The 57,671-nt window shown below is 68.9% G+C and carries 48 protein-coding genes and 1 tRNA gene (2 of these 49 only partly in view); 20 read left to right on the top strand and 29 right to left on the bottom strand.

What is annotated here, in order from left to right:
- Together JNB62_RS14940 and JNB62_RS14935 are read left to right on the top strand one after the other, a co-directional pair.
- Positions 1-12, top strand: the end of a protein-coding gene (locus JNB62_RS14940; protein ID WP_220301691.1) for a glycoside hydrolase family 3 N-terminal domain-containing protein. 2,430 nt of this gene lie to the left of the window's left edge; 12 of the gene's 2,442 nt are visible here — the last part of the coding sequence; the start codon falls outside the window, past its left edge; the stop codon is at positions 10-12.
- Positions 9-2,600 (top strand): family 78 glycoside hydrolase catalytic domain, encoded by a 2,592-nt coding sequence (locus JNB62_RS14935; RefSeq protein WP_220301690.1) that lies wholly within the window; start codon positions 9-11, stop codon positions 2,598-2,600. The genes JNB62_RS14940 and JNB62_RS14935 overlap by 4 nt, the downstream gene beginning before the upstream one ends.
- Here the strand turns inward: JNB62_RS14935 and JNB62_RS14930 are convergent.
- The 3 genes from JNB62_RS14930 to JNB62_RS14920 all read right to left on the bottom strand — a co-directional run bounded on the left by JNB62_RS14930 (position 2,597) and on the right by JNB62_RS14920 (position 3,675).
- Positions 2,597-2,827 carry a YkvA family protein gene (locus JNB62_RS14930; RefSeq protein WP_220301689.1) on the bottom strand — a complete coding sequence of 77 codons (231 nt, stop codon included), beginning with the start codon at positions 2,825-2,827 and terminating at the stop codon, positions 2,597-2,599. The two genes, JNB62_RS14935 and JNB62_RS14930, sit on opposite strands and share 4 nt — an antisense overlap.
- A gap of 125 nt (positions 2,828-2,952) precedes the next feature.
- A complete protein-coding gene (locus JNB62_RS14925) occupies positions 2,953-3,231 on the bottom strand; it encodes a hypothetical protein (protein WP_220301688.1) in 279 nt (92 codons plus the stop codon).
- Positions 3,232-3,246: 15 nt separating this feature from the next.
- Positions 3,247-3,675 (bottom strand): Hsp20/alpha crystallin family protein, encoded by a 429-nt coding sequence (locus tag JNB62_RS14920; protein WP_220301687.1) that lies wholly within the window; start codon positions 3,673-3,675, stop codon positions 3,247-3,249.
- Positions 3,676-3,797: 122 nt separating this feature from the next.
- Here JNB62_RS14920 and JNB62_RS14915 point away from each other — a divergent pair, with 122 nt between their 5' ends.
- Positions 3,798-4,148, top strand: a complete 351-nt coding sequence (locus JNB62_RS14915; protein ID WP_220301686.1) for a MerR family transcriptional regulator — start codon at positions 3,798-3,800, stop codon at positions 4,146-4,148.
- The gene (locus tag JNB62_RS14910) at positions 4,145-4,432 is read left to right on the top strand and encodes a hypothetical protein (protein WP_220301685.1); all 288 of its coding nucleotides are present in this window, start codon (positions 4,145-4,147) and stop codon (positions 4,430-4,432) included. The genes JNB62_RS14915 and JNB62_RS14910 overlap by 4 nt, the downstream gene beginning before the upstream one ends.
- Before the next feature lie 44 nt (positions 4,433-4,476).
- On the opposite strand, the gene JNB62_RS14905 is transcribed toward JNB62_RS14910, so the two are convergent.
- A complete protein-coding gene (locus JNB62_RS14905; protein ID WP_220301684.1) occupies positions 4,477-5,325 on the bottom strand; it encodes a helix-turn-helix transcriptional regulator in 849 nt (282 codons plus the stop codon).
- A gap of 101 nt (positions 5,326-5,426) precedes the next feature.
- Here JNB62_RS14905 and JNB62_RS14900 point away from each other — a divergent pair, with 101 nt between their 5' ends.
- Together JNB62_RS14900 and JNB62_RS14895 are read left to right on the top strand one after the other, a co-directional pair.
- A complete protein-coding gene (locus JNB62_RS14900; protein WP_220301683.1) occupies positions 5,427-6,191 on the top strand; it encodes an SDR family oxidoreductase in 765 nt (254 codons plus the stop codon).
- 13 nt (positions 6,192-6,204) lie between these two features.
- Positions 6,205-6,540 carry a nuclear transport factor 2 family protein gene (locus tag JNB62_RS14895; protein WP_220301682.1) on the top strand — a complete coding sequence of 112 codons (336 nt, stop codon included), beginning with the start codon at positions 6,205-6,207 and terminating at the stop codon, positions 6,538-6,540.
- A gap of 23 nt (positions 6,541-6,563) precedes the next feature.
- Here JNB62_RS14895 and JNB62_RS14890 read toward each other — a convergent pair whose 3' ends face one another.
- A complete protein-coding gene (locus tag JNB62_RS14890) occupies positions 6,564-7,619 on the bottom strand; it encodes a response regulator (RefSeq protein WP_220301681.1) in 1,056 nt (351 codons plus the stop codon).
- A 109-nt stretch (positions 7,620-7,728) separates the two neighbouring features.
- Positions 7,729-8,733, bottom strand: coding sequence for a LacI family DNA-binding transcriptional regulator (locus JNB62_RS14885; protein WP_220301680.1), 1,005 nt, complete (start codon positions 8,731-8,733; stop codon positions 7,729-7,731).
- Between the two features lie 175 nt (positions 8,734-8,908).
- Here JNB62_RS14885 and JNB62_RS14880 point away from each other — a divergent pair, with 175 nt between their 5' ends.
- From JNB62_RS14880 to JNB62_RS14860, 5 genes are all read left to right on the top strand, one after another.
- The gene (locus tag JNB62_RS14880; RefSeq protein ID WP_220301679.1) at positions 8,909-10,168 is read left to right on the top strand and encodes an ABC transporter substrate-binding protein; all 1,260 of its coding nucleotides are present in this window, start codon (positions 8,909-8,911) and stop codon (positions 10,166-10,168) included.
- A 68-nt stretch (positions 10,169-10,236) separates the two neighbouring features.
- Positions 10,237-11,178, top strand: a complete 942-nt coding sequence (locus JNB62_RS14875; protein ID WP_220301678.1) for a carbohydrate ABC transporter permease — start codon at positions 10,237-10,239, stop codon at positions 11,176-11,178.
- Complete coding sequence (locus JNB62_RS14870; protein WP_220301677.1) at positions 11,175-12,062, top strand: carbohydrate ABC transporter permease; 888 nt, start codon at positions 11,175-11,177, stop codon at positions 12,060-12,062. The genes JNB62_RS14875 and JNB62_RS14870 overlap by 4 nt, the downstream gene beginning before the upstream one ends.
- An 8-nt stretch (positions 12,063-12,070) precedes the next feature.
- The gene (locus JNB62_RS14865) at positions 12,071-13,363 is read left to right on the top strand and encodes a family 1 glycosylhydrolase (protein ID WP_223231170.1); all 1,293 of its coding nucleotides are present in this window, start codon (positions 12,071-12,073) and stop codon (positions 13,361-13,363) included.
- Positions 13,360-14,388: a glycoside hydrolase family 43 protein gene (locus tag JNB62_RS14860; protein WP_220301675.1), complete on the top strand. Its 1,029-nt coding sequence runs from the start codon at positions 13,360-13,362 to the stop codon at positions 14,386-14,388. Before JNB62_RS14865 ends, JNB62_RS14860 begins: the two co-directional genes overlap by 4 nt.
- A 48-nt stretch (positions 14,389-14,436) precedes the next feature.
- On the opposite strand, the gene JNB62_RS14855 is transcribed toward JNB62_RS14860, so the two are convergent.
- Entirely contained in the window at positions 14,437-16,680 is a 2,244-nt protein-coding gene (locus JNB62_RS14855) for a glycoside hydrolase family 2 protein (protein WP_220301674.1), read from the bottom strand.
- Between the two features lie 143 nt (positions 16,681-16,823).
- Between JNB62_RS14855 and JNB62_RS14850 the strand changes: the two genes are divergently transcribed.
- Positions 16,824-18,038, top strand: coding sequence for a helix-turn-helix domain-containing protein (locus JNB62_RS14850; RefSeq protein ID WP_220301673.1), 1,215 nt, complete (start codon positions 16,824-16,826; stop codon positions 18,036-18,038).
- Positions 18,039-18,091: 53 nt separating this feature from the next.
- Here the strand turns inward: JNB62_RS14850 and JNB62_RS14845 are convergent, their stop codons facing one another.
- The 6 genes from JNB62_RS14845 to JNB62_RS14820 all read right to left on the bottom strand — a co-directional run bounded on the left by JNB62_RS14845 (position 18,092) and on the right by JNB62_RS14820 (position 26,862).
- Positions 18,092-19,567, bottom strand: coding sequence for an MFS transporter (locus tag JNB62_RS14845; RefSeq protein ID WP_220301672.1), 1,476 nt, complete (start codon positions 19,565-19,567; stop codon positions 18,092-18,094).
- Positions 19,568-19,858: 291 nt separating this feature from the next.
- A complete protein-coding gene (locus tag JNB62_RS14840) occupies positions 19,859-20,734 on the bottom strand; it encodes a sugar phosphate isomerase/epimerase family protein (protein ID WP_220301671.1) in 876 nt (291 codons plus the stop codon).
- A gap of 5 nt (positions 20,735-20,739) precedes the next feature.
- A complete protein-coding gene (locus tag JNB62_RS14835) occupies positions 20,740-21,570 on the bottom strand; it encodes an SDR family NAD(P)-dependent oxidoreductase (protein WP_220301670.1) in 831 nt (276 codons plus the stop codon).
- Positions 21,567-22,802 (bottom strand): glycoside hydrolase family 1 protein, encoded by a 1,236-nt coding sequence (locus tag JNB62_RS14830; RefSeq protein ID WP_220301669.1) that lies wholly within the window; start codon positions 22,800-22,802, stop codon positions 21,567-21,569. Before JNB62_RS14830 ends, JNB62_RS14835 begins: the two co-directional genes overlap by 4 nt.
- 38 nt (positions 22,803-22,840) lie before the next feature.
- Positions 22,841-25,513: an alpha-L-rhamnosidase gene (locus JNB62_RS14825; RefSeq protein WP_220301668.1), complete on the bottom strand. Its 2,673-nt coding sequence runs from the start codon at positions 25,511-25,513 to the stop codon at positions 22,841-22,843.
- Positions 25,514-25,533: 20 nt separating this feature from the next.
- Positions 25,534-26,862, bottom strand: a complete 1,329-nt coding sequence (locus JNB62_RS14820) for an MFS transporter (RefSeq protein ID WP_374451028.1) — start codon at positions 26,860-26,862, stop codon at positions 25,534-25,536.
- Between the two features lie 159 nt (positions 26,863-27,021).
- Here JNB62_RS14820 and JNB62_RS14815 point away from each other — a divergent pair, with 159 nt between their 5' ends.
- Positions 27,022-27,666 carry a TetR/AcrR family transcriptional regulator gene (locus JNB62_RS14815; protein WP_220301667.1) on the top strand — a complete coding sequence of 215 codons (645 nt, stop codon included), beginning with the start codon at positions 27,022-27,024 and terminating at the stop codon, positions 27,664-27,666.
- A 321-nt stretch (positions 27,667-27,987) separates the two neighbouring features.
- Here the strand turns inward: JNB62_RS14815 and JNB62_RS14810 are convergent.
- Positions 27,988-28,078 (bottom strand) — tRNA-Ser (locus JNB62_RS14810).
- A gap of 68 nt (positions 28,079-28,146) precedes the next feature.
- Positions 28,147-29,010, bottom strand: coding sequence for an LLM class F420-dependent oxidoreductase (locus JNB62_RS14805; protein WP_220301666.1), 864 nt, complete (start codon positions 29,008-29,010; stop codon positions 28,147-28,149).
- A gap of 163 nt (positions 29,011-29,173) precedes the next feature.
- Between JNB62_RS14805 and JNB62_RS14800 the strand changes: the two genes are divergently transcribed.
- The 3 genes from JNB62_RS14800 to radA all read left to right on the top strand — a co-directional run bounded on the left by JNB62_RS14800 (position 29,174) and on the right by radA (position 33,068).
- Positions 29,174-30,541, top strand: a complete 1,368-nt coding sequence (locus JNB62_RS14800; RefSeq protein WP_220301714.1) for an MFS transporter — start codon at positions 29,174-29,176, stop codon at positions 30,539-30,541.
- Positions 30,542-30,676: 135 nt separating this feature from the next.
- Complete coding sequence (locus tag JNB62_RS14795) at positions 30,677-31,630, top strand: L-lactate dehydrogenase (protein ID WP_220301665.1); 954 nt, start codon at positions 30,677-30,679, stop codon at positions 31,628-31,630.
- A 67-nt stretch (positions 31,631-31,697) separates the two neighbouring features.
- Entirely contained in the window at positions 31,698-33,068 is a 1,371-nt protein-coding gene (radA, locus tag JNB62_RS14790) for a DNA repair protein RadA (RefSeq protein WP_220301664.1), read from the top strand.
- 208 nt (positions 33,069-33,276) lie between these two features.
- On the opposite strand, the gene JNB62_RS14785 is transcribed toward radA, so the two are convergent.
- The 6 genes from JNB62_RS14785 to JNB62_RS14760 all read right to left on the bottom strand — a co-directional run bounded on the left by JNB62_RS14785 (position 33,277) and on the right by JNB62_RS14760 (position 39,264).
- The gene (locus JNB62_RS14785; RefSeq protein WP_220301663.1) at positions 33,277-33,687 is read right to left on the bottom strand and encodes a dehydrogenase; all 411 of its coding nucleotides are present in this window, start codon (positions 33,685-33,687) and stop codon (positions 33,277-33,279) included.
- A 38-nt stretch (positions 33,688-33,725) separates the two neighbouring features.
- On the bottom strand, positions 33,726-34,442 hold the full coding sequence (locus JNB62_RS14780; RefSeq protein ID WP_220301662.1) for a FadR/GntR family transcriptional regulator: 717 nt from the start codon (positions 34,440-34,442) through the stop codon (positions 33,726-33,728).
- The gene (locus JNB62_RS14775; RefSeq protein ID WP_220301661.1) at positions 34,439-35,164 is read right to left on the bottom strand and encodes a gamma-glutamyl-gamma-aminobutyrate hydrolase family protein; all 726 of its coding nucleotides are present in this window, start codon (positions 35,162-35,164) and stop codon (positions 34,439-34,441) included. Before JNB62_RS14775 ends, JNB62_RS14780 begins: the two co-directional genes overlap by 4 nt.
- Positions 35,165-35,364: 200 nt before the next feature.
- Positions 35,365-36,069: a hypothetical protein gene (locus tag JNB62_RS14770; RefSeq protein ID WP_220301660.1), complete on the bottom strand. Its 705-nt coding sequence runs from the start codon at positions 36,067-36,069 to the stop codon at positions 35,365-35,367.
- Positions 36,070-36,147: 78 nt separating this feature from the next.
- Entirely contained in the window at positions 36,148-36,651 is a 504-nt protein-coding gene (locus JNB62_RS14765; protein ID WP_220301659.1) for an amino-acid N-acetyltransferase, read from the bottom strand.
- 87 nt (positions 36,652-36,738) lie between these two features.
- Positions 36,739-39,264 carry an ATP-dependent Clp protease ATP-binding subunit gene (locus tag JNB62_RS14760; RefSeq protein WP_220301658.1) on the bottom strand — a complete coding sequence of 842 codons (2,526 nt, stop codon included), beginning with the start codon at positions 39,262-39,264 and terminating at the stop codon, positions 36,739-36,741.
- Between the two features lie 211 nt (positions 39,265-39,475).
- Here JNB62_RS14760 and JNB62_RS14755 point away from each other — a divergent pair, with 211 nt between their 5' ends.
- From JNB62_RS14755 to JNB62_RS14745, 3 genes are read left to right on the top strand one after another with little or no spacing between them, the layout of a single operon-like run.
- Positions 39,476-40,099, top strand: a complete 624-nt coding sequence (locus tag JNB62_RS14755) for a hypothetical protein (protein WP_220301657.1) — start codon at positions 39,476-39,478, stop codon at positions 40,097-40,099.
- Positions 40,099-40,821 carry a DUF2975 domain-containing protein gene (locus JNB62_RS14750; protein ID WP_220301656.1) on the top strand — a complete coding sequence of 241 codons (723 nt, stop codon included), beginning with the start codon at positions 40,099-40,101 and terminating at the stop codon, positions 40,819-40,821. The genes JNB62_RS14755 and JNB62_RS14750 overlap by 1 nt, the downstream gene beginning before the upstream one ends.
- Complete coding sequence (locus JNB62_RS14745) at positions 40,818-41,048, top strand: helix-turn-helix domain-containing protein (RefSeq protein WP_220301655.1); 231 nt, start codon at positions 40,818-40,820, stop codon at positions 41,046-41,048. Before JNB62_RS14750 ends, JNB62_RS14745 begins: the two co-directional genes overlap by 4 nt.
- Positions 41,049-41,256: 208 nt before the next feature.
- On the opposite strand, the gene JNB62_RS14740 is transcribed toward JNB62_RS14745, so the two are convergent.
- The 5 genes from JNB62_RS14740 to JNB62_RS14720 form a co-directional block, all read right to left on the bottom strand.
- The gene (locus JNB62_RS14740; protein ID WP_220301654.1) at positions 41,257-42,219 is read right to left on the bottom strand and encodes an endonuclease domain-containing protein; all 963 of its coding nucleotides are present in this window, start codon (positions 42,217-42,219) and stop codon (positions 41,257-41,259) included.
- A gap of 239 nt (positions 42,220-42,458) precedes the next feature.
- Entirely contained in the window at positions 42,459-50,702 is an 8,244-nt protein-coding gene (locus tag JNB62_RS14735; RefSeq protein ID WP_220301653.1) for a prealbumin-like fold domain-containing protein, read from the bottom strand.
- 196 nt (positions 50,703-50,898) lie between these two features.
- Positions 50,899-51,648: a hypothetical protein gene (locus JNB62_RS14730; RefSeq protein ID WP_220301652.1), complete on the bottom strand. Its 750-nt coding sequence runs from the start codon at positions 51,646-51,648 to the stop codon at positions 50,899-50,901.
- A gap of 126 nt (positions 51,649-51,774) precedes the next feature.
- Positions 51,775-53,241: a cardiolipin synthase gene (cls, locus tag JNB62_RS14725; protein ID WP_220301651.1), complete on the bottom strand. Its 1,467-nt coding sequence runs from the start codon at positions 53,239-53,241 to the stop codon at positions 51,775-51,777.
- A gap of 96 nt (positions 53,242-53,337) precedes the next feature.
- Positions 53,338-53,532 (bottom strand): hypothetical protein, encoded by a 195-nt coding sequence (locus JNB62_RS14720; RefSeq protein WP_220301650.1) that lies wholly within the window; start codon positions 53,530-53,532, stop codon positions 53,338-53,340.
- 121 nt (positions 53,533-53,653) lie between these two features.
- Between JNB62_RS14720 and JNB62_RS14715 the strand changes: the two genes are divergently transcribed.
- Positions 53,654-54,865: a DUF4192 family protein gene (locus JNB62_RS14715; protein WP_220301649.1), complete on the top strand. Its 1,212-nt coding sequence runs from the start codon at positions 53,654-53,656 to the stop codon at positions 54,863-54,865.
- Between the two features lie 2 nt (positions 54,866-54,867).
- Here JNB62_RS14715 and lysS read toward each other — a convergent pair whose 3' ends face one another.
- The 3 genes from lysS to JNB62_RS14700 form a co-directional block, all read right to left on the bottom strand.
- Positions 54,868-56,382, bottom strand: a complete 1,515-nt coding sequence (lysS, locus tag JNB62_RS14710) for a lysine--tRNA ligase (protein ID WP_220301648.1) — start codon at positions 56,380-56,382, stop codon at positions 54,868-54,870.
- A 120-nt stretch (positions 56,383-56,502) separates the two neighbouring features.
- Complete coding sequence (gene panC / locus JNB62_RS14705; RefSeq protein ID WP_220301647.1) at positions 56,503-57,348, bottom strand: pantoate--beta-alanine ligase; 846 nt, start codon at positions 57,346-57,348, stop codon at positions 56,503-56,505.
- Positions 57,345-57,671 carry the 3' portion of a Rossmann-like and DUF2520 domain-containing protein gene (locus JNB62_RS14700; RefSeq protein WP_220301646.1) on the bottom strand. Its footprint extends 387 nt past the window's final position, so the window shows 327 of its 714 coding nt (coding positions 388-714); the start codon falls outside the window, past its right edge; it ends in the stop codon at positions 57,345-57,347. Before JNB62_RS14700 ends, panC begins: the two co-directional genes overlap by 4 nt.

The raw sequence follows: 57,671 nt of genomic DNA, 5'->3' as shown, positions 1-57,671 counted from the left end.
GGGAGTCGATGAGAATCCCGCGCCTGAGCGTCAACGGCCAGGAGGCGGGCTGCATCACCGACGAGCATCCCGTTTTCGCCTTCTCGCTCGCCTCTGATGTCCCGGGCGAAGACCTCGCCGAGGCGCACATCCGGGTCGGCGACTGGCAGCTGACCACGACCGAGCAGGTCGGCATCGCCTACGACGGACCGCTCGAGCCGTACACCGACTACCTCGTCGAGGTCGAGGCGACCGGCACGAGCGGCGCGACCGCCACGGCGACCGCGTCGTTCCGCACCGGCCGGCTCGATACGCCGTGGATCGGGCGGTGGATCACCGATGCCTCGTACGTCACGCCCAAGAGGGCCTCTCCGACGCCGATGGTGTTCCGCACCCGTGTCGCGGTGAGCCGTCCGGTCGCGCGCGCCTGGATCGAGGCGACGGCCCTCGGCGTGTACGACCTCGCACTCAACGGCCGCAAGGTCGGCGAGGACTACTTCGCCCCGGGATTCACGTCGTACCACCATCAGCTGCAGTACCAGACCTACGACGTCACGCACCTGCTCGACGATGCCGACAACGAGCTCGTGGCGACGGTCGCCGGCGGCTGGGCGGTCGGCTCGTACACGTTCGCGCGCAAGAACAAGATCTACGCCGAGCGTCAGGCGTTCCTCGCCGAGCTGCACCTCGAGTTCGCCGACGGCACGTCCGACGTCATCCCGACCGGCGACGCGTGGGAGGTCTCGGTCGACGGGCCGGTGCGGATGGCCGAGTGGTACGACGGCGAGACCGTCGACGCCCGGATCACGGCCGAGCGCATGGTGTGGCATCCCGCCGACGTCACGGCAGCGCCCGCCGCACCCGCCATCCGGGCGCAGTACGGACCGCCTGTCCGCGTGCAGCGCACGTTCGTGCCGATCAGCCGGGCCACGGCGCCCAGCGGCGAGGTGGTCTACGACTTCGGGCAGAACTTCGCCGGGGTCGTCCACGCACGCCTGCGCGGCCGCGAGGGCCAGACCGTCGTGTTCCGCCACGCCGAGGTGCTCGTCGAAGGGGAGCTCTTCGTCAAGTCGCTGCGCACGGCGAAGGCGACGGCCACCTACACGTGCGTCGACGGAGAGCAGACCTACTCGCCGCGACACACGTACATGGGCTTCCGCTACGTGGGCGTCACGGGGATCGACCCCGACGACCTCGAGCTCACCGCACTCGCGCTGCACAGCGAGCTGCGCCGCACCGGCACATTCACGTCCTCGGACGACCGGCTGAACCGCCTGCAGTCGGCCATCGAGTGGGGCGGCCGGTCCAATTTCGTCGACATCCCCACCGACTGCCCGCAGCGCGACGAACGCGAGGGGTGGACCGGCGACTACGCCGCCTTCGCCACCACCGCGAGCTACAACTTCGACATGAGCCGCTTCGTCGACAAGTGGCTGCGCGACATGGCGGCCGAGCAGGCGCCGGGAGGCGGCATCCCGATGGTCGTCCCGCGTGCGGGCAACGGCTTCCCCGTCATGGCGACGTCGCTGTGGGGCGACGTGTGCATCATGGCGCCGTGGGCGGAGTACCTCGCACGCGGCGACCTCGGCGTGCTGCGGCGCACCTACCCCATGATGACGAAGTTCATGAAGGCCGCGGACTGGTGGTCGAAGCTGCTGTCAGTGGGCGAGCGGCGGCGCATCTGGCGGTTCCCGTTCCACTTCGGCGACTGGACCTCGCCCGACGGCTCCGCGAAGGAGTGGATCCAGAAGGGCAGGTGGATCGGCACCGCGTACCGGGCGAACTCGCTCGCGATCGTCGCGCAGGTCGCCGAGCTGCTCGGCGAGGCGAAGGATGCCGCACGCTATCGCGCGGTGCGCGACGAGGTGACCGCCGCCTATCGCCACGTGTTCACGGACGGAGCAGGAAGACTCGAGAACGAGTTCCAGACCGCGTACGTCCTGCCGCTGCACTTCGGCATGACCGAAGGCGCCGAGACCGAGGCGATGGTCGGCAACCTCGTCCGCCTCATCGGCGAGGCCGGCGGCCACCTGCGCACCGGCTTTCCGGGCACCCCGTACATCCTGTTCGCGCTGTCGGACCACGGCCGCGTGGACGAGGCCTTCGACCTGCTCCTGCAGACGGGTCCGCCGTCGTGGCTGTACATGGTGGATGCCGGCGGCACCACGATCTGGGAGCGGTGGGACGCCCTGCGCCCCGACGGCACCGTCAACACGCTCGACCTGAACACCGGCAAGGACACCGGCGGGATGGTCTCGTTCAACCACTACGCCGCCGGAGCGGTCGGCGACTGGCTGTACAAGCGGATCGCGGGCATCGAACCCACGTCAGGCGGGTATCGCACCTTCCGTGTCGCGCCGCTACTCGGCGGCGGGCTCACGTCGGCAGAAGGCGTCGTCGAGACCCCCTACGGACGCGCATCGTCATCATGGACGCTGTCGGCGGCGGGGACGTTCCGGCTCCGTGTGGAGGTGCCGGTGTCGACCCGCTGCACCGTCGTGACGCCGGACGGCCGACGCGTCGAGGTGACCAGCGGCACGCACGAGTTCGTGTGCGAGACGGCGGGCGATCCCGGGTCGGCAGCCGTCGACGAGGCGGGGCTGCCGGCGCCGCGCCCCTAGGCCGCGTGCAGCCGGCTCTGCCACCGGTGGTGCTCGCGCAGCACGAGCACGCCGAGGATGCTCCAGACGCCGAGGTCGTCCGCGAGACCCAGGGGCCCGAGCACGAGCTCGGGGATCAGGTCGATCGGTGAGACGGCGTAGTAGACGGCGGCCGTCGCGGCGACCCACGTCGACGGCGCGACGCGGTGCTCACCGGACTTCAGCGCCTTGAGGAATCTCCACCACATGCTTCCAGTGTGCGCGCCGCGGTCGGCGCCAGGGTCGGCCGGTATCAAGTCGTGATGTTCCGCCGCGGGGCGACGGCGCATCGGATGAGTGGATGCCGCGGCCGCCGGCATCCACCCATCCGGGGTCATTCGGCCGCTCTGCCGGCGGGCGGCGACCGCTCATGCGGCCGCGCCGGCACGGCGTCGGCACCGTTGCCGCCGGGATGCCGCGAGCCCGCCGTCCGCGACGGGGCTCGCCCGCGCCGCCGCAGGGACGCGGCGGACGAGGCGCTCACGGCTTCGGGCGGCGCCGGCCAGTTCGCCGCGATGATGGCCTCGAACTCTGCTGCGAGCAGCTCTTCGTCGCTGCACACGATGTCGAGGAACTCAGCGGCGACGCTCTCGCCGGCTGCCGGATCACGCATGCCCGGTCACCGCTCTCAGGCGTCGATCGCCTGCCGCGTCTTGCCGCCGGCGACCGGGATCTTGCGCGGCTTCGCCTTTTCGGCGACCGGGATGCTCAGCGCCAGCACTCCCGCGTCGTAGTTGGCGCTGATGTGGTCGGTGTCGAGGTTGTCGCCGAGCACGAGCTGGCGGCTGAAGATGCCGCGGGGGCGCTCCGCGGCGATCAGCTCCGCGTCGCTCGCGCGGTGCGGGCGCTCCGCGCGGACCGTGACGACGTTGCGTTCGACGTCGAGGTCGATCGACTCGGGATCGACACCGGGAAGGTCGAACTCGACGTGGAAGGTGTCGTCGTCCCTCCAGGCATCGAGCGGCATCACCGCCGGTCGGGCCATCGTTCCGTCGGACCCGAACATCTGCTGGGCGAGCCGGTCGAGCTCGCGGAACGGGTCGGTGCGCATCAACATGGTTCCACCTCCGTCTTCTCTGTTGTGTTGATGCTGCGGCGACTGGGATCTATATCAATCGCCATAGATTTCTTGTACCACTCATGGCATGCTGGATGCAAGAGGAAATTCCTGGAGGTTCGATGACAGACCTGGCAGGCGGCGAGACAGACCCCGACCGCGGCGTGTACGGCATCTCGGTCGCGGCCGAGCTGGCCGGCACCGGCGTGCAGAACCTGCGCGCCTATGAGGCACGCGGGCTGCTGCAGCCCGAGCGATCGGCCGGCGGCACCCGGCGATACAGCGCGAACGACGTGGTCACGCTGCGCCGCATCGGCGACCTGCTGGATGCCGGACTCAACCTCGCCGGGATCGCCATGGTCATCCCCCTCCAGGACGAGAACACGCAGCTGCGCGCCGACAAGGAAGGAGCACCCGTGAACCTCGAAGCCCCGGCCCTCGCCGAAACCGCCGACGAGGAGCATCACCGATGAACGAGCGGTTCGTCCTGCAGCAGCTCACCCCGGTCGAGTGGATCATCGTCGATTCCTCCCGCGACCCGCATGACCCGCATCGGACTGTCGCGTGCATCCACGAGGTCTCCGCCGCCGAGTACGAGGCCATCTGGCTGCGACACCTCGGCCTGCCGTCGACCTACGCGTCGCCGCGGCGGGTGCTCGACGACGTCGTCCGGGTGGCGAGCCACCCGTCGCGCGTGCCGTCGCGCAAGCCGGTGCCCATCCCCCATCTCGCTCCGCGCGGACGCTTCGCCCACTGAGCTCAGGATCCTCAGAGCAGGCGACGGCGCCGCGGCTCGGGCGCTCAGCGGCGCGTGGCGAACTGCTGGTTGCCGAGGACGGCGAGGAGCTCGAGCTTGCTTGCGGCCTCACTGCGCGGTGGAGCGGTCAGCACCAGGAGCGCTTGCGACTCGTCCTCGGTGAACAGGACTTGGCAGTCGACCTCGATCTCTCCGAGTTCGGGGTGGATGAGGACCTTGTGGTCGGCGAATCGCCGGTGAACCTCGTACTGATCCCAGAGGGCGACGAATTCCGGGCTGCGGCCGGTGAGTTCGCGGACCAGCTCTCCGGCGCGCGAACCCGGCCCCATTGCGCCCAGGGCCGCCCGGAGAGACGCGACCAACGCGCGGCTCTGCCGATCGTGATCGCTCACGGGGTACCGCCGGCGTTCCGTCTCGGGATGGATGAACCAGCGATAGACGTCACTGCGCTCCAAGCCCGTATATCGGGCAGCATCGCCGAACAGCGCACGGGCGGGCTCGTTCTGGACGAGCGTCTCGCCCAGGACCGAGATGATGAGCGCGGGCGTGTCCGACAAGCGGTCCATGACGCGCAGCAGCGCGGGCGCGACATAGTCTCCTCCGGAGTGCCGATCGGGCGCGTCGAGCCCCGAGACGCGGAACAGGTAGTCCCGCTCGTCCGGCGTGAGCCGGAGCGCGCGAGCCAGCGACCCGAGGATCTGTGTGCTCGGCCGGGTGCTGCGCCCCTGCTCCATGCGGGTGTAGTAGTCGGTGGACATGCCCGCGAGCTGTGCGACCTCTTCCCTGCGCAGACCCGCGGCGCGGCGGCGGGGACCGACGCTGACGCCGACGTCGGCCGGCTGCAGACTCTCGCGATGACGGGTCAGGAACTTCCCGAGCGCTTCACGATCCATGCCCCCATTCTCCGCGCACCCCATGCGCGGAGGGAGGGACCGGCTCTCCCCCGATAACCGCTCTCTGGCAGACGTCCGCTCCCGCCCCGAAGACTCGATGCATGCACATCAGCGGAAACACCGTCTTCATCCCCGGCGCGACCAGCGGCATCGGCCTCGCCCTCGCCCTCGCACTGCACGCGAAGGGCAACGAGGTCATCGTCGGCGGCCGTCGCACCGACCTGCTCGCTCGGATCTCGGCCGAGCATCCCGGCATCCACACCATCCAGATCGACACCACCGACCCGTCAGGCATCCGGCGCGCCGCGAAAACGGTGATCGCAGAGCACCCCGCGCTGAACGTGCTCATCACGATGGCAGGGATCATGCGCGTGGAGGACTGGACGAGACCGGAGGGGTTCCTCGCTTCCGCGGAGGCCACGGTGACGACCAACCTGCTGGGCCCGATCCGGCTCATCGCGGCCTTCATCGAGCACCTCCAGACCCGGCCGGACGCGACGATCATGACCGTCTCTTCCGGCCTGGCCTTCACTCCGCTGCGGGTCACCCCGAGCTACAACGCCACCAAGGCGGCGATCCACATGCTCAGCGAGACGCTGCGTCTTCAGCTCGCGGGCACGACGGTGACGGTGTCCGAGCTGGAGCCGCCGTCCGTCGCGACCGACCTGATGCCCGGTCAGCGCGACAGCGACTTCGCGATGCCGCTCGACGAGTTCGTCACAGAGGTCATCGGCCTCATCGAGCGGGACCCGGATGCCCGGGAGATCCAGGTCGAGCGGGTGAAGTTCCTCCGCTACGGTGAGGCCCGCGGCGATTATGCCGAGACCGTCGCCGCAGTGAACAGCCTCGACCCGCACGGAAGATGAAAGCGAGACACCAGTGACCGACATCGTTCTCCCCGCTGCGATACAAGCATTCGTCGACGCGACCAACCGCGGCGACTCGGATGCCTTCCTGGAGGCGTTCAGCGACGACCCCACGTTGGAGGACTGGGGCCGCGTGTTCACGGGTCGCGTCGGAGTGGCCGCCTGGGACCGCTCCGACAACATCGGCAAGCAGTCCCACTTCGAGGTCGTCGGCGTGGATCAGGGCACCGCGCCGGACGTGTACGTGGTCACGGTCCGGGTGACCGGCGGCGGCTACAACGGCACGAGCCCGCTCACGTTCCTGCTCCGTGACGGCAAGATCGACCGGCTGACGATCGCGCCGAGCTGAGCTCGGCCACGTGCCCTGCTCCGTCAGCCCAGCAGTCGCAGGGCCGCAGCGAAGAGCTCGGTGGGTGACGCGGTGACGAGGCTGGCGCCTGCGTCGAGGAACGGCTGAGGGGCGTCGGCGTTCTGTCGAGTCGTGTAGACGAGAACAGGCGATGCGATCCTCCGCTGTGCCAGTTCTCTCAGCAGGCGCAGCCCGGCGTCCGGAACGTGCGCGCCGTCCTCGGTACGACCCGCGTCAGTGACGATGAGGTCGTACGCCCTCTTGTCGAGGGAGCCGAGCGCCTCGGCGGTCGACCTGACCTCCACCACGCGTGCACCGATGCGGCGCAGAGCACTCACCAACGACCGGTTGTTGATGGGGTGGTCGTCCACCCAGAGCACCGTCCCGACCACGCCATCGCGTTCCGCCAGACGGCCCGCCTCAGCGGCGGTCTTCTCGATCTCTTGCGGGCTCCCGGGCGCCGCTGCGCCGATCTGGGCGTCCTGCAGCAAGCCCTCGACATCGGCTGCGACCATCGCTGCGGAATCGGCGATCCGTTCGCTCTCTTCCAGCAGCACACGCAGCCGCAACCGCGCCCAGAGATAGGAGAAGATGAACCCGACCCCGACCCCGTAGAGCACGAACGCGACGGCGACGGGAGGTCCGCCCGGAAGCTGCAGCGAGCTGTCCAGGTACTCGCCGACCTGCTTGATGTAGGCAGGCACGAGGGCCAACTGCGCCAGGCCCGCGCCGACCAGCACCTTCGTGAGCCAATCAGAGATCTGTTCGAGATTCGAATTCGCCTCGAATCGCCCGTAGCGGACCCTCTGCGCCGCACCTGGTCGGATCGCCCCCTCCTCCGCCTCGGTGACGGTCAACCGCGTGCGCGGTACGCCGAAGATGAAGCCGATGATGCTCGACAACGCGATAGCGGCCAGCATGAACATCGTCAACTGGATCGCAGCGGACCAGTCGGGCGTGGCGCGCACGACCGGCAGCAGCGCCGCCAGCGCGCATCCCAAGACGGTGGCGAGGACGCCGCCGAGGATCACCCACCAGTGATTCTGAACGCCGCCCCCGAGACGCCGCTGTCTGCCCATGGGGATCGCCTCCGCTTCTGCCCGGCCGTCGCACGGCACACTGCTTAGGACGCCGGTGGGTGGCCGTCTGATACGACGCGTTCGTGCGCACAACGGGGTGCGAGCGCTGCTACCGCGCTGTGGACTCCCTCGCCTGGAGGGTGAAGTCGACGAGCACACGGCGCGGCGCCGGGTTCTCGCTGGAGGCCATCTGCTCGGTGAGTGCGGCCACGGCGGTCTCGGCGATGCGTTGCCGGCCCAGATCGACGGTGCTGAGGCTCGGGATGGAGTATGCGGCCTCGGCGGTGTTGTCGATGCCGATCACGGCGACGTCACCGGGCACATGCAGCCCGGCATCGTCGAGCGCTCGCATCGCGCCCAGCGCCAGGCTGTCGTTGAACGCGAACACGGCATCGAACCTCGCCCCGCGTTCGAGCAGCTGACGCATGGCGTTCGCACCGTTGACCTGGATCCACGGGTCCGCCTCCGCGATCAGATCGCGTTCGACGGCGATGCCCGCGCGTTCCAGCACGGTCCGGTAGCCGTCGAACCGCAAAGCCGCTGACCCGCGGCTGTCGGTGCTGCGCGCACCGATGACCGCGATCCGCCGCCGGCCGGTGAGGAGCAGGTGCTCGGTGGCGAGTGCCGCGGCGGCACGCTGGTCGGTGCTGACATGCACGGCGGCGCCGCCGACGGGGTGGTCGCCGAGGACGACCGTGGGCACAGAGAGCTGCACGCTCTCGAGCTCTTCGGCACCGTGGTCCATGGGGTTCAGGATGAGCCCGTCGATGTGCTGAAGTCGCGGGCTGTCGAGCAGCGCCCGCTCACGGGTGATGCTGCCGGTGCGCTCGATCTGCACGACGAGACCGTGCTCTTCGGCCGCGGCGATGGTGGCCTCGGCGAGCTCGGCGAAGTACGCCACCGACAGGCTGGGCACCGCGAGGCCGATCACTCCGCTCCGGCCCGAGCGAAGGTTGCGCGCGGCGAGGTTGAGCTTGTAGTCGAGTTCCGCGATCGCGGCCTCGACCTTCCGACGGGTCTCGGCCGAAACGTAGGGGCGGGCGTTGATGACGTTGGAAACAGTCTTCGTCGACACACCGGCGAGGCGCGCGACATCCTCCATCCTCACGCTCACAGCAGCCCCCTTTCGGCACTTCAGCGTACATCGATGTAACACCTCGATCCGAGAACTTGACGGGTTGCCACACGGAGCCGCATACTTTCTCTTACATCGATTACCGACATCGATTACCTACACCATGGACCCACCGGAAGACTGCAGGTCTCCGGACGTCACAAAGGAGTGCCCCATGAAACGACTGCTCGCCCTCGCGGGCATCGGCGTCACCGCCGCTCTGGCGCTCGCCGGCTGCACCGCCGGCACCGCCGAGGAATCGGCAGGACCCGTCGAACTGACCTTCTGGCATGGCTACACCGAAGCCGACGGCGATGTGCTGCAGCAGATCGTCGACGACTTCAACGCCTCGCAGGACGATGTCAAGATCACGACCGAGGTGAAGACGTGGGCGGTGATCGACGACACGCTGCTGCCCGCGTTGTCGGCCGACGAAGGCCCCGACATCGTTGCGATGCCCGCGGAGCGACTGCCCGTCTACGCCGACCGGGGCGCCTTCGTCGACCTCAGCGAGTGGTACGCCGGCGATGACAGCAACACCGCTGAGCTCAACCCGCAGGCTGTCGAGATGGTCACCGTGAGCGGGGCGCCGTACGGCGTGCCGACCGGATTCGTCCCGCTCTCGGTGTTCTACAACAAGGCGCTGTTCGCCGCCGCGGGAATCACCGACTTCCCGCAGACGTGGGACGAATGGCGCGCCGCGGCGAGGCAGCTCACCATGGATTCCGACGGCGACGGCACACCCGAGCAGTACGGTCTCGCGCTGCCCGACCACGACACCGTGGCGAACGGCCTCTGGCCGACCCTGTTCTACGGGGCCGGCGGGGACGTGGTCGAGGACGCGGACACCGCCGTCATCGATTCCGACGCGAACCGGGAGGCGCTCGAGTACTGGGTCTCTGCGATCCGGGATGACAAGATCTCGCCCACCGGCCTGGACGGGATCGGCGCCGACGAGCTCTTCAGCTCCGGAAAGGCGGCGATGCACGTGGGCGGCCCCTGGATGGCGTCCATCGCCGAAGACAGCGGAATCGACTACGGCATCGCCGCGGTCCCCGCCGGGCCGGAGGCGCAGGCGGCATCCGCCATCGGCGTCGCGATGGGAGTCACGGCGCAGGCCGGAAAAGCCGAGACGGCCGGCGCCGAGGCGTTCTTCTCGTACTTCTTCGACCTCGACGTCGCGACACAGTGGTCGCTCGGCTCCGGATGGCCGCCGCTGCGAACCGATGTCGCCGCCGATGCTGTCGCCGAGAACCCCGTCGTGGTCTCGCTCACGGAGATCGCGCCGACCAGCCGGGCGCTGCTGCCCGGCGTCGTCAACAGCGTCGACGTGCTCGATGCGGTGGACGATCTCACCCAACGCGCCGTTGCCGGCGAGAGCCTCGACGACCTGCTGCCCGCCGCGCAGGACGAGGTCCAGGCGGCGCTCCAGTAGCGTCCACCGCACATCCGTCCCCGATCGGGGCCGTGGCGCGCGCTCCGCGCCGCGGCCCCTGGAGAAACATGGCGACAATCACGCAGCGCCGCTATCGTCCCGCGCCCCAGCTGGGCGGCCGGACGCCCGTCGGATCGACGAGGCGCACCTCGCTGACCGCGTTGGCATTCCTCGCGCCCGCCCTCGTCATCCTGCTCGTCTTCGTGGCGTGGCCGATGCTGTCGGCACTCCGGCTCTCGTTCACGGATGCCTCGGGCTTCGGGCAGGAGGAGTACGTCGGTCTCGACAACTACGTCCGCGTGTTCACAGACCCGGACGTGCTGCAGGCGATGGGGAACACCGCGTACTACGCCGTCCTGTTCACGCCGACCGCGATCATCGCCGCCCTGCTGCTCGCGCTCCTCGTGAACCACCGGCGGCTGCCGGGACGCGGAGCGTTCCGCACGGTGCTGTTCCTGCCGTTCATCGTGTCGCTCGCGGTCGCGGCGTTCGCCTGGTCGTACCTGCTCGACCCCCAGATCGGCCTGCTGAACCACTGGCTCCGCGTCTTCGGCATCCAACTCGGGAACGTGCTGCAGGATCCGGCGCTGGCGATGCCGACAGTCGCGCTCGTCGCCGTCTGGAAGAGCTTCGGCTTCTACCTCGTGATCTTCATCGCCGGCCTGCAAGAGATCCCGGGGTCGCTGTACGAGGCCGCGCGCGTGGACGGCGCGACCGCGTGGCAGCGGTTCCGTCACATCACTCTGCCCATGCTCAGCAACACGATGGCGTTCGTCATGATCGTCGCCCTCATCGCGGCTCTGCAGGCATTCGACCAGATCTACGTCATGACCGGCGGCGGCCCCTACGGGACGACGCAGACCGTCGTGATGGAGATCTACACGTCCGGGTTCAAGAAGCTCGAACTCGGCTTCGCCTCGGCGCTGTCGTACGTGCTGCTGCTCGTCACCCTCGTGCTGAGCCTCGTCCAATTCCGCTTCTTCGGCCGTCGAGAGAAGGACGCGCAATGACCTCCATCACGACCCTGCCCGGCTCAGTGGCGGCGACACCTGCCCGGGCGACGCGTCGCCGCGGGACAGGCCGAGTCGGCAGCATCCTCCTCTTCATCGCGGCGCTCGCCGCCTCCGCGCTGGTGCTGCTGCCGATCGCGATCATCGCGTTCACCGCGTTCAAGCCGGTCGCGGAGGTGAACGCGTACCCTCCGACCCTGCTGCCCGAGGCCTGGACGCTCGACAACTTCGCCCAGATCTTCGAAGAGCTGCCGTTCGGGCGGCTGATCGTGAACAGCTTCGTCTTCGCGGGCGGCGTGACCGCGTTCGCCCTGCTGTTCGACTCCCTGGCCGCGTACGCGCTCGCGAGGATCGACTTCCGCGGGAGCCGCGTACTCCTCATCGCGATCATCGCCAGCCTCATGATCCCGTTCCAGGCCACGTTGATCCCGATCTATCAGCTCGTCAGCGACCTCGGCTGGGTGAACACGTACGCCGGGCTGATCGCACCACGCGCGGCCGACGCGTTCGGCATCTTCTTCCTCCGGCAGTTCTTCCTGTCACTGCCCCGCGACCTCGACAACGCGGCACGTCTGGACGGGGCATCCGAATGGCGGACCTTCTGGAACGTCGTTCTGCCCAACGCCAGGCCCGCGCTGTTGACCCTCGCGATCTTCACCTTCGTGAACAACTGGAACGACCTGCTCTGGCCTCTCGTCTTCACGACCGACGCCGAGATGGGGACCATCACGTCGGGGCTCACGCTCCTGACCGGCCCCGGCGGGATCATCCCGCAGGGCGTCATGATGGCCGGCTCGCTCATCGCCGTGCTCCCGCTCGCGATCATGTTCCTTCTCGTGCAGCGACGCTTCATCGAGAGCGTCGCTTCGACCGGCCTGAAATGAGACGTTCTTTGACCGACTGGTACACCGAGGGTCCGCTGCGGTTCGGGCTCGGCATCGAGAACACGTTCGTCCCGCAGGGCGGGCCCGGTCTGCGGCCGATCGACGAGTACGAGCTCACCGAGCACTACACGCGATGGCGCAGCGACCTCGACCTTGCCTCCGGCGTGGGCGCGGAGTTCCTCCGCTGGGGCATCCCGTGGCATCGGGTGAACCCGGAGCCCGGCCGCTGGGACTGGGGCTGGACGGACCGTGTCATCGGTCGCATGGTCGAGCTCGGCATCCGTCCGATCATCGACCTCCTTCACTACGGCACGCCGCTGTGGCTGGAAGGACAGTTCGCCGCTCGCGACTACCCGCAGCGCGTCGCCGAGTACGCGGTGGCCGCGGCCGAGCGCTACTCCGACCTCGTCACGGACTACACGCCGGTGAACGAACCGATGATCCACGTGCTGTTCTGCGGCGAGTACGGCTACTGGCCGCCGTATCTGCGAGGCGAGGAGGGCGCTGTGCAGCTCGCCCTCGCGATCGCGAAGGGTTTCCAGGCGACACAGCACGGCATCCGCGAGATGCTGCGGGATCGGGCGACGTTCGTGCATGTGGATGCCTCGATGCGGTATGTCGGCGCGACCGATGCGCCCGAGCACCGTGAGACCGCCGAGCGGCTGCGGCATCAGGCATACCTCGTCGAGGATCTCGTCACAGGGCGCGTCGGCGCAGACCACCCCCTCCTCGAGATGCTGCTGCGGCACGGCGCCGACGAGGACACGCTCGACGACCTCGCCCGACGCCCGGCCCATCCCGACATCATGGGGGTCAACTACTACCCCCGGCACTCGACCGAGGTCTTCGAACCGGGCGTCCATCACCGGGGCGGCTTCGCCGATCCGCGGCCGACCCGCGACGACGGCGTCGCAGGACTCTCTGAAGTGCTCGTCGAATACGCGCGACGCTACGAGGCACCGGTGATGCTGACCGAGACCTGCGTCACCGGGACCGTCGCCGAGCGGATCGACTGGCTGCACGCCTCCGTTGCCGAGATCGACCGCCTGCGAGCCGGCGGCCTGGAGGTCGTGGGCTACACGTGGTGGCCGCTGTTCGACATGTACGAATGGACGTACCGACATGGCTCCGGCCCGCGGTCGGACCACCGCCTGACCATGGGGTTGTATGAACTGGTCGAGTCGGAGGGTGGTGTGGAACGCCGCCGCACGGCCGTCGCCGACGCGTTTGCCGCCGTCGCGCAGCGGTCCGCGAGCGCGACATGGACAGGAACCGAGCGAACCATGGAGGAATCACGATGAGCGCCAGTGAGCACACCGGCTACGAGGCGTATCTGTTCGCCCACTTCGTCGGCGAGGACGGACCGGACGCGGAGCAGGTGCACCTCGCCGTCAGCCGCGGCGACACCCTCAGCGAATGGGACATGCTGGCCGGCGGTGCACCGGTGCTGCGCTCGTCGGTCGGGACCGGCGGCATCCGCGACCCGTTCCTCCTGCGGCTGCGGGACGGCGAAGGCTTCGTGATGCTGGCGACCGACCTGCAGGTGTACGGGATCGGACACTTCCGCGACGCGCAGGAGCACGGCAGCACTGCGCTGCTCGTGTGGGAATCGCGCGACCTCGTGACGTGGGACGGCCCGCGTCGCGTCGAGGTGATGCCGCCGGAGCGCGCCGGCAACGCGTGGGCGCCCGAGGCGATCTGGTGCGAGGAGGCGCAGACGTACGCCGTGTACTGGGCGTCCAACCTCTACGACGAGGGTGTCGAACGCCGCAACGCCGACAGCTACAACCGCATGATGATCGCGACGACCGACGATTTCGTCACGTTCACCGAACCCCGGATCTGGATCGACGTTCGGAGGGCCCCCGGCTACGGGACGATCGATTCGACGGTGATCCGCCATGGCGACGTGTACCACCGCTTCACGAAGGACGAGCATCCTGACGTGATGCACGTGTTCCACGAGGTGAGCCCCGACCTGTTCCGGGCCACGACGGGTGCGGCCGGATCGGCCTGGGACCTCATCGCGGAGCGCATCGGGTCCGAACATGTCACCCACGGAGAGGGCCCGATCGTCGTGCCCTCCCTCACCGACGACCGCTGGTTCCTGCTGCTCGACTGGCCGCCCTACGGCGGCGGCACGGGCTACGTCCTCTTCGAGACGGACGACATCGACTCCGGTCGCTGGACGCGCACGCCGCAGAGCCTTCCGCCGCGCTTCCGCCACGGATCCGTGATCCCGGTCACGGCGGCGGAGAGGCAGCGGCTGCTGACACAGCTGCCGCCCGCCACACACAGTGATGGCGATCGCGATGGTGGGATCTGAGCGCGGAGAGGCATGAGCCTCCCAGCGCGGGCGACGGCTGTCCGGAGCTCACTTCGCGATGAGGTTGAGCTGGGCGTTGAGGGCCGCAATCTGCTCGATTGATACTCCTCCCGCCTGTCGGATCAGCTTCTCCATGCTCATGCGGTCGACGATCGCCTGCATCGCCGGGGGGATGTCCACGCCACGACCGACCTCGCCCCGGCTGGTGGAGACTGCCTCGAGAACGGATGCGATCATTCGAGCCCCCTGCTCCGACTGCCTGATCTCGCCCACCGAGTCACGGACGGAGAAGTACCCATCGGGGCTGGGCAGCTCGGCCTCGTCGAACCAGTTCGCGATCGTCGTGGTCGGCGTGATGGCCATGGGTGGGACCTCATCCACCTTCCGCAAAGTGATGCTGTCGGAGGCGGCTCCGGAGCGGGCCGTGATCGTGTGCTCATCCGTCAGCGGAACGTTGAAGCGGAATGCACGTCGGCCGGTCATCGTGCCGAACTCGACTCCGTCTACGAGCAAAGTGACGTCGTGCTGGTTGGAATACACGACCACCTCCGTTGTCGGCTCCGCGCGCTCGATCCTTCGTCGGCCCGCGACATGCACGAAGGGCTCGCTCGACCAGGCCGCCTTGTAGACGTAGAACGCATCCTTCTTCACACTGCGGTCGAACGACACGAGCCCCTTCTGGTTACGACCCTTGACACCACCCTCGTCCCGACCGGCTGAACCGAAGTCGGCGAGATTCCACACGTGGGTGGCCCACAGCCACGGCCGGGCCTCGATCATCGTGACCATGTGCTCGTGATAGAGCGCCTGATAGCCCTCGGTGTAGTCGCCCTTCACCGGATCGGAGGACTGGTATTGCGGATTGGCGTCGGCGCCGTATTCGGACAGACCGATGGCGGTCCGCGGATACGTCTGGTGGAAACCGTCCAGCCATGTGTCGTTGTCGACGGCGTCCCCGACGTACCAGCCGAAGTAGAGGTTGTACGACATGACGTCGGGTACGGTGACCAACGGATTGTCGGTCTCCAGCAGGAACAGGTGCGCCATCGCGGTCAGCCGAGTCGGATCCAGTCGGTGCGCCAGCTCGTTGAGCTCGCCATGAGCGGCAAGGACGTCATCGCCCGCACCGGCGAGGGTGATCTCGTTGGACAGGCCCCAGCAGACGATGCTCGCGTGGTGGCGGTTCTGCACGATCAGCTCCGAGAGCTGGTCGCGCGCGTTGTCGACGGCCGCCGGCAGGAACACGGTGATCTGCGGGATCTCCGCCCATACCACCAGCCCGGTCTCGTCACACAGATCGTAGAAACGCTGATCGTGCTGGTAGTGCGCCAGCCTGACAGTTGTCGCGCCCAATTCCCGCAGGAGCGCGAGATCCGTCTGCTTCGCTTCTTCGCCTATGGCGTTGCCGACACCCTCGAAGTCCTGGTGCCTTGAGACACCCCGCAGTGGATATTCCTCCCCGTTGAGCAGGAAGCCCCGCTGGGGGTCGACGGCGAACTCGCGGCATCCGAAACGCAGTTCCACTGCATCGACGACGACTCCGTCCAGGAGCAGCTCGGCGCGGGCGGTATAGAGGTGGGGATCCCTCAGTCCGTGCCAGCGGCGTACCTGCTCGATCGGGACGGTGGCGTGGGATACTCCTCCGACGATGGAGGTCGTAGTCGACCCCTCACCGTCGACGGTGAACCGAACGCGCGCGGTCCGCGCGCCGGCGCCGATGACGCTCGCACTCATCGCGACGTCGGCGCGATCGCCCGCGAGCGTCGGCGTGACCGCCAGTCCCGGCCCACCGTCCTGCAGCACGAAATGAGTCGCACCCACACTGATCTGCAGGACGTCCCGGTAGATCCCGCCGTAGAACGTGAAGTCCGCCTGTTGCGGATAGACCGTCTCGTTCGGCGAGTTGTCGACGAGCACGAGGAGGGTTCCTCCCTCGTCGGTGAGATGCTGCGTGAGGTTCGCGCGGAAGGTGGAGTATCCACCGTCGTGGCGGGCGAGCAGATGCCCGTCCAGGTAGACCTCGGCCGATGAGTTCACACCGGCGAACTCGACCCAGGTCTCCGCTGCTCCGGCATCAGGCAGGATTCGGCGGGCATATGTCGAGACTCCGCGACGGTACTCGCCACCAGCCTGTCCGTCCGCTGCGTTCCAGGTGTGCGGCAGGCGGACCAGCGACCCGGCTGCCGCGACGTCGTCCCAGTCGGCATCCGGCCGCAGGGCGCTCGGGGCGAAGGCCCAGCCTTCGAGGATCGGCGTGATCCGTCGGCCGGGATCGGCGGGAGGCTGCGACATCGTGGTCTCCTTCGGCGCACATCCTCGGGACGTTCCGAGGCACGCCCACGCTACGGATCGCACGGCAGACGGTGATAGAACTGGTCACGCACGAACAGCAATCATGCGGCAGCGCGCCGCGGAAGGAACGAAGGACGACGACGATGTCGACCGCATCCGCAGACCATGACCGCGTACTCACCGCGGTCGTCAGCGCGCTCAGCCAAGTACTGAGCTGCCCTGTGACGCTCACCACGGATGTGCCTGCCGCGCTCGCAACCTTCCAGCATGACCACTGCCTGAGCTCACAGCTTCAGCCTGCATTCACCGCATCCGCATTGCGGGAGTTCGTCCGCGACATGCCGACGCAGGTCGTCCATGAAGTCGAAGAGCCGCTCGGGATGGCGGTGACGCTCACCCGGTGGGACGCATACCTGCTCGTCATCGGGCCGTACACCCACGAACCCCTCTATCCCGGTGCCGCCGAGGAAGTGCTGAGGACGCTCGGCATCCCGTCGTCCCAGCTGTCCCAGTACAAGCTGTACCGCACCCGCTATCCGATCCTGGACCCCGAGCACGTCCATAGGAGCGCGGCGGCATTGCTGACCGCTGCCGGAACCGAGGACGCAATGGGCACTCTCCTTCACATCAAGGCGGAGGGTGGCAGCATCGTCCCCGGCTTCGGAGAGCTTCCTCAGTCCGCCTCCACAACGGTGATCGAAGAGCGCTACCGTCTCGAAGCGGACTTCATGGATGCCGTGGCCGACGGATCCACCGAGCAGGCTCTGACCGCCTTGCAGAGGCTGGCGGGGATGCCTCAGACCATCAGTTATCTGAACACCCCCTTCCTCGGCACCACGATCCTGCGCATCATGGCTCGTGTCGCTGCGCAGCGCGGAGGGCTCCCCGCGGTGACGATCGACGCTATCTCGCAGCAATACGCGCAGCGCCTTCATCGAGTCGGCCACACCGTCGACCCCCAGCGAACGATCGGCTTCACCGGACAGATGGTGACCGACTTCTGCCAGAACGTGCGACGACATCAGCAGCGCAGCCTTCCACCGCTGGTGAGGCGCGTCACGGATGAGATCGACCTGCACCTCACTCGTGATGTGTCGACCGCGGAGCTTGCCGAGCGGCTCGGGGTGTCGACGTCCACCATCGCTCGACGGTTCAAGGAGGCGACGGGGACGACGGTCGCGGGCTACGTCGCGCACCGGCGCGCAGAACGCGCGGCTCGACTGCTCGCCACGACCTCGCAGAGCGTGAAGGACATCGCAGTGTTCGTCGGCTACGACGATGCCAACTATTTCGTGAAGGTCTTCCGAGGCGAGTACGGAGTGACCCCCACGGCGTATCGCGACGCACATACGCGGTAGCGGCCGCACGTTCCCGCGCATCGCGCACGATCACCTGGGGGGCCCGGTCAGAACTAAGAGAACGACCCAGCCGGTTCCGCCTCCGCCGAGGCGGTCTTGCGTGCTGCCACGCGCTTCTGCACGTCGATCATCTCCACGCGGGTCAGCTTGTAGCCCTTCATGGCCACGAGCGTGCAGACCCAGCCGAGAATCGGCAGGCCGAAGAACAGCACCACTGTCATCAGGAGGATCGCCGTGTTCGGGCTGTCGGTGGGCTGGGGCATGACCGTCGTGAACCCGATCAGCGCCACGGCACCGAGTGCGAGGGTGGAACCGAGAGACGAGATGATCTGGTCGACGATGTTGTACGTCGCGGTCACCGTGGCCGGCAGGAACTTGCCCGAACGGTCCATCTCGTAGTCGATGACGTCCGCCCGCATCGCACCGTTGGCGACGGTCACGACCATCGAGGCTCCGTTGAGCAGTAGGTACACCAGGAAGAACGCGATCGTGAGCGCGATGTTGTCGAGCACAGACCGCAGATCGACGACGAGGCAGAACACTGCCATGAGCGCGGCGAGGATCAGGCAGATCCAGGTCCAGGTGACCGTCGCCGACTTCGACCCGTGCTTGCCCGTGTAGCGCGCGCCGAAGATCGCGAACACGATTCCGGGAAGGATCGCGACCAAGCTGAGGATCGTTCCGAGCTGCATGTTGCCCAGCAGGATTCCCCACATCAGAGTGCCGATCACAGCCTGCGATTTCACCACCTGTGCGAGCTTGTCTGAGGCGCCGCTGATCAGGTACCGCTGGAACGGCCCATTGTGCGCGAGTACGTTCCACATGTCGCGCACCGTGACATCGACCTTGGCACGCGTGTCCGCAGCTGCGGCGCGGTCGTCGGTGAGGTGGGCGAAGCTTGCCGGCTTGTCGACCCGGGCGACCCCTATGCACGCGAGGATCTGAAGCACGAATGAGCATGCAACGTAGGTGACGGCCGTCTCGCTCAGCATCCCGATCGTGAACTCGTTGCCGTGGCGGGGCAGGAAGACCACCGTCGAGATGATCGTGAACATCGATGGGATCAGGTAGGCGTACGTGGTGGCCCACACCTGCACCGTCGGCCGCTGCCGCGGGTCGTTCGTAAGCACGGGTCCCGACATCTGCCCGGCGATGTCGTTCATGGACGATCCGATGATGTACACGAGGTAGAAGGCGATGAAGAACCACACGCCGAGCCCGGCGCCTGACCCCCATACGAACAACGCGAGGATCGCGACCGACCTCACGGCCCACCCGCCGAGCATGAAGAAGCGGAGCTTCCCGAACGGGAGGTTCACTTTCTCGATGATCAGTCCGAGAACGGGGTCGATGACTCCGTCGAAGACCCGCGTAACAGTGAGGATGATGCCTGCCACCGCGACAGCGATGCCGTATCCGGCGTTCTGCAGATAGCTCATGAGTCCTACGAGGACGTAGAAGATCATCGCGGACCCGTTGTTCAGCTGAGAGAACGCGATCTCCCACGTGCGGGCTCGACGGTATGACACGCCGTCCGCTTCGCTGGCTGTTGTCTTCTGGTTACGCGCCATTGCGTCCACTCCTTCGGGGATCGTCTCACGGCTGCGCACCGGCGGTGATGCGCCGCGAACTGCCTGAGGCGACCGCAATGCTAGGACGCCGCCATCGGCGCGAAATAGAACCAGATCGTCACCAGCAGTACGGATCAGGCGGACGCTCACCGGTCCGTCGATCCGGACGGACAGCGGTGACATCAGCCGCGTCGAAGCCGTCGCCGTTGCCGCGTCGTCGGAGGCCAGTCGAGGCGCGATGACAGGAGATCACGACGGCAGCAGACGCCGCAGGGCGACAGCGCTCACCTCGGCGCTGCGCAGCGGAGAGCCGTCGATCCAGTTTTTGTGCGTTTCCAGGATCACCGCTTCGACGCGCTGAGCGGTCGCCCAGGCGATGATCGCGTCGACGGGCATGTTCCCCGCCCCGAGCTCCACGGTGTCGACTTTCACGATCGGCGTCATCGTCGGCCCCGTGAGGCGCGAGCCGCGATCGGTGATGTGAAGAAGGCGGATGCGCTCACCCATCTTGTCGAGCAGCGCGAGCAGATCAACGCCTGCCGTGGCCGCCCAGAAGCAGTCCAGCTCGAATCCCAGCACCGCGGGATCCGTCTGGTCGACGAGCGTCTCGAACGCGGTGCGACCAGACATTGGTCGACGAAACTCGGCGGTGTGGTTGTGGTAGTGGAGACGGATGCCGTCACCGGCGAGCAGTCGGCCGGCGGCATCGAGTCGTCGGGCGAGCCGTTCAACGCTGGCTTCGTCTCCGTAGTCGAAGCGATGCATGCCGGTCACGACGATGTTGCCGGTGCCGAGCACGTCGGCTCGCACCACCACCGTGCCCGGGTCGGACTCGATCGCTCCGAGATCCTCGTGCAGTGCAGCCACCGACAAGCCGGACTCCGCGATCAGACGTGGCCACTCCAAGCGGCCACCGCTCCCGACGGGCATGCCCGCGAAACGCGTGAGCGCCCGTACCAACAGTGGTGTCGGTCGGGTCATGAAGCCGTTGAGCTCGATCGCCTCAAACCCGGCCGAGACCAGGCGCGAGAGGGTGTCTCGCGCCTGGTCCTCGGTATTCGCGACCGTCCCGATCTGTATCTGCTGGATCGCCCGCAGCGGTCGCTGCGGGACACCGGGACTCATCGAGCTCAGAGTGTCTCGCCGGCGTCTGCGAGGAGCGTGCTGCCCGTCATGATCATCGAGAGGTCGCTCGCTGCGAAGAGCACGACCCGTGCGATGTCGTCGGGAGCGCCCACGCGGCCGATCAGGCTGGTGTTCATGACCTCGAGGGGAGGCATCTCGATTCCGGCGGCCGCAGCGGCTTCGGCACCGGCCTTCGCCGCGGCGATGTTGCCCTCGGTGGGCACGAAGCTGGGGGCGACACCGAGCACGCGGATTCCGCGCGGGGCGAGGTCCACGGCGAGCGCCTTCGTCATGCCGAGCGCAGCATGCTTCGACCCCACGTACGCCACCATCCCGGGGAACGCCACCTGCACACCGGCGGTGGAGATGATGTTCACGATGACGCCGCCGGCATCGCCCGACATCCGGCGTGCGGCTTCGCGCGCTCCCAGGAACACTCCACGCGCGTTCACCGCGAAGGTCGCGTCCCACATCTCGTCGGGCATCATGGTTACCGGCGCGTTCGGGAAGATCCCCGCGTTGTTGACCCAGATGTCGATCCCGCCGAGCTCGGCGACCGCGAGGTCGGCCGCGGCGGCGACAGACGCGGTGTCGCTGACATCTGCGCGGGTGCTCACCACACGAACGCCGTAGCGGGCGGAGAGCTCGGAGGCAGCGGCGCGCGCCGCGTCCTCGTTGAGGTCGATGAGCAGCAGGTCGGCGCCTGCTTCGGCCACGCGGGCCGCGATGGCCTTGCCCAGCCCTTGGGCAGCGCCCGTGACGACCGCTCGTCGGCCACGGAGTGAGAGCAGGTCGGCCAGCGAGCGGGTGGAGACGTCGGGGAAGGGGAAGCTCACGCCGGCACCTCCGCCGCGAGTGCGTTGCGCTGAGCAACGTCGCCGAGCCACGCGAGGCTCGGCTTCGGTGTGCGGGCGAACGTGTCGCGGTCGACGGCGATGAGCCCGAACGTCGGCTCCCAGTGACCCCACTCGAAGTTGTCCAGAAGCGACCAGTGCAGGTAGCCGCGCACGTCGATGCCATCTGCGATCGCACCGATCAGACCCTGAAGCGCTTCTCCGGTGTAGCGGATCCGCTGCGTGTCGTCGGCGGTGGCGATGCCGTTCTCGGTGATAAGGATCGGCGTGTGGTCGCTGACCTCCCAGGCGTGCCGCACAGCCATCGCGAGCGAGTCCGGCCGGTAGGCGGTGCCGACGAGCGTGTTGTCGGGGTGCGCGGGGTGCGGGATGAGACCGTTCGCGTCGACCTGCTGGCTGGAGTAGGCCTGGACGCCGACGAAGTCGTCCCCTCGGCTGCCCTCCCAGTAGACGTCTTCCTTGCCGTAGCGGATCTGGCGCAGCTTCTCCTCACCGCCGGGGGCGGCGGTGAGGGCGCCGGCGGCGATCGTCCACCCCACCTTGGCGTTCGTGCGTGCACGGACGATCTCGCGGGCGGTGTGGTGGATCCGCGTGAACAGGCGTCCGATCTCGGGATCGGCGTAGGTGAGGAACTCGCTGTGGGTCTGCTTCTTCTTGTCGTCGCCATCGGCTTCGACGGTCGGGCTGGTCCAGTCGCCGCCCGAGGCGGCCAGGTGGCGCATCGCGGTCATGATCGCAGCCTGCATGTTCGGCTCGTTCATGGTCACGACCCATTCGACGCCGTCGAGGATCGTGCATGCCTGCTCGACGAAGGCGCAGAACAGCTCCAGCGCTTCGGATCCGTCCCAGCCGCCGCCCGCGGCGAACCACTGGGGGGTCGTGAAGTGCTGCAGGGTGACAACCGGGGTGACGCCATTGGCGAGGCAGAACTCGATCATGCGGCGGTAGTGCGCCAGCTCGGCCTTCGAGAAGTGGCCGCGCACCGGTTCGATGCGCGACCACTCCAGGCTGAAGCGGTACGAGGTGAGGCCGGCATCCGCGAGCAGTCGGATGTCTTCGCGATAGCGGTGGTAGCTGTCGACGGCGTCGCCCGACAGTTCCATCCCGGGCATCATCTGTTCGCGCGCCCACCAGTCGCTGTTGACGTTGTTGCCCTCGATCTGGTGGCCGGCAGTGGCGGCGCCCCACAGGAAGCCTTCGGGAAAGCTGGTCATATCGTTTCTCTCTTTCGCGTCGATGCGGAGGATGCGCGTCACCGGGCGGTGACGGCGGAAGTGGATGCCGGCAGCCCGGCGGTCTGGTCGAATCGCCCGTGCCCCGCTGAAGCCACGGTGCCGTCGGGGAAGATGATCCGCGCGGCGGTCCCTGCAGGGATGTCAGCGGTGATCCGGATGCTATCGCCTTCGATCCGCCACTCCACGGCGATCTCGCCCTGTGGGCCGTTGTGCGTTCCCCGGGCCCAGGCCATCCCCGGGGCGGGTACCGGCGCGATCGTGACCTTCTCCCAGGCGATCGAATCCGGATCCTGGCGAAGTCCGAGCGTGTGGGTGTGGAGGAAGCGGATGACGGCGCCCTTGCTGTAGTGGTTGAGGGAGTCGTGGGCGACGCCGTTCTCGTCGATGCCCTCCCAGTCCTCCCAGATGGTCGTCGCGCCGCGGTCGACCATGTACAACCACGACGGTGCGGTGCGGCGGCCGAGCAGTTCGTACGCGACGTCGGCTCGGCCGGCATCGGCGAGCACGGGGAGCAGATCGCCCGTGGCGAGGAACCCTGTAGCCAGGTGCGTGTCGTTCGCCCGGATCAGCTCGACGAGCCGCTCCACAGCCGCGCGGCGCAGCCTGTCAGGGATGAGGCCGAAGGCCAGGGCCCGCACGTACGCGGCCTGTGTGTCGGCTGCGGTCGTGCCGTCGTTCTTCAGGTAGGCGGCGCACCATGCGTCCGCGACACGGCTGGCCGTTGCGGCGTACGTTGCGGCATCCGATTCGCGTCCCAGGATCTCTGCGATCTGGGCGAGGGTCGCCGTCGAACGATAGAGGTACGCCGTGCCGACCTCGCCCTTGTCTGCCATGAACCAGGCCATCGGGTTGTGCTTGATCGGATCGACGGGGTTTCCCTCGGCGTCACGTTGCTTCGGCTCGGTCCACTCGCCCCAGTGGAAGGTGCCGTCCCAGAGATACTGTTCGAACGTCTCCGGCTCGGGCGAGGCCTGCAGCCGGGTGTGGTGGCGATTCGTCCGGGCCGCCTCGAGGGCCCACTCGACCCAGCGGGCCATCGCCTCGTAGTTCTCGGCAAGGACCTCGCGGTCTCCATATGCTCGATAGAGCTCCCACGGCACAGCGACGACCGCGTCTCCCCATCCCGAGGAGCCGGTCATCATGGCGAATTGGTCGTCGAGGTGGTGCTTGATGCGTCTGCCGTCGGGCGAGAAGTTCGCGATGCGCCCGTCGTCCAGCTGGTCGTCACGCACCGATCGCAGCCATTTGCGGCTGAAGCCGTGCACGTCGTAGAGTCGCGTCGCTGTCGGCGCGAACACCTGGTAGTCGCCGGTCCACGCTAGTCGCTCGCGCGTCGGGCAGTCTGTGGGCACGTCGACGGCGTTGCCGCGGAAGCTCCACTCGGCAATCTGGTGCAGGCGGTTCAAGTCCTCGTCGCTGCAGTCGAATGTGCCGACCCGGACGAGGTCCGTGTGGACGATTCGCATGGTGACGGTGGTCGGGTCCAGTGGTGCGTCCTGTCGCGTCACGCGCGCGTACTGGAAGCCGTGGACGGTGTGTCGCGGTTCGAACTCCTCATCACCGCCGCCCGAGATGACGACGTCCTGCTGCACGAACGGAAGTGGTGCCTCGCCCGGGCGCTCGGAGTCGAGGTGACTGGTAGACAAATCACCCCCGGCATCCGTGTGCTCGCCGTAGTCGATGACCGTGCGGGTGCCGCGCGGGCCGAGGTCGGTCATCCTGATCCAGCCGGACGCGTTCTGGCCGAAGTCGAGCACCCACACTCCGTCCGCGATCTGGGTGGATGAGACCGCAGAGCGGGTCTCCACCATTCGCACAGGCGGGGCGGGCGACCACGAGATGGCCGGCGGGTCGACGACGACTCCGACCCGCACCGGCTGCGGTCGGGCTGTCGCCGTCTCGAAGTCGACGGTCTGTCCGGCCATCAGGTCGGCCCGCGTCGTCGATGACGGCGAGGTCGTCCAGTCTTCGCCGCTGCGGACCACGCGCTCGCTGCCGTCCTCGAGGCGGACGTGGAGCTCGATGCGCGCCCCCACGGTGGTGCCCCACCCCGCCGGGAGCCGAAAGGCGCCGACTTGCCCGCGATACCAGCCGTCGGACAATTCGACCGCGATCCGGTTCTCACCTGGGTGAAGCAAGCCGGTGACATCGTGCGCCTGCGCGTAGAGTGTCCGGTCATACGAGGTCGACCCCGGGGCGAGCTCGTCCGTGCCGACACGCTGTCCGTTGATCTGCGCCGTGTAGACACCGAGTGCGGTCGAGTACAACCGGGCCGACGCGATGCCGCCGGGCATCGAGAACGATGCCTCCAGCACGTGTGCCGGCCGCGTGCCGTATCCGAGCTCGGGATCTTCGACGGGGGAGATCCAGTCGGCCTGCCAATCCGCGTCCAGCAGGCCCACCTCGAATCCGGCGGCCTCGGACCACTCGGCGTGGGGAGTCGCCGGCCGAACGCGCCACCTGACGCGGGTGCCGCTGCGCAGCACGCCGAACGGCCACGGGACGAATCGACGTCCGGCGATCTCTGCAGTCATCGGCGCCCGGCCGTCGACGGTCGCTTCAACGGTGTACCGGGTCTGCCCGTTACCGGCTGTCGGGTCTTTCCAGCTGAGGCGGGGATGGGCATCGGTGACGGGGAAGCCGTCGCCGCCGCTGTCGACGGTCAAGTCGTAGGGAACGGTACGGAGCATTGTTCGATCACCTCACGGGTTCAGCGGACGGACTTGACTTTGAGAAGGATGATGAGCCCGCCCACCAGCGCGAACGCGGCACCGACCAGGTACAACAGCGTGTAGTTCTTCTCGGCACCGACCGCGCCGATGGTGATCACCACACCCGCGATCAACGGGGCGAGGGCGCTGGGGATCTTCTGCGCGAACTGGATCACCGCCATGTACCGTCCGGCCTGGGCACGCTCCGGGATGATCGCGTAGACGATGGCCTGGTCGACGGTGGCGAACACCGCGATCGCGAGCTGCATCAACACGGCGCCGAGGATGATCTGGGGCAGTGACCACGCCGTTGCTTCGGCGATCGCGCCGCCGACGAAGAGCAGGGCGGCGATCATCACGAACAGGCGTCGGCGCTGCAGCTTGTCAGAGAGGAATCCCCCCACGAGCGCCCCCGTGGCCGCAGCGAGGACACCGATCATGCCGACCGTCGCGACGATGCCGGCGACCTCGCGGACAGGCAGGTCGAGGCGCTGGGCATAGAAGAACGTCCCGAACGTGGTGTTGAAGTAGAGCCCGACGAAGAAGACGAAACGTCCCAGCCAGTTCCAGGCGAAGTCGGGGTACTTGCGGACGTTGAAGCCGTAGCTCGCGACGACGGACTTCACGGTGACGACCTCACCGCGAGGCAGGTCTTTCGAGCTGCCCTCGGGTTTGATCAGCGGGAAGAGCGCCAGCATGACGGCGCCGATGAGTCCGGGCACCAGGAAGATCAGCATCGTATTCGACGAAACCGCGTAGGCCACGCCGATGCCGAGCACGGGGGCGATCTGGGTCATGAGGCCAGTGAGTGCTGAGACCTTGCCTCGCTGCTGCTCCGGCAGCTTGTCGGCCTGAATGGTCTGCAGTGCGGCACCTGCGATGGACCAGCCCGACATCCCCAGAACCCAGCCGGCTCCGACCACGAGCAGGTCCGGCGCGAGCCCTATGATCACGAGCCCGACCAGGCCGATGCCCGTGCCGAGGAAGAGGAACGGCGAGCGGCGTCCGAACCGGGACCGGGTGCGGTCGCTCCAGATGCCGACGAGCGGGCTGATGATCAGGTACACGAGCTGCGCAGTGCCGGTGATGTAGCCCAGCACCTCCTCGTGACCGGGAGCGAGCTCGGTGATGCGCACTGCGATGCCGTACGACAGCGGAACCATCATGGCGATCGAAGCGCCGAAGCTCGCAAGCATCAGCCAGAAGATGTAGCTCTTGCTCATCGGCTGCTGCGGGCCGGCGGCGGCCGCGTGCGCCGCCCGTGCGGGCGGAAGCTCACCTGCACCGGCAGGGCTCTGCTCCGTGACCGAAAAGTCGTTGGTCACCATGACTCCTTCATCGCGTGATTCAATCGCGCAGCTGTGCGGGATCGGCTGACGGCGTGACACCGCCAAAAGTAACCGTCGTGGTTAGCTTTCATGAAGAGTAACCACAGTGGTTACGATTAGCAAGCGGGCATTCGTGCTGGAAGACTCGGAGGCGTGGAGATGAACAGCACAGACGCATCGGCGTCGGCACTCAGCGACAGCGGGTCACGCCGCCGCGGCCCCTACTCAACGACGCCCGCCCGACGAGCGCAGATCGTCCGCGCAGCGCTGTCGAGCATCGCCGAGCACGGGTACGAGCGCTCTTCCCTTCGCGACATCGCCGCACGGGCCGAGGTCACACATGCCGCACTGCTTCGGCACTTCTCGAGCAAGGATGAACTGCTGGTGGCCGCACTCGCGCAGCGCGACGCCGACGACGAGGAGTTCGCACGACGCATCATGGAGTCGCGCGTGCCCGCCGAGCAGGTGCTGTCGGGCGTCCTCAGAAATGAGTTCGCGCATCCGGAACAGGGGCGCAACTGGCTCGCAATCACGGTCGCCGCGACGAACCCGGATCACCCCGCGCACGACTTCTTCGTCGCCCGACGCGAACGGATGCGCTCCCACCTTTCGAGCAGGCGGTTTGGTACCGCAGAGGACGGCGACGAGCTCAGCGCCGACGACAAGGTGACGATGCTGATGGCGATGATCGATGGGTTGCGCATCCAAGCGCTGATGGACCCCGATCACGACGTGCTGCCGCTCCTCGAGGTGTTCATGCGCCTGGTCGCCACTCCCGCCGAGCAGGAGCCGGGGCGGGACTGATGCGAGGATCACCAACGCCCTGCTCGGCGACCACACGAACGACCTCAGGCCGCATCTCTCGCTAGTTCCCGATGCACGCGCGGCCGACTCTGTGGTCAAGATCCCAAGAAGGAGGACCCCGGAAGACACGGAGTCGTCTCTGGCATCGACGGAACCCGGGTCAATCCGCGGAGCCTCGCGAGTTGTGGGCGGAGACTCGCGTTCCCCCGGCGGCGGCCGACCCGCGCATTCGAGGCATTGCCAGCCCGTCACGTCCGGACCAGATGTGGGGCAAACCGCGGTCAGAGCAAAAAGAAAACCCCTGCTGAACAGGGGTTTTCATGGCGGTGACGGTGGGATTTGAACCCACGGTAGGGGGTTACCCTACACAACTTTTCGAGAGTTGCACCTTCGGCCGCTCGGACACGTCACCGCCGACAAGCTTACGTCACGAAAGCGGATGCCGCGAATCGGCCGGGGGCGCCGGCATCCACTCTCGAATCACTCCAGGTCGAGAGCCCCGTGGATCACGTCGACCACGCGTGAGGGCTCGTCGATGCCGACCGCGTAGACGTACGTCGCGGTGAAGCCGATGCCGGCCAGCGACGCCGCCAGCGAAGCCAGGGACGCCGCCGTGGACTCCGGCGTGACGGCCACCATCGCGGTCTTCTCGATCGTGTCGTAGTCGCGGCCGACCTCGTCGCAGTGGGCGCGCAGCACGTCGAGCTTGTGCGTGGGCAGCTCGCCACCGGCGCCGACGCCGAGGTTGCAGGCGTCGGCGTACTGGGCGACCAGGCGCAGCGTCTTCTTCTCGCCACCACCGCCGATCAGCAGGTAGGGATGCGGGCGGCTGATGCTCTGCGGCGAGTTGAGGGTGCGCTCCAGCTGCCAGATCGCGCCGTCGTAGGGCTCCTCGGAGTCCGACCACATCTGCAGGCAGATCTGCAGCGTCTCTTCGAGCTCGCGGAACCGCTGCGCCACCGGCGGGAACGGGAAGCCGAGGCCGCGGCACTCCTCCTCGTTCCACGCGGCGCCGATGCCGAGTCCCATCCGTCCGCCCGACAGCACGTCGAGGGTCGTCACCTGCTTCGCCAGCAGCGACGGGTGGCGGTAGATCACGCCCGAGACGAGCGTGTGCAGCAGCGCCGTTTCGGTGTGCGCCGCGATGAAGCCGAGGGTCGCGTAGGCCTCGAGCATCTCGTGCTCCACGGGACCGAGGCCCGGCAGCTGCCAGAAGTGATCCATGACGGTGATGCGACGGATGCCGGCGGCCTCGGCGTTGCGCACGTGCGCGGCCAGTGCGGGGCCGAGGTCGGCGGCGCCGCTGCGCCATGTGAAGTCCGCGATGTGAAGTCCGTAGTCCATCCGCGCCATCCTCCTGGAGCGGCTGGGCCCGCTCCAGGGGTCAGGCTAGCGGGCCGGAGGTCGAGGGGTCGACGGGGGTTCACGGATCCCGCCCCCGATGTCGCCGAGCGGGTCTAGCGTGGGGCAGGTGACCGAGAACGCACCCGCCGCCCCGGCCGGCCGCATGGCGACGACGCAGCGGTTCGTGCTGTGGATCGCGGTGCTCGGGTCGTTCGTGGCGTTCCTCGACGGCACGATCGTCAACGTCGCCCTGCCGGCCATCAGCGACGAGCTCGGCGGCGGGATCACCACGCAGCAGTGGGTGGTCGACGCGTACCTCATCACGCTCGGCGCGCTGATCCTCGTCGCGGGCTCGGTGAGCGACGCGTACGGCCGCGTGCTGGTCCTGCGCATCGGGCTCATCGGCTTCGGCATCGCGTCGATCGCCATCGCGGCGTCGCAGACGTCCGAGTTCCTCATCGTGGCGCGCGCGGTGCAGGGCGCGGCAGGCGCGTTCCTCGTGCCGAGCTCGCTCGCGCTCATCACGTCGAACTTCAGCGGCCCGGCGCAGAGCCGCGCCATCGGCATCTGGACGGCGATGACGACGTCGGCCATGATCGTCGGACCGTTGATCGGCGGTCTGCTCGTCGACCTCGTGTCGTGGCGGCTCGCGTTCCTCATCAATGTGCTGCCCATCGGCGCGACGCTCATCCTCCTCGCACGCGGCGGGTTCCACGACGTGCGGCATCCCGACGCATCCATCGACTGGCTGGGCGCAGTCCTGTGCACGTTCGGCCTCGGCGGCATGGTGTACGCCCTGATCGAGCAGCCGAACTCGGGCTGGGCCGCGCCGAACATCTGGCTTCCGCTCGTCATCGGCGCCGTGCTGTTCGTGGCGTTCATCCTGCGGCAGCGGTACGCGCGCAGCCCGATCCTGCCGCTCGACCTGTTCCGCGTGCGCAACTTCTGGACGGGCAACGTCGCGACCGCCTTCATCTACGGCGCACTCGCCCTCAACGGCCTGGTCGTCGTCGTGTACCTGCAGGAGGGCGCGGGCCTCTCGGCAACGCTCGCGGGCCTCGCGAGCGTGCCGATGACCATCATCATGATCTTCCTGAGTTCCCGTGCTGGTGCGTGGAGCGGCAGGTGGGGTCCTCGCTTCTTCATGACGGTCGGCCCGATCACGATGGGCGTCGGCGCACTGTTGCTGCTCACGACGACCGAGGACTTCTCGTACTGGTGGCAGGTGCTCCCCAGCATGATCGTGATGGGCGTCGGCCTCGCGCTCACCGTCGCCCCGCTCACCTCGGCGATCCTGGGCGCCATCGAGCCCGAACGCTCAGGCATCGCCTCGGCGGTCAGCAACGCCGTCGCCCGCGTCGCCGGGCTCGTCACCGTCGCGCTGCTCGCGGTCATCGTGGGCGGGTCCCTCGACCTCGACGGCTTCCACCGGGCCGCCATCGCGACCGCCGCGCTCATGATCGCGGGCGGCATCACGTCGTTCCTCGGCATCCGCAATCCGCCGCGCGACACTGATCAGCAGCCGTCCTGATCGAGTGGATGCCGCCACCCCGTGCTGCTGTCACGCCGGGCGTCGCGACGCGCCGGGGTGCGGCATCCACTCTCCGTCGATAGTCACGGCCGAACGCGCTGGCCCCGCCGCCACCTGCCCTGCAAGACTGGCCGCATGGCTGTCATCGAGAACTCGAAGGTCACCGTCGTCGGAGCCGGAAGCGTCGGCGCGAGCACCGCGTACGCGGCACTCATCCGGGGATCGGCGCGGCACGTCGCGCTGTACGACATCGCGACGCAGAAGGTCGAGGCCGAGGTGCTCGACCTCGCGCACGGCACGCAGTTCACCGGCTCGAGCGACATCATCGGCGGCAGCGACCTGTCGGTCGTAGAAGGCTCGCACGTCGTCGTCATCACGGCCGGCGCCAAGCAGGACCCGGGGCAGACGCGCATCGAGCTCGCCGGCGTCAACGCCGGGATCATGAAGAAGATGATGCCGCAGCTGCTCGAGGCCGCCCCGAACGCCATCTACGTCATCGTCACCAACCCCTGCGACGTGCTCACGGTGCTCGCGCAGGAGCAGACCGGCCTGCCGCCCGAGCGCATCTTCGCGTCGGGCACCGTGCTCGACACGTCACGTCTGCGCTGGAAGCTGGCCGAGCGCGCCGGCGTGTCGACCTCGAGCGTCCACGCGTACATCGTCGGCGAGCACGGCGACACCGAGTTCCCGCTGTGGTCGAAGGCGACGATCGGCACCGTCCCGATCCTGGAGTGGGTCACTCCCCGCGGCGACCGCATGACCACCGACGAGCTCGACCACATCGCGGTCGACGTGCGCGACGCCGCCTACAAGGTGATCCAGGGCAAGGGCGCGACGAACTACGCGATCGGCCTGTCGAGCGCCCGCATCATCGAGGCGATCCTCAACGACGAGCGGGCGGTCATGCCGGTCTCGCCCGTGCTGCACGACTTCCACGGCGTCGACGGCGTCGCCCTGTCGGTGCCGTCGGTGGTGAGCGCCGCAGGCGCCGTGCCGATCCGCGAGACGCAGTTCGACGCTCGCGAGCTGGAGCTGTTCCACCGCTCGGCCGACGCGCTGCGCGAGGTCGCCGACTCGCTGCGTGGCTGACCGTCGTCGGCGGATGCCCCGGCCCGCCGTCGGGGCGGTTGTCGGGGGTCGCACGTACGCTGATCGCATGGCCGCACCCCGACGTCCCACGCAGACCGCGCCGTACCGGTGCACGGAATGCGGGTGGACGACGCACAAGTGGGTCGGCCGGTGCGGCGAGTGCCAGCAGTGGGGCACCGTGGTCGAGGCGGCCGAGCAGACCGGCATCCTGCGATCGGTGACACCGGTGGCGCCCGGCGCCGCGCGGACGGCCCGACCGATCACGCACATCGACACGTCCGATGTCCCTCGCCGCACCAGCGGCGTGGGCGAGTTCGACCGCGTGCTCGGCGGCGGCATCGTGCCCGGCGCGGCGATCCTGCTGTCGGGCGAGCCCGGCGTGGGCAAGTCGACGCTGCTGCTGGAGGTCGCCGCGCAGTCGGCGCGCGCGGGGCGACGGGTGCTCTATGCGAGCGCCGAGGAGTCCACGGCGCAGGTACGGCTGCGTGCCGAGCGCACCGGCGCGCTGCACGACGAGCTGTACCTCGCGAGCGAGACCGACCTCGCGACGATCCTCGGACATGTGGACGAGGTCACCCCCGAGCTGCTGATCGTCGACTCGGTGCAGACGGTGTCGTCCGCGCTGTCGGAGGGCATGGCCGGGCACCCGTCGCAGGTGCGCGAGGTCGCGGCGACCCTGATCCGCGTCGCCAAGGAGCGCGCCATCCCGACGATCATCGTCGGCCACGTCACGAAGGACGGGTCGATCGCCGGCCCCCGCATCCTGGAGCACCTCGTCGACGTGGTGTGCCAGTTCGAGGGCGACCGGCAGACGTCGCTGCGGTTCGTCCGCGCGCTCAAGAACCGCTTCGGGCCCACGGACGAAGTGGGATGCTTCGACATGACCGGTGCGGGCATCGCCGAGGTCCCCGACCCGAGTGCGCTGTTCCTCGGGCACGGCACGACTGAGCCGGGCACGTGCGTGTCGATCGCCCTCGAAGGCCGCCGCGCCCTGCCCGTAGAGGTGCAGGCGCTCGTCATCGAGAGCAAGTCGCCCAATCCGCGCCGCATCGTCAGCGGCGTCGACGCCGCGCGGGTGGCCACCGTGCTCGCGGTGCTCGAGAAGCGGGTCGGCGTGAAGACCTCCGACAAGGACGTCTATGTCTCGACCGTGGGAGGAGTGCGGTTCGTCGAGCCCGCGGCCGACCTCGCGATCGCGCTGGCGGTGGCCGGCGCGGTCACCAACCTCACCATCCCCCGGCACATCGCCGCGGTCGGCGAGCTGAGCCTCGCGGGCGAGATCCGTCCCGTGACACAGTCAGCGCAGCGCCGGACCGAGGCCGCACGGCTCGGCTACCGCGACCTCATCGACGACCGCTCCGGCCGCCTGCTGGGCGCCCTCAACGACGTCCGTGCGCGGACGAAGGGCCGCCCGGGGGACGACGTCCCGGAGTTCTGACCTCTCGGGGCAGGCGAGCGCTGCCGCAGCGACGGTCACCGACCGCGCGGACGGCGGCGTCGTTGCGGGTCGACGAAGCCGAGCGCGATCGGGATCACGAGTCCCGCCGCGCACACCATGCCCACGAGGAGGTATTCCACCCCGCGAGCATGCCCAACCGAGGCGCCGGTGCAGGGCACCGGGCCCGGAGTGTCGCGGATGCCCGCCGTCAGGCGTCGAGTGCCGCGATGATGTCGACCGGGGCCGCCTGCATGGGATGCGGACCGGCGATGTCGAAGAACACCGTCGTGATGCTGTCTTTGTGCGTCTCCAGAAACGCGCGCAGCCACCCCGGCGACTGCAGCGCGACGGCCGGCGGCAGTGCGGCGGGCTTGTGGGCGGCGTCGCTGAACAGCAGCAGCGCGAGGTCGCCGGTGTTCGGGTCGCGGTAGGTCCAGACCTCGCCGACGTCGAGCGGATTGTCGCGCTGCCCCGGCTTCATGAGCGGCACGACGGTGGGACCGTGACGCAGCGCGAAGGCGACGGCAGCCATGTCCTGCGTCTGCAGCGCGTCGCTGAGCTGCGTGTTGCGGAACTCCAGCGGTTCCTTCGACTTCTTCACGCGCTTCTTGCCTGCCACTCCATCAGCCTAATCAGTGGTTCAGGCCTGACGACGGCTCACGAGAGGAACCCGCGCAGCAGCGCCTCCGAGCCCGCGAGGTGCTCGAGGATCGCCGCGACGGCGGCCTCCGGGCGCCCCGCGAGGATCGCGGTGACGATGCGCTCGTGCTGCGCGTTCGAGTGCTCGATGTTGCGGTGCAGCAGCGGGAACGTGTTGAGCCATTCGTTCACGCGCGCCCGGTTGTCTGCGGCGAGCGCGACGAGCGAAGGGATGCCGGCGGCCTCGGCGATCGCCAGGTGCAGCTGCGTGTCGAGCCTGCGGTAGTCGGACTCGGTCGCCGCCGCGACGGCCTCGTATCGCGCCCAGAGCTCGTCGCGCGCCGTTGCGTCGAGCGTGCGGGCGGCGGCGGCACGGGCGGCACCGGCTTCGAGCACGCGCCGCAGGCCGAGCACGTCCTCCAGCTCCTCCGCGGTCACGTCGCGGGGGTTCTCGGGCTGCGGCAGCGGGTCGGCGACGAATGTGCCGCCGTAGCGTCCGCGGCGCCGCACCAGGTACCCGGCGTCGGCGAGCTCGCGGATCGCCTCACGCACGGTGTCGCGGCTCACCGCGTACATGGCGGCGAGGTCGCGCTCCGACGGCAGCGACTCCCCCGGCGCGACGACGCCGAGACGCACGGTCTGCACGAGCCGCGCCGTGGTGTCTTCGAGCGCGTTGCCCTCGCGCACCGGCCGGTAGACGGCCTTGCGCACCTCCGCCAGCGGCGCGTCGGTCATGCGGGCAGCGCGGATCCCAGCGAGAACATGGATGCCGCGGCCACCAGTCCCTCGAACAGCCGGCGATCCTCGGTGTTCGCTTCGGGGTGCCATTGCACGCCCACGAGGTAGTCGTCGCCGTCGGACTCGAACGCCTGGACCAGACCCTCCTGGCCGCGCGCGGTGGCGACGAGTCCCTCGCCGAGCCGCTCGATGCCCTGATGGTGGTAGCTGTGCACGTCGAGCTCGCCCGGGCCGATGAGCTCTGCGAGCCGGGATCCGCTGTCGACGGTCACCTCGTTGATGGCGTACTGACCGCCGCCGACGCAGTAGCGCTCAGTGCCGAGCGCCTCGGGCAGGTGCTGGTGGAGGGTCCCGCCACGAGCGACGTTCACGAGCTGCAGCCCGCGGCAGATGGCCAGGACGGGCATGCGGCAGCGCTCGGCGCCGCGGAACAGCGCCAGCTCCCACGCGTCGCGATCCGGGCGGGCAGGATCGGTCAGCGGGTGCCGCTCGGCACCGTACAGCGCGGGGTCGACGTCGAGACCGCCGGTGAGCAGCAGCCCGTCGAGACGCTCGAGCACGGCGTCGACGACGTCTTCCGCCGCGGGCTGCGGCGGCAGCAGAACCGGGATGCCGCCCGCCGCCGTGACCGAGGTCACGTACGGTTCAGGCAGGAACGCCCCGCGCTCCTGCCAGACGTCCTGCGTCACGAGCTCAAGGTAGGTCGTCAGGCCGATCACCGGCTTCCTCGTGGACCCCAACTCCCACCATCCCCTCAAAAGTTCCGCCGCAAAGGTAGACACAGCGTACCAATAGGGGTGACAATCGTCGAAAGCACGCACGACCGGTTGTTCGGCCAACACCCGGTGCGGGGAGCGGGGCGGTCCGGGGGGACGCCCCGCTCCGCGGTCTCTCGGGGCAGCACGCGCAAAGCGCGGGTTCAGTACAGCAGGAACTGCTTCGGCTGGGTCGACGGGATGCCGCCGATCTCGACCGACAGGTTGTACGAGGCGCCGCCGCCCGGAGCTCGGGGACGCGTCGCGTCGGCGCATGTGCCGACGGCGGAGCGCGTGCGGTCCCACGCCAGCGGCGAGGCGCTCGAGACGGTCTGGCCGGCGGCTATCGTGACGATCATGTCGCTGGGCTCGCTCTGGCAGTCGGTCGAGCGCCACCAGACGTCGTCGCCGCTCGTCACAGTGAAGGACTGGGCGCTGGTGCCGACGTTGAGCGTGCAGTCGGGGCCGTTGTTGGTGAGCTTGATGGTGAACTGGGGGGTCTGGTCGCCCGAGTACGTGTCGGCCGAGGTCACGGCCTCGACGGCGACGTCACCGGCCACGCACGGCAGTGCCGTCGGGGTGGCGCCGGGCGTCGGCGACGCAGTGCCGTCCGTCGCACCACCGGTGGCTCCCGCGTCTCCCGCAGCGTCGGTGGCGCCGGACGACGGCACCGGCAGCGAGTCGGTCTGATTCTGCTTCGTCGTCGACGCGTCGTCCTTGGCGGCCGCGTCGTCCGCGACGCCGGCCCACGGCTGTGCGATCAGCAGCCACACGACTCCGGCGATCACCAGCAGCCCGATGAGCAGCACGAGGCGCCGACGGCGGTACACCGCCGGGGAGTGACGACGTCGCGGGGTGGTGCCGGTCATGCTGACAGGCTAAACCGCGGTGGGCGGCATCCCGATCCGGCGCGCGCCGGGTGGCGAAACCCTCAGCGTGCGCGAAGGTCAGAGCCGCTTGAGCATGCGGGTGTTGCCGAGCGTGTTCGGCTTCACGTGCGCGAGGTCGAGGAACTCGGCCACGCCCTCGTCAGGAGAGCGGATGAGCTGCGAGTACACGTCGGGGTCGACGACCTGCTCGCCGATGGGCTCGAAGCCCCGGCGGGTGAAGAACTCCACCTCGAAGGTGAGGCAGAACAGCCGCGAGAGCCCGAGAGCGCGGGCGTTCTGCTCCAGCCGCTCGACGATCGCGCGGCCCACGCCGTGGTGCAGCCACCCGTCGGCCACGATGAGCGTGCGCACCTCGCCGAGGTCCTCCCACATGACGTGCAGCGCGCCGCAGCCGATCAGCTCGCCGTCCGCGTCCTCGGCGACGATGAACTGCTGCGTGGCCTCGTACAGCACCACCAGGTCCTTGCCGAGCAGGATGCGTCGCTGCACGAACGGCTCGAGGAGCGCCTGGATGCGCCGGATATCGGGTGTGCGCGCCGGCCGGATCGTGAACTCTGCCACCCGTCCAGCGTAGAGCCCCGCGGACGCCGGAACGACGAAGAGCGGATGCCGCCGGCATCCGCTCTTCGTCTGTCTCTGCGCTGCGCGTCAGGCGTTCGCCGCGAGGTCGGGCGTCGCGCTGATCTCGCCGTTGTGGACGACACCCACCGCGACCTTCTCGCCGCGCGGGCCGTGCTCGAACACGAACTCGCCGTTCTCGGCGTCGACCTTCACGTGGTCGCCGGGGTTCAGCTCGCCGTGCAGGATCTTCTCCGACAGGCGGTCCTCGACCTCACGCTGCATCGCACGACGCAGCGGGCGGGCCCCGAGGGTCGGGTCGAAGCCGATCTCGATGAGCTTGTCCTTGGCGGCATCCGTCAGCTCCACCGTCATGTCGCGGTCGAGCAGACGCTCGCCGAGACGCTTGGTGAACAGACCCACGATCTGGCGCAGCTCGTCCTTGTCGAGCTGCGGGAAGACGATGATGTCGTCGACGCGGTTGAGGAACTCGGGCTTGAAGTTGCGCTTGAGCTCTTCGTTGACCTTGCCCTTCATCCGCTCGTACGTGGTGCCGGTGTCGCCCTCGACCTGGAAGCCCACTGGGCCACCGGCGATCGCCGACGAACCGAGGTTCGTCGTCATGATGATCACCGTGTTCTTGAAGTCGATGACGCGGCCCTGACCGTCGGTCAGGCGGCCCTCTTCGAGGATCTGCAGCAGCGAGTTGAAGATGTCGGGGTGAGCCTTCTCGATCTCGTCGAACAGCACGACCGAGAACGGCTTGCGGCGCACCTTCTCGGTGAGCTGGCCGCCCTCTTCGAACCCGACGAACCCGGGAGGGGCACCGAACAGACGCGAGACGGTGTGCTTCTCGCCGAACTCCGACATGTCGAGCGAGATCAGCGCCTGCTCGTCGTCGAAGAGGAACTCGGCGAGCGCCTTGGCGAGCTCGGTCTTTCCGACACCGGTAGGACCGGCGAAGATGAACGAGCCCGACGGGCGCTTCGGGTCCTTGAGGCCCGCACGCTGACGGCGGATCGTCTTGGAGAGGGCGGCGATCGCCTCCTCCTGTCCGATGACGCGCTGGTGCAGCGCCTTCTCCATGAAGACGAGGCGGCTCGACTCCTCTTCCGTGAGCTTGAACACGGGGATGCCGGTGGCCTGGGCGAGCACCTCGGCGATCAGGCCCTCGTCGACGACCGCGTGCGACGCGACGTCGCCCGAGCGCCACTGCTTCTCGAGGCGCAGACGCTCGGCGAGGAGCGACTTCTCTTCGTCGCGCAGGGCGGCGGCCTTCTCGAAGTCCTGGTCCTCGGAGGCGCGCTCCTTGTCTTCACGGACCTTGGCGATCTTGTCGTCGAACTCGCGCAGCTCGGGCGGGCTCGACAGGATCGACAGGCGCAGGCGAGCGCCGGCCTCGTCGATCAGGTCGATGGCCTTGTCGGGCAGGAAGCGGTCCGAGATGTAGCGGTCGGCGAGGTTCGCCGCCGCCACGATCGCGCCGTCGGTGATCTGCACCTTGTGGTGCGCCTCGTACCGGTCGCGCAGGCCCTTCAGGATGTTGATCGCGTGGGGCAGGCTCGGCTCGGCGACCTGGATGGGCTGGAAGCGGCGCTCGAGGGCGGCATCCTTCTCGAAGTGCTTGCGGTACTCGTCGAGGGTCGTCGCACCGATCGTCTGGAGCTCGCCGCGGGCGAGCAGCGGCTTCAGGATCGATGCCGCGTCGATCGCGCCCTCGGCGGCACCCGCACCCACGAGGGTGTGGATCTCGTCGATGAAGACGATGATGTCGCCGCGCGTGCGGATCTCTTTCGTGACCTTCTTCAGGCGCTCTTCGAAGTCACCGCGGTAGCGGGAGCCGGCGATGAGCGAGCCGAGGTCGAGCGAGTAGAGCTGCTTGTCCTTGAGCGTCTCGGGAACATCGCCCTTGACGATCGCCTGGGCGAGACCCTCGACGACCGCCGTCTTGCCGACACCGGGCTCGCCGATGAGGACGGGGTTGTTCTTGGAGCGGCGCGACAGGATCTGCATGACGCGCTCGATCTCCTTCTCGCGCCCGATCACCGGGTCGAGCTTGTTGTCGCGCGCGGCCTGCGTGAGGTTGCGGCCGAACTGGTCGAGCACCTGCGATCCGCCCTGGGTGCTGCCCTGGGTCTGCTCGCCGGCTCCGCTGGCGACGCCCGCGGGCTCCTTGCCCTGGTAGCCCGACAGCAGCTGGATGACCTGCTGGCGCACCTTGTTGAGGTCGGCGCCGAGCTTGACGAGCACCTGGGCCGCCACGCCTTCGCCCTCGCGGATGAGGCCGAGCAGGATGTGCTCGGTGCCGATGTAGTTGTGGCCGAGCTGGAGCGCCTCGCGCAGACTCAGCTCGAGCACCTTCTTGGCGCGCGGGGTGAAGGGGATGTGGCCGGTCGGCTGCTGCTGACCCTGGCCGATGATGTCCTGCACCTGCTCGCGCACGGCGTCGAGCGAGATGCCGAGGCTCTCGAGGGCTTTGGCGGCGACGCCCTCGCCCTCGTGGATGAGACCGAGCAGGATGTGCTCGGTGCCGATGTAGTTGTGGTTGAGCATCTTCGCCTCTTCCTGGGCGAGGACGACCACACGACGGGCACGGTCGGTGAATCTCTCGAACATCTCGTTCACTCCTCCGGGGCACCTCGGGTCGGTTGACCCACTGCGCCTTACATCGAGGGTAACGAGGCACCCGGGAGCGCACGGCCGTGTTCGCCGTGGGCATAGCGCCCGCCCCTCGGTCCCTGAGCTTGTCGAAGGGTTGCATCGCGGCATCCACAGGGTTTAACGTTTTTCGATAACAACGTTTATCGATATGGAGACGAGGATGGTCATGCAGTCCACACCGCGCACCCGCGTGTCGCTCGGAGAAGGGGTCGTGCTCGGCGTGATCGCCACCGGCGCGGTCAGCGTCGGGATCGCGGCGCTGGTGGCCATCGTGCAGCGCGCGATCGCCGTGTTCGGCGACAGCCCGACCATCGCCATGCCGGTGATCGGCGGCGACGTGGAGGGACTCGACGGCGTCGCCGACGTGACGGCGGCCGTCTACACGTCGGCCGATGTGACGTTCGCGGCCCTGCCGACGAGCGTCGCCTGGCTGCTGCTGCTCGAGGGCGCGCTGCCCGCCCTCGCCACGATCGGCGTCTGCGCGATCGCCTGGTGGCTCGGCGTCTCGCTCATCAGGGCGAAGCCGTTCCGCGCGTCGATGCCGGCGGCGATCGGCATCGCGGCGTGCCTCGTGATCGCGGGCGGGCTCGGTCAGCTCGCAGGAGCGTGGGGACGGGCGCTCCTCGTGGAGGATCTCGCCGCGACGGACGAGGCCGTCACCGACGTGTTCTGGACGTTCATGCTGCAGCTCGACCTCGCCCCCATCGGCTGGGGCTTCGCGCTCGCACTGGTCACGATGGCCTTCGAGGTCGGCACGCGCCTGCAGCGCGAGACGGAGGGACTGGTGTGATGACCATCGGATGGGGCGACCCGGTCGGGCTCTCGATCGCGGCGCTCGTGGTGCTCGCCGTCATCGGCGCCGCGCTCGGCTTGCTGGTGTGGGACGCCCGCCGCCGGCGCGTTGCGTCGGTGGTGCTGGATGTCACGGGCGCCGTGGCCCGCGTCTGGGTGGCGCTCGTCAGCCTCGGCGCCATCGCCGGTGTCGTGGCGCTCCTCGTCTCGCCGACGACGACGATCACCGGCTTGCCCGTCAGCGTGGAGTGGCCGCTCCCGCTCCCCTGCCAGGAGCCGGGGAGCGACACGTTCGACGAGCCCACTTTGTATTGCGCGTGGATCGTCACCGCCAACGCCGACATCGGTGCGCTGTCGGCCGGGGTGAAGGCGATTCTGCTCGTCGGCAGCGTGTGCGCATGGGTTGTGGCGGCGATCCCCGGTGTCCTCGTGGCGAGGCTCTGCCGGCTCGCGGCGGCCGGCCGGCCGTTCGCCCGTGACGCGTCGCGCTGGCTGATGATCTCGGCGGTGTCGGTGCTCGCCGCGGGGATCGCATCGGACGTGCTGCTGACCGCAGGCCGATACCTCGCCGCACTCGAGGCGCTCGGCGACACAGCGCCGTCGGGCTTGGCCATGACGCTGCCGGTGTGGCCGATCGGCGCTGCGCTCGCGTTGGCGGCCCTGGCCGTGATCTTCCGGCACGGCGCCCGCATCCAGCGCGAGACGGATCTGCTCGTATGAGCCCGGCCGACGACGAAGGACCCTCCGGCGTCCACTGCCGGCTCGACGAGCTGCTCGAAGCTCGCGGCATGACGCTCACGCGCCTGTCGGAGCTCGTCGGAGTGTCGGTCGTGAACCTGTCGATCCTCAAGAACGACCGCGCCCGCGCGATCCGCTACTCGACGCTGTCGGCCATCTGCCGCGCGCTCGACTGCGAGATCGGCGAGCTGCTGGTGCGCGCGGACTGAGACCCGGGTGGATGCCGGCTCCGTCCTGTTCCCCTGTCACAGACTGTCTCCGTAGCGCGCCGATTGTGACAGGGGAGCCGGCACACCGACCTGGGCGAGCGGAAGCGGGGGGGAGGGCGCTGCTCCCCTGTCACGAGTTGCGGGGCAGCGGCGCGCCTTGAGACAGGGGAAGCGCGAGGAGGCTGGCCCCTGACGCCTCAGGGCAGGGTCAGGCACGAGACCGGATCGCCTCGCGGACGCGACGCACGAACTCTCGCGGGCTGCCGAAGAGCTCGGTCTTGGTCACCCGGACGACGATCCACCCCGCGGCAGCCAGCCGCTCGTATCGCTTGATGTCGTAGTCCCATTGCGCGGGGTCGAGCAAGTGGTGTTCGCCCTCGTACTCGATGGCGACCCGATGCGCGGGGTACGCCAGGTCGACGGCACCGAGTCGCACGTTGCCTTCGAATACCTCGAAATTGAGCTCGGGTTCTGGCAGACCCGCATCGACAAGGGTGAGCCGGCAGTACGTTTCAGGACGCGAAGCGGATCGGGTGCGAATTCGGGGCAGCGCAGCGCGCAGCTGCCCGATCCCGACACGCCGCCCGCGTCTCGTCGCAGTCTCGAGCGCTTGAATCGTGGTCTGCGGTTCGGCCACGCGCCACGTGCGCACAGCCGCGTCGCCCGCTGCGATCAGGTCATACGGGTCGGCGAGGATCCTTCCGAGCATCGCCCACGTCGTCGCGGGGTCGGAAACCAGCAACCCGGTGCGAGGCTCTCGCACGACCGAGACCTTCCCCACGACCTGGTGACCTCGGACGCCTCGGCTGCGCGGCAGCCGGCGCGGCTCGGCCACCGCGATGTCGATGGCGCGGCCGCTCACCAGCCGCAACGGCAATGGCCATCCCCATAAGATCGCGGCCGTGATGTGACTGGCGAACTCGAACTCCGACGATCGTGCACCGTATGCCAGAGCGCGCATCAGATGCTCGATCTCGTGCTCTCCGCGCGGGCGCCCGAAGCTGTCGAAGGCGACGGCGTCCGGTGTCGCCGCATCGCCGCGCACGCGCACGCCGTGGAACGGGGCGTCAAGATCGCTGGCTCGCAGGCGCGCCGGGCTGACCTCCGCGGCGATGGCGTCCGCCACGACGAAGCGATCGCCGAGCTGGGGAGGAAGGCTGGTCCGAGGCATCCCCTCACTCTTCGCAACTTCGACAGCCTTCCCGACGGGTCCAGCCGTCGATGTGGACAACCCGGCCCCCAGGTGCGCCTGCGACCTCGAGGGGAGGAGCCTCCCCGCCCCGTCTCACTCTCAGCTCCCCTGTCGCAACCCGCGGCGATCGACGGCACTTTGTGACAGGGGAGCCGAAGATGTGCGCGCGGACTGAGACCGGGTGGATGCCGCGGCCCGCGGCATCCACCCGGTTCCGGTCAGGCGCGACGACGCCGGCGCGAGAACAGCAGCACGGCCACGCCTGCGCCGGCGAGGAGCACGGCGAGAGCGAGGGACGACACGAATGCGACGCCGGTCGGCGGAAGGGGTCCCGGCCCCGGCGTCGGCGGGAGGGCGTCGGCGCAGGCTTCGGCGGTGCCGTCGATGACACCGTCGGAGCCGACCGACGCGGTGTTGAGATGGCCGCCGGCGGTCGTCGGGTCGGAGCCGTCGACGCAGCGGCGCGCGTCGGCGGTGACAGAGCTCGGCACCGAGGCGACCACCGTCACCGTGTAGACGTGCGACGCCCCTGCCGCCAGCGGCGCGTTCGTGGCCACCCGCACCGCGTCCACGCCGTTCCAGCCGGCCTCCACCGGCACGTCGTCCTCCGAGACCACCGTCGCCGAGACGATCGTGATCCCCGTGCCGAACTGCAGCCGGTCGTCGAGGTCGTACGACTGCTCGGTGTCTCCGACCGACGTCACGACGAGGCGATAGCCGATGCGGTACTGATCGCCGCCAAGCGAGACGGGCTGCTCCGACACGGTCTTGGTCACCGAGAACTGCGCGATGCGCGCGTTCGTGAACGAGCACAGCACGGTGTCACCCGCCGCGACCAGGACGGTCGCGCTCACCGCATCGATCACGGGTTCGCCGCTGGAACCCGTGCAGGCGAGCGCGCTGAGGTCCCACGCGGGATCCTGCAGCTCGCTCACGGTGTACTCGCCCGGCTCGAGCGGCGAGGTCGTGAAGGGCTCGTCGCCGTCGGTGAGCGAGAACGATTCGGCGGCACCGTGGACGGGGCCCCACTCGAAGTCGAAGGCGGCGGTCGCCCCGGCGGGCTGGGTCGACTTGTCGACCACCAGCACGCCCCACTGGGTGTTGGAGAAGGTGCAGGTGACCGTCTCGCCCGGCTGCAGGTCGATGATCCCGGTCAGTCCGTCGGCGCCCGACTCGCCGCCGACGCACTCGAGCGACGTGCCTTCGTAGCCGTCTGCCGGCAGTTCGGCGACCGTGTACGTGCCGGCCGCCACGTCGTCGAACGCCTCGCTTCCAGTGCCGCCCGAGGTCGTGATCGAGAACTCCTGTTCGTCGAGCCACGTGCCCGTGTAGTCGAACGTCGCGTCGTCACCGTCGACGGCTTTGACGACGACGATGCGGCCGAGCTTCTCGTTCGTCGCGGTGCACGAGACGGCATCGCCCGGGTCGATGGTGAACGCGTCGAGGTCTTCGATGCCGACGGGCTGACCACCGGGAGGCGTGACCTCGCACGCGAGCGCCTCCGTCACGCGCCAGCCCGGTGCCGCCGACTCCTCGAGCGAGTACACGATGCCCGGGGTGAGGTCCGGAAGGTCGACGCTGCCGTGGCCGTCCGTCGTCGTCGCGGTGAGGGTCTGCGGGGCGCCGCCTTCCGGCGTCAGCACGAAGTCGAACGACCCGTCTCCGCCGACCGCCGTCTTCTCGATCGTGCCGCTGCCGAGCACGGCGGCGTTCTCGGCCTCGCACTGGATCTCGGCGCCCGGGAGCGCCGTGAACGTCACCCCGCCCTCGACGGGCTCGGCGCCGTCCGCGTCGCACGCGAAGTCGGTGAGGCTCCAGCCCGTCGAGTCCTCCGTGACGGTGTAGGTGCCGCCGGGCACGAGTCCCGTCCACTCCGCAGGATCGCTCGTGCCGGGGCCCGTTCCGGCGAGCGTCTGGGTGGCTGACGGGTCGGCAGCCGGGTCGATCGTGACGTCGACGCTCCAGTCGTAGCCGTCGGCGACTCCCGTGACCGTCTTGGTGATCGACACCGTCGGCGCGATCGCGGTGTTGGTCACCGCGCACGAGATCTCGTCGCCGGGCTCGGGCGTGAACGCTGCGCCGGATTCGATCGGCTCGCCGCGGATGCCGCAGTCGAACTCCCCCGCGGCGAAGCCGTCGGCGACCTCGGTGAGCTCGTACCGCTGCCCGGGCACGAGACCTTGCCATGCCAGCGCTTCGGACGACGTGCTGCCGGTGCCGGCGGCATCCTGCGTCGAGACGTCACCCGCGGCGGGGTCGAGCGTGACGGGGAAGGACCAGCCGTAATCGTCGGCGACGCCGGCGACCGTCTTGACGAACGACAGCGTCGCCGGGGCGGCGGTGTTCGTGATCGAGCACGTGATGGCCTGGCCGATCCCCGCCCGGAACTGGTAGCCGGATGCCGCGGTGTCGGCGTCGGGGACCGTGCACGTGAAGCCGTCCGTGCTCCACTGCTCCTGCGGGGCCTCGGCGAGCGTGTACAGCGTGCCCGGTACGAGCTCTGCGAACGCTTCGGACTCGGTCGCGGCGCCCGTGCCCGAGATCGTGAGCGGGTTCGCAGGCACGGCCTCGGGCGTGAGCGACATGTCGAACGACCAGTCGTAGTCGTCGGCGACGCCGGCAACCGTCTTCTCGATGGTCAGCGACGCCTGCGCGGCGAGGTTCGTGACGGTGCAGGCCACCTGGCCGCTCAGCGGTGCGACGAAGCTGAAGACGTTGAGCACCTGTTCGACCTCGGCACCCACGCAGACGACGTCGTCGAGGGTCCAGCCGGGCGGCAGGGTCTCGCCGATCGTGTACCTCGTGCCCGGCACGAGGCTCGCCCAGCTGGCGGACGCGCTGGGCACGGCTCCGGTTCCCGCGAGGTTCTGCTGCGGGGCGCCCGACACGCCGGCGGCCGGCGAGATGGTGAGCGGGAAGCTCCACGACAGGTCCGCGGCCACACCGGTGACAACCTTCTGGACGGTCAGACCCGACGCGCGCCCGGCGTTCGAGATCGTGCAGCTCAGCGTCTGACCCGGCTGCGCGGTGAAGGTGAACGAACCCGTCTGGCCGACGACGCCGTTGCAGAAGATCGCACCCTGCGCCCATCCGTCCTGGGGCGTCTCGGTGAGCGTGTACTGGCGCCCCGGCACGAGGTCGGTCCAGGTCGCCGGCGCCGTCGTCGAGTTGCCCGTGCCCGCGAGCGGCTTCGTGCCTTCCGAGCCGCCGGACCACGCCAGGTTCAGGTCGAACGACCAGTCCAGGACGGAGGCGACGCCGGTGACCGTCTTGGTGATCGACACACCGGCCGGCACGGCGGCGTTCTCGAGGTCGCACGTGAGCTGCAGCCCGGGCACTGCCACGAACGTGAAGTTGCGCGTTTCGGGGGTGAGGTCTGCGACGATGTCTCCGGTCGCGACGTCACGGCAGGTGTAGCCCTGTGTCGTGTACCCGGTGCCCGTCGGCTCGGAGAGCGTGTAGGTCACGCCGGGCGTGAGGCCGGTCCAGGTCGCCGTCGGCGATCCCGTGCTCGACACGGTCTTGGTCGGATCGGTGATCCCACCCGTCGGCGTGATGCTGAGGGGGAACGACCAGGCGAGCGAGGGATCGACCCCGCTCACCGACTTCGTCACCGACACCGACGCGGTGTCGGCCCGGTTCGACACGTAGCACGTGACGACGCCGCCGAGCGGCAGGTCGATCGTGAGCGACTGTGCTTCCGCATCGACCGCCCAGTCGATCTCGGTCGTGTTGCAGAAGGTGGCAGGCGCGTCGTTGAAGTGCCAGCCCGCGGGCATCTCGCCCTCCGTGATGACGTAGTCGCCGGGGTCGAGATCGCTCCAGCTGCGGAGCGCACCGTCGATCGCGGGGTTCGAGTTGATCGTGAACGCCTCATCCTCGGATGCGATGCTCGGACCCTCGATCGTGAAGGCGAACTGCTGCGTGTAGTTCGGCGGCACGGAGCGCTTGATGAGCACGATCGTGCCGGGCACCGCGTTGGTGAAGTAGCACTCCGTGGTCTCACCGGGCAGCACCGAGAAGGTCGCCGTGCGGGTCTCGAGGTCACCGGTGTGGTCGCTGCCGCCGTAGGTGCAGGCGAGGTCGGCGAGGTCCGTGATGGGCGCGACCGTGTCGGGCACCTCGGTGAACGAGAATCCCTCACCGGGGACGACGTCGTCGATCTCGTACGCCACGAGTTCGCCGTCGTCCTGTACGCCGTCGATCGTGAAGCTCTCGTGACCCGGCAGCGTGCTCGTGAAGTCGAAGCTGCGCACCTGGTCGCCGGTGCCGTGGACTTCCTTGTAGACGATGACCTTGCCGAGCTGCTCATTCGTCGCGGTGCACGCGAACACATCGCCGTTGTCGACGGTGAAGTCGCTGAGATCGGCGACAGGGACGGGCGGCCCGCCCGAGATGGGCGTGCGGGTGCAGGCGAGCGCCGCCGTCGAGGTCCAGCCCTCCACCGGGGGCTCGGTGAGCGAATAGTGCAGTCCGGGGGTGAGCGGGGGCAGCGGCGCAGTGCCGGTGTTGTCGGTGGTCGTGACGTCAACGGTCGTGGGCGACGACGACGGCACCGTGTCGAGGACGAAGGGAAACACCCCGTCGCCGCCGACCGTGGTCTTCGTGATCGTGCCGCTGCCGGGCACGGCCGCATTGCCGGCTTCGCAGATGTAGGAGGCTCCCGGCTCCGCGACGAACTGGAAGCTCGCGAGCAACGACACGTCCGTCAATATGCGGCCGCCGACGACGCGGCACTCCAGCGCGCTGTTCCACCCCGCTTCGGCCGTCTCGTCGATCGTGTAGAGCGCGCCGGGCGTGAGAGCCGTCCACCCGAGTGGGCCGGCCGTCCCGGGGCCGGTGCCGGCGAGTGTCACGGGGTTCGGCTGTCCGTCGGGAGCGGGGCTGATCCCGAAGTCGAACGACCACGGGACGCCTGGGCCGATGCCCGTGGTCTCTTTGATGACGTTGACGGTCGCCGTCTGCGCGGTGTTGGTCGCGACGCAGACGACCGACCCGCCCTGCGGCACGGTGATCGTGATGGATCCGGCCTGTCCGCCGGGGATCGTGGTACCGGTGCAGGTGATCTCGCCGGCATCCCATCCCGTCAAGCCTCCCTCGGCCAGGGTGTAGGTGCCGGCGTCGACGTCGGTCCAGCTCACCGAGGCCGCGTTGGCCGGCCCGGTGCCGGTGCCGGACACGGTCTTGGCGACGCCCTCACCACCGCCCGGGGTCAGCGTCACGGGGAACGACCAGGGCGTGTTCACCGCGAGTCCTTCGACGGTCTTGGTGAACGTGACGGTGGCCGGTGCGGGGCTGTTCTCGACCTCGCAGGCGACCACGTCGCCCACCATCACCGAGAACTCCTCGCGCGGGTCGATCGTGTAGGGATCGCGGCCGTCGTTCGGTGTCACGGTGCAACTCGGATCACCCTCGATCCAACCGGTTTGGTCGCGTTCGGTGATCGTGTACAGCTGACCGGGCACGAGCTCGAACGATCCGGTGCCCACGCCCGCCACGGCGTTGATGGTGATCGTCGTGGCGGGGTCGCCGGTGCCCACGGCGGTGAGGTCGAAGTGGAACGCACCGCCGTTGCCGCTCGTCGTCGTCTTGGTGATCGTCGCCGACGCCGGCTGCGCGATGTTCTGCAGGTTGCAGAGGATCGTCGGCGTCGCGCCGCTTGCGAGCGGAGCGGTGAATCGGATGCCGCCAGGAATGGACTCCGCCGTGCCGCCGGTGCAGCCGGTGAGCAGCTGCTGCACCTCGTCCGGGAGGTCGATCTCTGTCAGCTCGTACACCTCACCCGGGATGAGGTCGCTCCACGCCTCGGTGACGGCCGAGGTGCCGACCCCCGAGATGGTCCGCTCGGTGGAATCGCCCGTCGACACGCGCGTCAGCCGCACCTGATACGACCAGTCGTAGTCCGACGAGAGTCCGCTGGAGATCTTGCGCAGCGAGAAGCTCGACGTCTGCGCGGTGTTCGTCATGCCGCACTCGAGCTGCTGCCCGATCTGGGCGTCGAAGGTGAACGAGAGCGGATCCGTGTCGAGGTCGGTCACGCCCGCGCAGCTGATCGCCCCCATGCCCCATCCCGCCCGAGGCGCCTCGCGGATGACGTACCGCTGCCCGGGCCGGAGCTCGCCCCAGGTCGTCGACGTGGAACCCGGCCCCTGACCGGCGAGCGCACGGGTGTCGCCGGGTGCGGGCGAGAGGGAGACGTCGAAGCTCCATGCCTGCCCCGCTCCGACGCCGGCCACGGTCTTCGTGATCCGCGCCTGTGCCGGCTCCATCGCGTTCACGAAGGTGCAGGTGATGTTGGCTTCCGACACCGCTTCGACGGTGAGCGTGTTGCCGACGAGGGTGTGGTTGACAGGATCGCCGTTCTGACGACTGCACACGGCCGAGTCGAGGGACCACCCGGGCAGCTGTTCCTCGGTGATCACGTACTGGCCGGCGAGCACGTCGGCGGTCCAGGACCAGTCGTCGCCGATCGTGTTGAGCGAGACCGACTCGGGCCCGGTCTCGTCGAACTGGGGGCCGGTGATCGAGAAGGCGAAATCCTGGTCCCACTCGGTGACGGGCCTGGTCTCTTTCGTGATGGTGAGGTTGGCCCGCTCCGGTGGCGGCGTGAGCGTGTTCGTGAACGAGCACGTGGCGGTCGAACCGGGGCGGAGGGTGATCTCCGCGGTGTTGCCTTCGAGGTCCGCGTCGGAGCCGTAAGGAGGATCGAAGCAGCTGAGCGAGATGAGGTCGAAGCCGTCGATCGGCACTTCCGCCGCACTGTAGTCGCCCGGCGCGAGACCGGAGAACGTCCTGGTGGCGATCGCGAAGCCCGGAACGCCGGTGTCGACCGGCGTCAGTTCGAAGTCGCCGAGCAACGCCGACTCGAACGAGAACGTGGTTCCGGCGAGATCCAGCGGAACGCGCTTCTCGATGGTGAGCGTCGCGAACTGCGTGTTCGTCACGGTGCACGTGATGTTGTCGCCGACGACGGCGGTGACCTCGAACGCGGCTGTCGCCTGCGCGCTCTGACCGTTCGAGCACGACCAATCGGGCGCGATCCACCCGTCGGCCTCCGCCTCCGCGATCCGCACGGTGCCGGCCGGCACCGCGATCGTGAAGCTCTCCCCGTCTCCGAGGTCGCCCTGCGAGGTTCCGTCGACAGTGAACCCGAAGCGCGCATCCGACCCGTCGGGCAGCGTCTGTTTCGTCACCGTGAGGAGGGCTGCCGTATTCGTGAGCACGCAGTCCGTCCGTCCTCCGCCCTGCAGGGTGAACGGCGTCGAGGGCTCCGTCACGTCGACCTGACGGGTGACGCCGGTGCGATCCACGTACGTGCAGACCGCTCGTTCGAGCTGCCAGTTCTCGGGCAGTCCCGTCTCCTCCAGATGCAGCGACTGACTCGAGATCACGCCCTCGTAGACCTTCGTCTCGTCCTTGCGGACGGTGTCGGCGATGGAGGTCTGATCCGGCGGGATGACGACACCCTGAGACGTGTCGTTGGTGACCGTGAAGCCGAAGGCGTCGTCCGTCGTGCCGGGGGGCGACACCTGCTTCGTCACCGAGAGCGTGCCGCAGTTCGCCACCGACATCGGATCCTGGGCGGTGAAGAAGTCGCCCAGGTTGGAGGTGGTGCTCTGCGAGGAGCGGAAGAAGGTGGTGCCGATCGTGTAGGTCGAGCACACCGAGTCGCCGAACAGCCCCGCGTTCGTGAGGTCGATGCCGTACTCGAAGAACGTGTTCGGATCGGTGTTGAGGTTCGGTCCCTCCGTTCGGACCCCCGAGGCATGGGTGAAGTCGATGGCCCGGTTCGACTCGAGCCACTGCCCGGGGCCGTCGACGGCGTCGCAGTTGCCGGAGGTCGGAACCCACTCGCGCAGCACCGCATTGCCGTCCGGCCAGAGCACGTCGAGCATGACGTCGTCGCATCGCCCGGGCGCGGGACCCTCGAACACGACCGCCGTCGCGAACGAGGCACTGCCGCCACTCGCACGCGTGAAGTAGCCGTAGAGCATGAAGTGCCGCAGGCCGTCGCCGTCCGAGAGCGCTTCGACGGCGTACCCCGCGCTGCAGAGGTCTGCCGCGCCGCTGGCGTTCTGAGCGCGCGTTACCCACGGATTGGTGTTGATCGTGGTGCCGCCCTGACCGACCGTCGGGTCGGCGTTGCCCGCGCAGTTGTTGAAGCTGCCGTCATCCCACGAGAACGTGGCCTGGAAGATCCCGGTCGACGACAGCCCCTGCGCCGTCGTGTAGGGCGCCGTCGGCACGAGCACCGGCGTCTGGCTCTGCGTGGGCGGCGGCTGCAGGAAGTCGTCCCAGTCGAACTGCGTCGGCGGCGCGCCGGTGGTCCGTGCCTTGTGGCCGTTGAGCTGGAATCCGGTCTGCAGCCCGCTGGGAAAGGTCGCCCCCTCGGCTGTCGGCGCGGGCGCCGTCGGCGCCATCGGCAGAAGGACGCCGGCGAGCAGACCGACCGTGGCCAGCACGACGATCGAAGCACGAGGATTCCCCGTGGGTGTTGCTTCCGGTTTCTTCCGAAGCCAGGTCCTGCGCACCGATGCTCCCCTCGGGAAAGCCCTCCGTCCGCTCACCATATCGACGAGAACCGCAGATAGCGAGCACTTCTCGCCCAACTGCGTGGTTCCGGGATGCCGCCGGCCGCGGCATCCCGGAACCACCGCGTCAGTCGTGGCCGATGATCGGGATGCGCACGTTGTCGAACTCGGCGCCGGTGAGGATCGCGAAGACCTCGCCGTCGTCGTCGAGCTCGGTCGTGACCTGCGCGACGGTCGCGCGAGGCACCATGTCCATCGTGCAGGCCTGGTCCGCCGGCGGCGTCGCGAAGGTGACGGTGACCTCGGTCGAGCTCGTCGCTGCGACCTCCGAGATCACCGGCACGCACGTCGACGACCCCCACGTGACGATCACGAACTGGCCGTCGTCGGCCCAGCCGGCGCTCGGCAGGTAGTCCGTGGAACCTCCGGCCGTGAGCCCCGCGACGCCGTCCAGATCGGTGTCTCCGGTGTACTCGCCGGTGAGTCGGATCTCGAGGTCCTGCGTCGGGTCGACTCCCTCGGGCACGCCGACGAGGGTCGCCCGGGGGACGTAGTCGGCGGTGCAGACGGTGGCCTCGGGCGGCGCGACCAGCTCGACCTCGAGCACGCCGTTCGCGTACGAGGTCTCGCCCGCCACCGGGATGCAGTCCGTCGAGGAGGACCCCTCGGTCACGAGCGCGATCATGCGTCCACCGTCGACCCAGGCGGCGTCGACCTCGAGCTCGCCGCCCGATCCGCCGGAGGCGGACGCCGAGGACGTCGGTTTCGGCGTGGACGCCGTTCCGGATCCGGCCGGGGTCGCGCACGCGGCGAGCACACCGGCGGCGAGCACCATCAGGCCGACACCGGCGACAAGAGAACGGGAACGGACAGCCATGCGAGCCTCCTCGTTTCAGCGGACACCCACCCCCGAGGCATCCGTCTCTCCCCTATCGTGTCGCAATCCGGCTTGGAATCTCATCGCGTCGATCACATGAAGATCACGATCAGCCGCGACAGACCCTCACTGCAGTGCCGACGTCAGCCGCGCGAGGTTGTCGAGCACAGTCGAACGCAGCGGCTGCTTCTCCCACTCCTCGAGCGTCAGCTCGCGCGACAGGGAGCGGTACATATCTTCGACGGCGCGCATCTCTTGGACGAACTCCTCGCCGCGCACGAGCATCGAGATCTCCATGTTCAGACCGAACGAGCGCATGTCCATGTTGCTCGACCCGATGATCGCGACCTCGTCGTCGATCGTGAGGCTCTTGGTGTGCAGGATGAACGGCTTCTTGTACATCCAGATCTTCACGCCGGCGCGCAGCAGCGCCTCGTAGTAGCTGCGCTGCGCGTGGTAGACGATCGCCTGATCGCCCTCCTCCGACACGAACAGCTCGACGTGGATGCCGCGCTGACACGCCGTCGTGATCGCGAGCAGCATCGCCTCGTCGGGAACGAAGTAGGGGCTGACCACGATGATCTGCCGCTGGGCGGCGTACAGGAGGCCTGCGAACAGCTTGAGGTTGTTCTGGAACTCGAATCCCGGGCCCGAGGGAACGATCTGGCAGTCCAGGTCGCCCGGTCCGGCTGTGACGTCGAACAGGTCGATCTGCTCGGTGAGCACTTCGTCCGTCTCGGAGTACCAGTCACTGAGGAACACCGCATTGATGGATGCCACGACCGGCCCCTCGATGCGCGCCATGAGGTCGACCCAGTGCAGGCCGCGCTTGATGTTCTTGCGGAGGTTGTACGTCGAGTCGGTGACGTTCTGCGAGCCGGTGAAGCCCACGCGCCCGTCAACGACGAGCAGCTTGCGGTGGTTGCGCAGGTCGGGTCGCTGGTACTTGCCCTTGAAGGGCTGCACCGGCAGCATCAGGTGCCACTGCGCCCCCATGGCCGTGAGGCGGCGCAGCGTCTTGCGGTAGTACGGCTTGCCGCGGTTGGCCCAGTGATCCAGCAGCACGCGCACCGTCACGCCTCGCGCCGCCACCTCCTCGAGCGCCCGGAAGAAGTTGTCGGTCGAGGCATCCGTCTGCAGGATGTAGAACTCGACGTGCACGAAGCGCTGCGCCGCACGGATGGCGTCGGCCATCGCGTCCAGGCTGTCCTGGTAGCCGGGGATGAGATGAGCGGCGTTGTCGCCCGCCAGCGGCATGGCTCCGAGGTTGCGGTTGAGCGTCACCAGCGACCGGAACCAGGCCGGAGCGTGGGGCCGCAGGGTGCCGAAGTCGAGGGACGCACTCGTGTCGTGGATGTAGTCGTTGATGCGCTCCTGCTTGCGGCGGCGTTTGCGCGGCAGCCGCGGGTTGCCGATGAGCAGGAACAGGAACACCCCGATCAGCGGGATGAAGTAGATCGCCAGCAGCCACGCCATCGCCGCCGTCGGGCGGCGGTTGCGCGGCACCACGATGATCGCCGTGACACGGATGATGATGTCGACGACGAAGACCAGCACCACCCACCACGTCGCATCGATCGTGATGGTGATCATCGGGCGGTGCCTCTCAAGCGCTGATCAGTGCTGACGGTGTGCCCCACTGTATCGGGGCGGGCCGACACGCCTGGACTGCGGCGGCGACGCGCCGGATCAGCCGTCCGACGGGGCGGACCCGGCCGTGCGCGGCGGCAGGCCGCGCTTGGCCCGCTCCTCGGCGTCGACCTTCGCGTACACGCGACGCTCGGTGCGGTCGGCACGGACGATGCTGCGCAGCACGAAGAAGAAGATCAGCGAGACCAGGACGGTCGGCAGGAGTGTCCACAGCGCCGCCGTCCAGAAGTCCATGCCTTCAAGGATACGCCGTGCGGGTATCGCCTCCTCCCCAGGCGCCGGAACGGTCGCTCGGCGACCGGATCCCTCCACAGGGGTTACGGCGCGCGCGCCGCACCCGCGAGAGTCGACCGCCATGACCCCCACGATCGTGAAGGCGGCGGACGCCGCACAGTTCCTGTCACTCGTCCCGCGGATGCTGGGCTACCGGCCCGTGCGCAGTCTCGTGCTGATCCCGTTCCGCGCCACGAGGAGTCTCGGCGCGATGAGGTTCGACCTGCCGCCCGACGACGAGTCGGCCGAGCGGATCGCCTCCACGGTGATCGGCATGGTCTGCCGGCTCCCCGACGCCGACGCGATCGCCGCGATCGCCTACACCGACGCGTCCTTCGCGCCAGAAGGGATGCCGCACCGCGCCCTCCTCGACGCGCTGGCCTCCAGCGCCGACGCGTGCGGGATCGGCGTCCGCGATCTGCTGTGCGTCGCCGCGGACGCCTGGGCGTCCGCGTTCGACCCGGCGAACCCGCCCGGCGGTCGCCCGCTCGGCGAACTCGACGGCGACGAGGCCCGCCTGATCGGGCTGCCCGCACCCGACGGCGATCAGGCGTCCGGAGCGGAACTGCCGGACTGCGCACCCGAGGAGCGTGACGGGGTCGCCCGTGCGCTGGGAGAGCTGCGGCGCGCGTTGGCGGCGCTGAGCGGATCCGGCGCGACCGCGCCGGGCGAGGAGCCTCCCGCGCCCCCGGGGGCTGCCGCACGCGACCTCGGACCGGTGCCCGGCCCGGTCACGGGAGAGCCTGACGAGACGGGCCCGGGCGCCGAGCGCGTCGATCCGCGCGCGCTCGCAACGGCCGCTCGCCTCGACGACCTGCCCGAGCTCTTCGAGGATGCGCTGCACCGTGACCCCGATGCCCTCGATGCGTACGAGATCGCGGCGATCGGCTGGTGCCTCGCGCGTCCCTCGCTGCGTGACATCGCGCTCGTCCAGTGGAGCGGCAACCTCGCCCAGGGCGACGAGGCGCTCACCGCGCAGCTGCGGTGGGAGTCGGGAGAGGAGTACCCGCCGCACCTCGCGATGCGCATGTGGGGCGAAGGCGACGCGCCGTCACCTGCGAGGCTCGACCGGGCCCTGCAGCTGACCCGCCGGGTGGCCGCATCCGTGCCGGGCGACGCGCAGCCGGGCGCGCTCGCGATGTGCGCATGGCTGGCGTGGGCGCTCGGGCGATCGACGCACGCGGCCGCGTACGCGGATGCCGCGTGCGGCATCGACCCGGACCACGGGCTGTCGCAGATCGTGCTGTCGTTCGTGGGCGCCGCGCACCTGCCGGACTGGGCGTTCCGGCGGTGAGGCTACTTGACCAGCGGGAAGAGGATCGTCTCGCGGATGCCGAGCCCGGTGACCGCCATCAGCAGCCGGTCGATGCCCATGCCCATGCCACCGGTCGGCGGCATGCCGTGCTCGAGCGCCCGCAGGAACTCCTCGTCGATGCGCATGGCCTCCAGGTCCCCGCGGGCGGCGAGCTTGGCCTGCTCGACGAAGCGCTCGCGCTGGATGACGGGGTCGACGAGCTCGGAGTAGCCGGTGGCCAGCTCGAAGCCGCGGGTGTACAGGTCCCACTTCTCCACGACGCCCGGGATCGAGCGGTGCTCGCGCACGAGGGGGCTGGTGTCGAGCGGGAAGTCCATCACGAACGTCGGGCGCACGAGTCCGGGCTTCACGAAGTGCTCCCACAGCTCCTCGACGAGCTTGCCGTGGATGGCGTGGGGCGGCAGTTCGACGCCCTCGGCCTCGGCGAGCGCGACGAGCTCGTCGAACGGCGTCTCGGGCGTGATCTCACGGCCCGCCGCCTCCGACAGCGAGCCGTACATCGAGAGACGGTCCCACTGGCCGCCCAGGTCGTACTCGGTGCCGTCGGCCCACGTCACCGTGGTCGAGCCCGCGACCGCGATGGCCGCGTTCTGGATCAGCTCCTGGGTCAGATCCGCGATGCCGTTGTAGTCGCTGTAGGCCTGGTAGGCCTCGAGCATCGCGAACTCGGGGCTGTGCGTCGAGTCGGCGCCCTCGTTGCGGAAGTTGCGGTTGATCTCGAACACGCGGTCGATGCCGCCCACGACGGCGCGCTTGAGGAACAGCTCGGGAGCGATGCGCAGGTACAGGTCGGCGTCGAACGCGTTCGAGTGGGTGATGAACGGGCGGGCCGACGCACCGCCGTGCTGAACCTGCAACATCGGCGTCTCGACCTCGAGGAAGCCATGCGAGGCGAACGTCGCGCGCAGGCTGGCGTTCACCTTGGCGCGGGCGACGACCGTCTCACGGGCGCGGTCGCGCACGATCAGGTCGAGGAAGCGGCTGCGGACGCGGCTCTCTTCGCTCAGCTCGGTGTGCAGGTTCGGCAGCGGCAGCACGGCCTTGGACGCGATGGCCCATTCCGACACCATGATCGACAGCTCGCCGCGGCGGCTGGAGACCACCTCGCCCGAGACGAAGACGTGGTCGCCCAGGTCGACGAGCTCCTTCCACTGCTGGAGCGACTCCTCGCCGACGGCGGCAAGCGACACCATCGCCTGGATCCGGCTGCCGTCGCCCGCCTGCAGCGAGGCGAAGCACAGCTTGCCGGTGTTGCGGCTGAACACCACGCGACCGGCGACACCCGCCACCACACCCGTCTCGGCACCCGCCTCGAGGTCGCCGAAGCGCTCGCGGAGCGCGGGGATGGTGTCGGTGATCGGCAGGCCGACCGGGTAAGCCCCGCCCGCGGCATCCACTCGCTCGGCGATCAGCCGCTCGCGCTTGGCCAGCCGCACGGCCTTCTGCTCGAAGACGTCTTCTTCGGTCGGCTCGGCGGGCGCGGTCGTGTCGGTCACGGGATGGGCTCCTCGATGGTTCTGCTCCGCAGAATGCGGACCCGACGAGTCTACCGAGGCGCGTCTCGGGGCTCGCTGAGTCCGCGGGCGCCCGTCCGGGCGCCGCCTGGTCGTCGCCGGTCAGCCGAGGTAGATGTCGGCGTTGTCGACGAAGCGGTGGCCGCCGACCGTGGCGGCGATGAGTGCCAGGGCCGGGCCCTGCGAGCCCTCGTCCGCCGGCAGGAACGTCCGCGGATCGACGACGCTGAGGTACTCCAGCCGGATGCGGGGTTCGCCCATGAGCGTCGACTGGGCGGCCGCGATGCACGCGTCGATGCCGCGGTCCGCGTTGGCCGCGGCCGCGTCGAGGGCCACCGGCAGCAGGGCGGCCGCAGCGAGATCGCGCTCCTCGAGCATCCCCACCCGCGTCGACACCGGCAGGCCGTCGTCGCGGCGCACCGTCTGCACGACCTCGACCTCGACGTCCAGGTAGAGATCGCGGATCATCCGCTGCACGAGGAAGACGCGCTGGCGGTCTCGTCCGCCGTACACCGCGACGTCCGGGCGGACCAGGTTCAGGAGCTTCGCCTCGACGGTCAGCAGCCCGTCGAAGTAGTAGGGGCGCGCGCGGCCCTCGTAGCGAAGCCCCAGGTCGCCGGCGGTGACCTTCGTGGTGGCGGCGCCGTCCGGCAGCAGCTCTGCCGTCTCGGGCGCGAACACGACGTCGACGCCGAGCGATTCCAGGAGCTTCTCGTCCTCGTCGGGCGTGCGCGGGTATGCCGCGTGCTCCGCCGGCGAACCGAAGCGCAGCGGGTTGACGAACAGCGACACCACGACGACGTCCGCGAGCTCGCGCGCACGATGGACCAGGTCGATGTGGCCGTCGTGCAGCGACCCGATCGTCGAGATGAGTGCCACACGGGCTGCAGGTGCGGCGGCGCGGAGCTCTGCCAGTCGAGTCCGGAGCCCGTCGACGGTGCTGATCATCCTTGGATCGTAGCGGTGGGGTCGACACCGGGCCCCGAGCCGGCCTCGCTCAGTGCGTGGTCGATCGTCGTGTGCACGAGGGCCGACAGGTACGCACCGGGATGCGGCACACCGGCCTCCGCCAGCAGAGCCGTCGACTGCCGCACGATCGAACGCGAGAACTCGCTGGCCGTCGCGATGGCCTCTGCGTACGCCGGTCGCGCCGCCTCGTCGACGACGACGGGCTCGCATCCGAGTTCGACGGCGAGCGCCTGCGCGATCGGCAGCACCGGAGCGGGTGCCGTGACCGCCGCGTAGGCGCTCGTCAGGGCGCGGAAGTCCAT

This window comes from Microbacterium jejuense, from assembly GCF_019511665.1.
GTDB classification, from domain to species: domain Bacteria; phylum Actinomycetota; class Actinomycetes; order Actinomycetales; family Microbacteriaceae; genus Microbacterium; species Microbacterium jejuense_A.
The sequence above is the reverse complement of the archived record's forward strand: the minus strand, read 5'-3'. Positions and strand labels throughout refer to the sequence as shown.

Coding starts and splice junctions, on each gene's coding strand:
- JNB62_RS14770 (WP_220301660.1), bottom strand. CDS start 36,069: ATGACCGGCACCACCCCGCGACGTCGTCACTCCCCGGCGGTGTACCGC.
- JNB62_RS14715 (WP_220301649.1), top strand. CDS start 53,654: ATGACCCCCACGATCGTGAAGGCGGCGGACGCCGCACAGTTCCTGTCA.
- JNB62_RS14840 (WP_220301671.1), bottom strand. CDS start 20,734: ATGAGTCCCGGTGTCCCGCAGCGACCGCTGCGGGCGATCCAGCAGATA.
- JNB62_RS14915 (WP_220301686.1), top strand. CDS start 3,798: ATGACAGACCTGGCAGGCGGCGAGACAGACCCCGACCGCGGCGTGTAC.
- JNB62_RS14760 (WP_220301658.1), bottom strand. CDS start 39,264: ATGTTCGAGAGATTCACCGACCGTGCCCGTCGTGTGGTCGTCCTCGCC.
- JNB62_RS14920 (WP_220301687.1), bottom strand. CDS start 3,675: ATGTTGATGCGCACCGACCCGTTCCGCGAGCTCGACCGGCTCGCCCAG.
- JNB62_RS14755 (WP_220301657.1), top strand. CDS start 39,476: ATGCAGTCCACACCGCGCACCCGCGTGTCGCTCGGAGAAGGGGTCGTG.
- JNB62_RS14750 (WP_220301656.1), top strand. CDS start 40,099: ATGACCATCGGATGGGGCGACCCGGTCGGGCTCTCGATCGCGGCGCTC.
- JNB62_RS14930 (WP_220301689.1), bottom strand. CDS start 2,827: ATGTGGTGGAGATTCCTCAAGGCGCTGAAGTCCGGTGAGCACCGCGTC.
- JNB62_RS14730 (WP_220301652.1), bottom strand. CDS start 51,648: ATGGCTGTCCGTTCCCGTTCTCTTGTCGCCGGTGTCGGCCTGATGGTG.
- JNB62_RS14925 (WP_220301688.1), bottom strand. CDS start 3,231: ATGCGTGATCCGGCAGCCGGCGAGAGCGTCGCCGCTGAGTTCCTCGAC.
- JNB62_RS14805 (WP_220301666.1), bottom strand. CDS start 29,010: ATGGACTACGGACTTCACATCGCGGACTTCACATGGCGCAGCGGCGCC.
- JNB62_RS14855 (WP_220301674.1), bottom strand. CDS start 16,680: ATGTCGCAGCCTCCCGCCGATCCCGGCCGACGGATCACGCCGATCCTC.
- JNB62_RS14800 (WP_220301714.1), top strand. CDS start 29,174: ATGGCGACGACGCAGCGGTTCGTGCTGTGGATCGCGGTGCTCGGGTCG.
- JNB62_RS14740 (WP_220301654.1), bottom strand. CDS start 42,219: ATGCCTCGGACCAGCCTTCCTCCCCAGCTCGGCGATCGCTTCGTCGTG.
- JNB62_RS14935 (WP_220301690.1), top strand. CDS start 9: ATGAGAATCCCGCGCCTGAGCGTCAACGGCCAGGAGGCGGGCTGCATC.
- JNB62_RS14890 (WP_220301681.1), bottom strand. CDS start 7,619: ATGGGCAGACAGCGGCGTCTCGGGGGCGGCGTTCAGAATCACTGGTGG.
- JNB62_RS14815 (WP_220301667.1), top strand. CDS start 27,022: ATGAACAGCACAGACGCATCGGCGTCGGCACTCAGCGACAGCGGGTCA.
- JNB62_RS14910 (WP_220301685.1), top strand. CDS start 4,145: ATGAACGAGCGGTTCGTCCTGCAGCAGCTCACCCCGGTCGAGTGGATC.
- JNB62_RS14850 (WP_220301673.1), top strand. CDS start 16,824: ATGTCGACCGCATCCGCAGACCATGACCGCGTACTCACCGCGGTCGTC.
- JNB62_RS14795 (WP_220301665.1), top strand. CDS start 30,677: ATGGCTGTCATCGAGAACTCGAAGGTCACCGTCGTCGGAGCCGGAAGC.
- JNB62_RS14720 (WP_220301650.1), bottom strand. CDS start 53,532: ATGGACTTCTGGACGGCGGCGCTGTGGACACTCCTGCCGACCGTCCTG.
- panC (WP_220301647.1), bottom strand. CDS start 57,348: ATGATCAGCACCGTCGACGGGCTCCGGACTCGACTGGCAGAGCTCCGC.
- JNB62_RS14830 (WP_220301669.1), bottom strand. CDS start 22,802: ATGACCAGCTTTCCCGAAGGCTTCCTGTGGGGCGCCGCCACTGCCGGC.
- JNB62_RS14870 (WP_220301677.1), top strand. CDS start 11,175: ATGACCTCCATCACGACCCTGCCCGGCTCAGTGGCGGCGACACCTGCC.
- JNB62_RS14905 (WP_220301684.1), bottom strand. CDS start 5,325: ATGGATCGTGAAGCGCTCGGGAAGTTCCTGACCCGTCATCGCGAGAGT.
- JNB62_RS14860 (WP_220301675.1), top strand. CDS start 13,360: ATGAGCGCCAGTGAGCACACCGGCTACGAGGCGTATCTGTTCGCCCAC.
- JNB62_RS14825 (WP_220301668.1), bottom strand. CDS start 25,513: ATGCTCCGTACCGTTCCCTACGACTTGACCGTCGACAGCGGCGGCGAC.
- JNB62_RS14820 (WP_374451028.1), bottom strand. CDS start 26,862: ATGGTGACCAACGACTTTTCGGTCACGGAGCAGAGCCCTGCCGGTGCA.
- cls (WP_220301651.1), bottom strand. CDS start 53,241: ATGATCACCATCACGATCGATGCGACGTGGTGGGTGGTGCTGGTCTTC.
- JNB62_RS14900 (WP_220301683.1), top strand. CDS start 5,427: ATGCACATCAGCGGAAACACCGTCTTCATCCCCGGCGCGACCAGCGGC.
- JNB62_RS14780 (WP_220301662.1), bottom strand. CDS start 34,442: ATGACCGACGCGCCGCTGGCGGAGGTGCGCAAGGCCGTCTACCGGCCG.
- JNB62_RS14745 (WP_220301655.1), top strand. CDS start 40,818: ATGAGCCCGGCCGACGACGAAGGACCCTCCGGCGTCCACTGCCGGCTC.
- JNB62_RS14875 (WP_220301678.1), top strand. CDS start 10,237: ATGGCGACAATCACGCAGCGCCGCTATCGTCCCGCGCCCCAGCTGGGC.
- JNB62_RS14880 (WP_220301679.1), top strand. CDS start 8,909: ATGAAACGACTGCTCGCCCTCGCGGGCATCGGCGTCACCGCCGCTCTG.
- radA (WP_220301664.1), top strand. CDS start 31,698: ATGGCCGCACCCCGACGTCCCACGCAGACCGCGCCGTACCGGTGCACG.